51 protein-coding genes (1 of these 51 running past the window's edge) are annotated in these 57,671 nt (G+C 39.3%); 33 read left to right on the top strand and 18 right to left on the bottom strand.

Translation table 11 applies throughout. The features are described from left to right. Positions 1-975 carry the 5' portion of an OmpP1/FadL family transporter gene (locus DRF67_RS19890; RefSeq protein WP_115930048.1) on the bottom strand. Its footprint begins 261 nt before the window's first position, so 975 of the gene's 1,236 nt are visible here — the first part of the coding sequence; the start codon lies at positions 973-975; its stop codon lies beyond the left edge, outside the window. 459 nt (positions 976-1,434) lie between these two features. On the opposite strand from DRF67_RS19890, the gene DRF67_RS19885 reads away from it, so the two are divergent. The 6 genes from DRF67_RS19885 to DRF67_RS19860 all read left to right on the top strand — a co-directional run bounded on the left by DRF67_RS19885 (position 1,435) and on the right by DRF67_RS19860 (position 9,656). Further along, positions 1,435-2,802 (top strand): PSP1 domain-containing protein, encoded by a 1,368-nt coding sequence (locus DRF67_RS19885; RefSeq protein ID WP_115930047.1) that lies wholly within the window; start codon positions 1,435-1,437, stop codon positions 2,800-2,802. Continuing rightward, positions 2,795-3,259, top strand: coding sequence for a gliding motility lipoprotein GldH (locus DRF67_RS19880; RefSeq protein WP_115930046.1), 465 nt, complete (start codon positions 2,795-2,797; stop codon positions 3,257-3,259). Before DRF67_RS19885 ends, DRF67_RS19880 begins: the two co-directional genes overlap by 8 nt. 6 nt (positions 3,260-3,265) lie before the next feature. Further along, a complete protein-coding gene (locus DRF67_RS19875) occupies positions 3,266-5,644 on the top strand; it encodes a transglycosylase domain-containing protein (RefSeq protein WP_115930045.1) in 2,379 nt (792 codons plus the stop codon). Between the two features lie 75 nt (positions 5,645-5,719). Beyond that, positions 5,720-7,261: a protein adenylyltransferase SelO gene (locus tag DRF67_RS19870; RefSeq protein WP_115930044.1), complete on the top strand. Its 1,542-nt coding sequence runs from the start codon at positions 5,720-5,722 to the stop codon at positions 7,259-7,261. A gap of 84 nt (positions 7,262-7,345) precedes the next feature. Then, the gene (locus DRF67_RS19865) at positions 7,346-8,305 is read left to right on the top strand and encodes a T9SS-dependent choice-of-anchor J family protein (protein WP_115930043.1); all 960 of its coding nucleotides are present in this window, start codon (positions 7,346-7,348) and stop codon (positions 8,303-8,305) included. Positions 8,306-8,378: 73 nt separating this feature from the next. Beyond that, entirely contained in the window at positions 8,379-9,656 is a 1,278-nt protein-coding gene (locus tag DRF67_RS19860; RefSeq protein WP_228435865.1) for a DUF6080 domain-containing protein, read from the top strand. A 45-nt stretch (positions 9,657-9,701) separates the two neighbouring features. Here DRF67_RS19860 and DRF67_RS19855 read toward each other — a convergent pair whose 3' ends face one another. Then, a complete protein-coding gene (locus tag DRF67_RS19855) occupies positions 9,702-10,259 on the bottom strand; it encodes an SPOR domain-containing protein (RefSeq protein WP_115930042.1) in 558 nt (185 codons plus the stop codon). Positions 10,260-10,440: 181 nt separating this feature from the next. Between DRF67_RS19855 and DRF67_RS19850 the strand changes: the two genes are divergently transcribed. The 12 genes from DRF67_RS19850 (at position 10,441) to ypfJ (ending at position 25,913) form a co-directional block, all read left to right on the top strand. Beyond that, positions 10,441-11,796, top strand: a complete 1,356-nt coding sequence (locus tag DRF67_RS19850; protein WP_115930041.1) for a c-type cytochrome — start codon at positions 10,441-10,443, stop codon at positions 11,794-11,796. 23 nt (positions 11,797-11,819) lie between these two features. Beyond that, positions 11,820-14,885, top strand: coding sequence for a TAT-variant-translocated molybdopterin oxidoreductase (locus DRF67_RS19845; RefSeq protein ID WP_115930040.1), 3,066 nt, complete (start codon positions 11,820-11,822; stop codon positions 14,883-14,885). A gap of 25 nt (positions 14,886-14,910) precedes the next feature. Continuing rightward, entirely contained in the window at positions 14,911-16,308 is a 1,398-nt protein-coding gene (gene nrfD / locus DRF67_RS19840; protein WP_115930039.1) for an NrfD/PsrC family molybdoenzyme membrane anchor subunit, read from the top strand. Further along, positions 16,295-16,816, top strand: a complete 522-nt coding sequence (locus tag DRF67_RS19835; protein WP_115930038.1) for a DUF3341 domain-containing protein — start codon at positions 16,295-16,297, stop codon at positions 16,814-16,816. The genes nrfD and DRF67_RS19835 overlap by 14 nt, the downstream gene beginning before the upstream one ends. After that, positions 16,809-17,507 carry a c-type cytochrome gene (locus DRF67_RS19830; protein WP_115930037.1) on the top strand — a complete coding sequence of 233 codons (699 nt, stop codon included), beginning with the start codon at positions 16,809-16,811 and terminating at the stop codon, positions 17,505-17,507. Before DRF67_RS19835 ends, DRF67_RS19830 begins: the two co-directional genes overlap by 8 nt. Positions 17,508-17,515: 8 nt before the next feature. After that, complete coding sequence (locus DRF67_RS19825; protein WP_115930036.1) at positions 17,516-18,847, top strand: quinol:cytochrome C oxidoreductase; 1,332 nt, start codon at positions 17,516-17,518, stop codon at positions 18,845-18,847. 418 nt (positions 18,848-19,265) lie between these two features. After that, positions 19,266-20,468 (top strand): RodZ family helix-turn-helix domain-containing protein, encoded by a 1,203-nt coding sequence (locus tag DRF67_RS19815; RefSeq protein WP_115930034.1) that lies wholly within the window; start codon positions 19,266-19,268, stop codon positions 20,466-20,468. Further along, a complete protein-coding gene (locus DRF67_RS19810) occupies positions 20,469-21,005 on the top strand; it encodes an adenine phosphoribosyltransferase (protein ID WP_115930033.1) in 537 nt (178 codons plus the stop codon). Between the two features lie 190 nt (positions 21,006-21,195). Next, positions 21,196-21,903: a YfgM family protein gene (locus DRF67_RS19805; protein WP_115930032.1), complete on the top strand. Its 708-nt coding sequence runs from the start codon at positions 21,196-21,198 to the stop codon at positions 21,901-21,903. 3 nt (positions 21,904-21,906) lie between these two features. Continuing rightward, the gene (gene ribH / locus DRF67_RS19800) at positions 21,907-22,425 is read left to right on the top strand and encodes a 6,7-dimethyl-8-ribityllumazine synthase (protein WP_034734563.1); all 519 of its coding nucleotides are present in this window, start codon (positions 21,907-21,909) and stop codon (positions 22,423-22,425) included. A gap of 255 nt (positions 22,426-22,680) precedes the next feature. Continuing rightward, positions 22,681-24,759: an LTA synthase family protein gene (locus DRF67_RS19795; protein ID WP_115930031.1), complete on the top strand. Its 2,079-nt coding sequence runs from the start codon at positions 22,681-22,683 to the stop codon at positions 24,757-24,759. A gap of 290 nt (positions 24,760-25,049) precedes the next feature. After that, positions 25,050-25,913, top strand: coding sequence for a KPN_02809 family neutral zinc metallopeptidase (gene ypfJ / locus DRF67_RS19790; RefSeq protein ID WP_115930030.1), 864 nt, complete (start codon positions 25,050-25,052; stop codon positions 25,911-25,913). A gap of 118 nt (positions 25,914-26,031) precedes the next feature. On the opposite strand, the gene DRF67_RS19785 is transcribed toward ypfJ, so the two are convergent. After that, on the bottom strand, positions 26,032-26,883 hold the full coding sequence (locus tag DRF67_RS19785; protein ID WP_115930029.1) for a GLPGLI family protein: 852 nt from the start codon (positions 26,881-26,883) through the stop codon (positions 26,032-26,034). 146 nt (positions 26,884-27,029) lie between these two features. Between DRF67_RS19785 and DRF67_RS19780 the strand changes: the two genes are divergently transcribed. From DRF67_RS19780 to sufD, 5 genes are all read left to right on the top strand, one after another. Next, a complete protein-coding gene (locus tag DRF67_RS19780; protein WP_047098035.1) occupies positions 27,030-27,359 on the top strand; it encodes a HesB/IscA family protein in 330 nt (109 codons plus the stop codon). 81 nt (positions 27,360-27,440) lie between these two features. Next, positions 27,441-28,889 carry a Fe-S cluster assembly protein SufB gene (gene sufB, locus DRF67_RS19775; protein WP_115930028.1) on the top strand — a complete coding sequence of 483 codons (1,449 nt, stop codon included), beginning with the start codon at positions 27,441-27,443 and terminating at the stop codon, positions 28,887-28,889. Between the two features lie 5 nt (positions 28,890-28,894). Then, positions 28,895-29,401: a GNAT family N-acetyltransferase gene (locus DRF67_RS19770; RefSeq protein WP_115930027.1), complete on the top strand. Its 507-nt coding sequence runs from the start codon at positions 28,895-28,897 to the stop codon at positions 29,399-29,401. 18 nt (positions 29,402-29,419) lie between these two features. Then, the gene (gene sufC, locus DRF67_RS19765) at positions 29,420-30,163 is read left to right on the top strand and encodes a Fe-S cluster assembly ATPase SufC (protein ID WP_115930026.1); all 744 of its coding nucleotides are present in this window, start codon (positions 29,420-29,422) and stop codon (positions 30,161-30,163) included. 161 nt (positions 30,164-30,324) lie between these two features. Then, positions 30,325-31,632, top strand: coding sequence for a Fe-S cluster assembly protein SufD (gene sufD, locus DRF67_RS19760; RefSeq protein WP_115930055.1), 1,308 nt, complete (start codon positions 30,325-30,327; stop codon positions 31,630-31,632). 72 nt (positions 31,633-31,704) lie between these two features. Here the strand turns inward: sufD and DRF67_RS19755 are convergent, their stop codons facing one another. Continuing rightward, positions 31,705-32,628: a DUF3078 domain-containing protein gene (locus tag DRF67_RS19755; protein WP_115930025.1), complete on the bottom strand. Its 924-nt coding sequence runs from the start codon at positions 32,626-32,628 to the stop codon at positions 31,705-31,707. Between the two features lie 356 nt (positions 32,629-32,984). Next, a complete protein-coding gene (locus DRF67_RS19750) occupies positions 32,985-33,911 on the bottom strand; it encodes a DUF3078 domain-containing protein (protein ID WP_115930024.1) in 927 nt (308 codons plus the stop codon). A gap of 247 nt (positions 33,912-34,158) precedes the next feature. Here DRF67_RS19750 and DRF67_RS19745 point away from each other — a divergent pair, with 247 nt between their 5' ends. From DRF67_RS19745 to DRF67_RS19730, 4 genes are all read left to right on the top strand, one after another. After that, entirely contained in the window at positions 34,159-34,926 is a 768-nt protein-coding gene (locus DRF67_RS19745; protein ID WP_115930023.1) for a rhomboid family intramembrane serine protease, read from the top strand. A gap of 33 nt (positions 34,927-34,959) precedes the next feature. After that, entirely contained in the window at positions 34,960-36,069 is a 1,110-nt protein-coding gene (gene dprA / locus DRF67_RS19740; protein WP_115930022.1) for a DNA-processing protein DprA, read from the top strand. 190 nt (positions 36,070-36,259) lie between these two features. Continuing rightward, on the top strand, positions 36,260-37,618 hold the full coding sequence (gdhA, locus tag DRF67_RS19735) for an NADP-specific glutamate dehydrogenase (protein ID WP_115930021.1): 1,359 nt from the start codon (positions 36,260-36,262) through the stop codon (positions 37,616-37,618). Positions 37,619-37,749: 131 nt separating this feature from the next. Then, on the top strand, positions 37,750-38,118 hold the full coding sequence (locus DRF67_RS19730; RefSeq protein WP_115930020.1) for an iron chaperone: 369 nt from the start codon (positions 37,750-37,752) through the stop codon (positions 38,116-38,118). Positions 38,119-38,166: 48 nt separating this feature from the next. Here DRF67_RS19730 and DRF67_RS19725 read toward each other — a convergent pair whose 3' ends face one another. From DRF67_RS19725 to DRF67_RS19715, 3 genes are all read right to left on the bottom strand, one after another. Then, positions 38,167-38,481 (bottom strand): hypothetical protein, encoded by a 315-nt coding sequence (locus tag DRF67_RS19725; RefSeq protein WP_115930019.1) that lies wholly within the window; start codon positions 38,479-38,481, stop codon positions 38,167-38,169. A gap of 189 nt (positions 38,482-38,670) precedes the next feature. Then, entirely contained in the window at positions 38,671-39,159 is a 489-nt protein-coding gene (locus tag DRF67_RS19720) for a YkgJ family cysteine cluster protein (RefSeq protein WP_115930018.1), read from the bottom strand. A 14-nt stretch (positions 39,160-39,173) separates the two neighbouring features. Then, on the bottom strand, positions 39,174-40,127 hold the full coding sequence (locus DRF67_RS19715) for an ion channel (RefSeq protein WP_115930017.1): 954 nt from the start codon (positions 40,125-40,127) through the stop codon (positions 39,174-39,176). 160 nt (positions 40,128-40,287) lie between these two features. On the opposite strand from DRF67_RS19715, the gene DRF67_RS19710 reads away from it, so the two are divergent. After that, positions 40,288-40,668: a group III truncated hemoglobin gene (locus DRF67_RS19710; RefSeq protein ID WP_115930016.1), complete on the top strand. Its 381-nt coding sequence runs from the start codon at positions 40,288-40,290 to the stop codon at positions 40,666-40,668. A 58-nt stretch (positions 40,669-40,726) separates the two neighbouring features. Here the strand turns inward: DRF67_RS19710 and DRF67_RS19705 are convergent, their stop codons facing one another. The 9 genes from DRF67_RS19705 to hflX form a co-directional block, all read right to left on the bottom strand. After that, on the bottom strand, positions 40,727-41,797 hold the full coding sequence (locus DRF67_RS19705; protein WP_115930015.1) for a calcium:proton antiporter: 1,071 nt from the start codon (positions 41,795-41,797) through the stop codon (positions 40,727-40,729). A gap of 66 nt (positions 41,798-41,863) precedes the next feature. Beyond that, positions 41,864-42,202, bottom strand: coding sequence for a DUF6122 family protein (locus DRF67_RS19700; protein ID WP_115930014.1), 339 nt, complete (start codon positions 42,200-42,202; stop codon positions 41,864-41,866). Positions 42,203-42,232: 30 nt separating this feature from the next. Next, positions 42,233-43,465 (bottom strand): hypothetical protein, encoded by a 1,233-nt coding sequence (locus DRF67_RS19695; RefSeq protein WP_115930013.1) that lies wholly within the window; start codon positions 43,463-43,465, stop codon positions 42,233-42,235. After that, a complete protein-coding gene (locus DRF67_RS19690) occupies positions 43,466-45,487 on the bottom strand; it encodes a hypothetical protein (RefSeq protein WP_115930012.1) in 2,022 nt (673 codons plus the stop codon). It abuts the gene before it with no gap. A gap of 7 nt (positions 45,488-45,494) precedes the next feature. Continuing rightward, the gene (locus tag DRF67_RS19685) at positions 45,495-46,163 is read right to left on the bottom strand and encodes a hypothetical protein (protein WP_115930011.1); all 669 of its coding nucleotides are present in this window, start codon (positions 46,161-46,163) and stop codon (positions 45,495-45,497) included. A gap of 133 nt (positions 46,164-46,296) precedes the next feature. Further along, complete coding sequence (locus DRF67_RS19680; protein ID WP_115930010.1) at positions 46,297-47,016, bottom strand: DNA alkylation repair protein; 720 nt, start codon at positions 47,014-47,016, stop codon at positions 46,297-46,299. Between the two features lie 47 nt (positions 47,017-47,063). Then, positions 47,064-48,344, bottom strand: a complete 1,281-nt coding sequence (locus DRF67_RS19675; RefSeq protein ID WP_115930009.1) for a cation:proton antiporter — start codon at positions 48,342-48,344, stop codon at positions 47,064-47,066. A gap of 14 nt (positions 48,345-48,358) precedes the next feature. Then, positions 48,359-48,994, bottom strand: a complete 636-nt coding sequence (locus tag DRF67_RS19670; RefSeq protein WP_115930008.1) for a DUF4919 domain-containing protein — start codon at positions 48,992-48,994, stop codon at positions 48,359-48,361. Next, positions 48,994-50,220, bottom strand: a complete 1,227-nt coding sequence (gene hflX / locus DRF67_RS19665; protein ID WP_115930007.1) for a GTPase HflX — start codon at positions 50,218-50,220, stop codon at positions 48,994-48,996. Before hflX ends, DRF67_RS19670 begins: the two co-directional genes overlap by 1 nt. Before the next feature lie 194 nt (positions 50,221-50,414). On the opposite strand from hflX, the gene DRF67_RS19660 reads away from it, so the two are divergent. From DRF67_RS19660 to DRF67_RS19645, 4 genes are all read left to right on the top strand, one after another. Further along, on the top strand, positions 50,415-51,122 hold the full coding sequence (locus DRF67_RS19660; RefSeq protein ID WP_228435864.1) for a LytR/AlgR family response regulator transcription factor: 708 nt from the start codon (positions 50,415-50,417) through the stop codon (positions 51,120-51,122). 160 nt (positions 51,123-51,282) lie between these two features. Further along, on the top strand, positions 51,283-51,759 hold the full coding sequence (locus DRF67_RS19655; RefSeq protein WP_115930006.1) for a T9SS type A sorting domain-containing protein: 477 nt from the start codon (positions 51,283-51,285) through the stop codon (positions 51,757-51,759). A 4-nt stretch (positions 51,760-51,763) separates the two neighbouring features. After that, positions 51,764-54,313 carry a beta strand repeat-containing protein gene (locus DRF67_RS19650; RefSeq protein ID WP_115930005.1) on the top strand — a complete coding sequence of 850 codons (2,550 nt, stop codon included), beginning with the start codon at positions 51,764-51,766 and terminating at the stop codon, positions 54,311-54,313. A gap of 6 nt (positions 54,314-54,319) precedes the next feature. Next, positions 54,320-54,736: a hypothetical protein gene (locus DRF67_RS19645; RefSeq protein ID WP_115930004.1), complete on the top strand. Its 417-nt coding sequence runs from the start codon at positions 54,320-54,322 to the stop codon at positions 54,734-54,736. A 93-nt stretch (positions 54,737-54,829) separates the two neighbouring features. On the opposite strand, the gene DRF67_RS19640 is transcribed toward DRF67_RS19645, so the two are convergent. Beyond that, the gene (locus DRF67_RS19640) at positions 54,830-55,264 is read right to left on the bottom strand and encodes an META domain-containing protein (RefSeq protein ID WP_165851849.1); all 435 of its coding nucleotides are present in this window, start codon (positions 55,262-55,264) and stop codon (positions 54,830-54,832) included. Positions 55,265-55,349: 85 nt separating this feature from the next. Here DRF67_RS19640 and DRF67_RS19635 point away from each other — a divergent pair, with 85 nt between their 5' ends. After that, on the top strand, positions 55,350-57,557 hold the full coding sequence (locus DRF67_RS19635; RefSeq protein ID WP_115930003.1) for a S46 family peptidase: 2,208 nt from the start codon (positions 55,350-55,352) through the stop codon (positions 57,555-57,557). The last annotated feature ends 114 nt before the right edge of the window (positions 57,558-57,671 follow it).

The following is a 57,671-nucleotide window of genomic DNA, read 5'->3' as shown; positions in this document are numbered from 1 at the left end:
ATTGGTAAATGCATACTGAGTACCCAGTCTGAATGTTTTTGAATTCTTGAAATTCTTAGAGTTCACAAGCACTGTAGGATCCGGCTGGTTTCCAATTGGAGCATTATCAAAGTCAAGAGTCAGCCTGCTGTATCTCTCCCATCCATGATAGTTGAAATCTGCAGAAACCTGCCATTTCGGCGTCACTTTATAGGTTAAACCAATTGTATATTCTTCAACCAGCGGAAGTGTTGCTGTAAATCCGTCCTGTCCTGCAGCATTCAGTCTCAACTGTGAATACACAGATTGTGAAGGAAACTTAAACGTAGCGGTTCCGTTTTTAGCTTTCATGTCTACTGGCGAACGGTAAGCGATACTGACATCTAATTTCGGATCAGGTCTGAAATAAAAACCGAATCCATACCCGTGTCCTGTAGCTTTATCATCATTGATATTAACCTGACCGTCGAATTGCGTCACAGCTTTATCCCAGTCTACTTTTCCTCTTGCATAAATATAACTAGCCCCGAATGCCAACCAAGGCGCCAGCTTCACCGACACCATGGGCTGAAAATAGAAACTCTTCAGCTCTAATTTCTGTACCAGTTCTCTACCTTCCCAGTTATCAGGCCATTGAATCGTACTTCCGAAAGGAGTGGTAACGCTAAGACCTATGGATAAGTTTTCTATTGGTTTATAAGCAATTGCAGCATATAGAGGTGTCCCTATAGGGTTATCCGTTTCTGTGCTCTGCAAAGTGTTTAAGTTCTGAAAAGTAACTTTATTACTTGCACCAAATCCTCCTGCCACTACACTCAGTTTGTTAGGAATGAATGACATACCCGCCGGGTTGAAGAATGTCACACTCGCATCCTCGGCATGAGCACTAGTATGCGCCATTGCCAATTGTTTTACCCCTTGCAGGGAAACTCTGAAGCCTCCTGCGTAAGATAGAACGCCCGCCAATAAAGCAGTTGATACTAATATTTTTTTCATAGACTATTATTATATAATCCAAATATAGAATTATTTTGAATACGTCTGTTAATATTTCCCAATATTTTAAACATTATCCCAAAAGAAAGCTATGTTTAAAATAACAATTTATGCAGAAATATTTATAAAATCATTGTTATTAGCCATTTAAGTATGTAAAAAATTAAAAATAATTCATCTGTTTAACTTTAAACAAAAAGATCATTTATTTTAACAAATTGCACAAAGAAAAGTCGTAGACACTAGGGCTCATTAAAACTTAAATGTTGGAAAGTTAAACAAGTCTTAAAAATACAAAGGACAAAAATTAAAATATATAATAACCTGTATCTCACACTACTACCTGTTTTCCTGGTTGAAATACAGAAATGTTTCATCCCTAATTCGGGTTATTTAAGTATTTTAGAATTGCATAAAGATAAAAATACATAAATTTGCAAGATTATAAATAATAGTAATATGAGTTGTGGATGTAAAACATCCGGCGATTCTGCACATTCTTGCGGTCCTAAGAAAACTGCAAATGGCTGTGAAAATGTAAATACCTGCGGGAATAGTTATAAATTAAGTGTATTTGACTGGCTTTCTAACATCAACAATCCGGCACCAAACAGGTGTGATTTTGTTGAAGTTAGATTTAAAAATGACAGAAAATCGTTTTATAAGAATGTAAATAACATTCCTTTACACATAGGTAGTGTAATCACAGTAGAATCAAGTCCGGGACACGATGTAGGGGTAGTAAGCCTTACGGGAGAATTGGTAAAGATTCAGATGAAAAAGAAGAAATTTTCTGAAGAATCTGCCCTTAAAATATACAGACAGGCCAACCAAAAAGATCTTGAGGTATGGCAGGAAGCAAGAAAAAAAGAAGACGGCGTAAAGCTTGAAGCGAGAAAGATCGCTCAAAGATTAGGTCTTGAAATGAAAGTGACCGATGTGGAATATCAGGGTGACTCTTCAAAGATCACATTTTATTATACTGCAGACAATCGTGTAGATTTCAGACAGTTGATTAAAGATTTTGCGGGTGCATTCCGGACTAAAATCGATATGAAACAGATCGGGTTCAGACAGGAAGCTGCAAAAGTTGGAGGTATTGGGTCTTGTGGACGCGAACTTTGCTGTTCTACATGGCTTACGGATTTCAGATCTGTCAACACCAACGTCGCCAGATATCAGCAGCTGAGTATCAACCCTCAAAAACTGGCAGGGCAGTGTGGCAAGCTTAAATGTTGCCTTAATTATGAACTGGACAGTTATCTGGACGCATTAAGCCACTTCCCTTCTTCTTCAACTACTTTAGATACAGAAAAAGGAAGAGCATTCTGCATCAAAATTGATGTTTTCAAAAAGAAAATGTGGTTTGCCTATGTGGATCACTCCATTGCATGGTATGATTTTGATATCGACCTTGTAAAAAAGTTGATTTCAAAGAACAAAAGAGGTGAAAAAATTCTTCCACTGGAAGATTTAAAACAACCGGAACCTTCTCTTCAAACCATTGATCTGATTCAGGAAAACAATGTGGACCGTTTTGAAAAGAAAAACAGAGGAAACCGGAACCGGAACAGTCAGAATTCGAATCAGAACAAACAAAATAACAATCAGGGACAGAAGCGAAACAGACCTGAGAGATCCGAAAGATCAGAAAATCCTAATGCCAATTCTGTAAATCAGCCTAGGCAACAAAAACCACATCCTCAACAAAAAGGGCCTGTGGAAAAAACGGAAGCTGGCGCTAATGCTGAAAAGCAACCACAGAACAATCCGAACAAGAAAAAATTTAAAAAGAAATATCCTCCAAAAAAAGATAAAAATGCGTAAAATTTTAGGATTATTTTCCTTTATCCTTTTCTTTAGCTGTACCTCTTCCTCAGGAGATGACATTATGATGAATTCCGTTGATAACAAATGGAATAAGAAAAGTGAGCAAAAATTTAATCTTGAAATTTCAGATCCGCAAAATCCTAAAAATATTATATTTGTCGTTAGAAATAACAACAATTATCCTTACAGCAATATAAGGTTCATTGTCAATTTCACCAATCTTCAGAACAAGAAAAAGGAAACCGATACGTTGAATTATGTTCTGGCAAAGCCGAACGGAGAATGGCTTGGTACAGGCTTTGGTGACACGAAGGAAACATTGTTTCAGTATAAGCTGAATTACAGGTTTCCGGGGAAGGGAAAATATCTGATCAGCCTTACCCAGGCGATGAGAAATGACAACCTTCCGGGAATTGAAGATATCGGGATAAAAATAGAAACGGCTAAACCGTAACCATAAATGGAAGAAAACAAAAAAAATGCAGGAAATAAGGGGAAAACTTTTCCTCTGCCTCCCAAAAAAAAGAAAGATACCTCCTGGAGAAAATGGGTTTCATTTATTTGGATTGGACTCATTGCTGTCATTCTGGGAATTTCAGGACTTTTCTTTGCGGTTTCTCAAGGGTTCCTTGGGGAAATGCCTGATGTAAAAGAACTTGAAAACCCTGATATCTTTGTTGCTTCGGAGATTATTTCTTCGGATGGAGTTACTTTAGGAAAGTTTGAAAAAGAAAAAACACAGCCTATTGTATACAAAGATCTTCCACCTTATCTTATTTATGCCCTTCAGGCAAAAGAAGATGAGCGTTTTAAGGAACATTCAGGAATAGACCTGTACTCTGTTGCAAGAGCGGTGGCCTATGGTGGTGGCCGTGGTGGTGGTTCTACCATTACGCAGCAGCTGGCAAAGCTCCTTTTCACAGGGCATGCTTCTCAAAATAAATTTGAAAGAGGTTTCCAGAAACTGAAAGAATGGGCAGTGGCTGTGAGCCTTGAAAAAAGATATACCAAAGAGGAGATTATCACTCTATATTTCAATAAGTTTGATTTCCTTTTCAATGCCAATGGAGTTGAAATGGCTTCCAGAGTTTATTTCAACAAAAAAACCTCACAGCTTACTCTTCCGGAAGCTGCAACTTTTGTAGCAATGCTTGAAAATCCACGTAAAAACAACCCTTACCGATACCCTGAAAAGGCAAAGGAAAGAAGAAATGTAGTATTGGATCAGATGCAGAAAACCGGATACATTGACGAGGCAACTTACCAGAAAGCAATCAATACACCAGTAGAAGTAGATTTCCATCCTATTAAAAGTATTACCGACGGATACTCTGCGTATTACAAATTCTACCTGAGAAAAGAGATTGACAAATATCTTGAAACTCATGAAAAAGAAACGGGTAAGAAACTTAACCTTTACAAAGACGGTTTAAAAATATATGTTACACTTGATTCCAAGATGCAGAAATATGCGGAGGAGGCCATCAAGGAACACTTAACTGATCTTCAGAAAAGATTTGATGCAGAACAGAGAGGAAGAAAGAACAGACCTTTCTACTACCTTACAGATAAGCAAATCAACAGTGTAATGCTTCAGGCCATGAAAAGGACCGGAAGGTACAAATTGTTGAAAGCAGACGGTATGCCTGAAGATTCCATTATGATGGAATTTAAAAAGCCGATTAAGACATCAAGATTTACATGGGCCGGAGAAGAGGAAGTGGAGATGTCCCCTTGGGACTCTATCAGATACCACAAGCAAATTGCCCAGGCCGGTCTGATGTCAATGGTTCCCGGAACCGGAGAAATCAAGGCATGGGTAGGAGGTATCGACTGGCAGCACTTCCAGTATGACCACATCAAACAAGGGAAAAGACAGGTAGGATCTACCTTCAAGCCTTTCGTATATGCAACCGCCATTATGAAGCTGGGAATGACCCCTTGTTCAGTTGTTTCCAACGGAACCTACGACCACAAGGGATGGCATGTCCCGGGAAGAGGAGGAATGCTTACTTTAAAGGATGGTCTTGCACACTCTCAAAACCCGATTGCAGCACGTCTTATCGAAATGACCGGTGTAGATGCCGTTATTCAGACTGCAAGAGATCTGGGGGTAACAGAAGATATTCCTAGAAACAATACCATAGCCTTAGGTTCGTCTGATATTACCATTTATGAAATGTTAGGAGCCTACAGTACCTTTGCCAACTACGGAAACTATAACAAACCGGAAATGATCTGGAGAATTGAAGATGCCAACGGAAGGGTTATCAAAGAGGTCAATGTAGAACCTAAAGAAGTCATGAATCCTCTGTATGCGTACACGATGATTGAACTGATGAAAGGGGTAGCACAATATGGTACAGCTTCCGGAGAGCTTGGAAGGAGAGGGATCTCCAAAGGTGTGGAAATTGCAGCTAAAACCGGTACTACACAGAACAACTCCGATGGATGGTTTATGGGAATCACTCCAAAACTGGCAACAGGAGCCTGGGTTGGATGGGAAGACAGAGCCACCCACTTCTTTGGAACAGGAGAAGGACAGGGAGCGAGAATGGCATTACCAATATGGGCTATTTTCATGAAAAAAGTGTGGGCAGACAAGACCTTAGGAGTTACTCCTGATGATAAGTTTAGCAAACCTTCAGACTGGAAGGACGGCTGTTCAAACCTTAAAGGTTTAAGCGGTGGCTATGGAGATGACGGAAGTCTTCAGACTATTGATGAAATCAAGAATCCAAGACCCGTAGATCCAACTCCGAAAAAACCTACAGAAAAGAAAGAGGAAAATATTAATGAAAACCTCCATTCCAATGATGAGGTAGATTTCAATAAATAAATTCTCTTAAAGTAATATATAAGACCTTTCAATAATTTGGAAGGTCTTTTCTTTAATAATGTATACCTTTGACAGATGAATACGGAACGCATCAGACAGCCTTTTATAGAGAAATTTCCAGGAGACCTCTCCAACAACCCTATGCAGAGAAATACTCCGGGAGTTTTATTTGCCACAATTAAGCCGGCAGGTTTTGATCAGCCTGAACTGATTGCTTTTAATGAGAAGCTTTCAGAGGAAATAGGTTTGGGCAGATACGAGGATAAGGATCTGGGCTTCCTGGTGGGAAATAATCTTCCTGACAATGTTCAAACCTATGCCACTGCTTATGCGGGGCATCAGTTTGGGAACTGGGCAGGACAGCTTGGAGACGGAAGGGCTATTCTAGCGGGAGAAATCATTAACGAGGTAGGCAAAAAGACTGAAATCCAATGGAAAGGAGCTGGTGCAACCCCATATTCCAGGCATGCTGACGGAAGAGCTGTACTAAGATCTTCTGTCCGCGAATACCTGATGAGTGAGGCCATGTACCATTTGGGTGTACCTACAACCAGAGCGCTAAGCCTGGCATTTACCGGAGAAGAGGTTATTCGTGATATCATGTATAACGGAAACCCACAGCTTGAAAAAGGAGCGGTGGTCATCAGAACAGCGGAAAGCTTTCTTCGCTTCGGACACTTTGAGCTGATGTCAGCGCAAAAAGAATACAAAACCCTCCAGCAACTCACAGATGTAGCCATTGAAAATTATTTTCCTGAGATCACTTCGTCAGGCAGCCAGAGATACAGGGATTTTTTTGAAAACGTCTGCATGCGCACCGCAAACCTGATGACCGAATGGTTCAGGGTAGGGTTTGTACACGGAGTTATGAATACAGATAATATGTCTGTTTTGGGATTGACTATTGACTATGGACCCTATTCCATGATGGATGAGTATGATCTGAACTTTACCCCTAATACAACTGATCTTCCCGGAAGACGATATGCCTTTGGAAAACAGGGACAGATCTCCCAATGGAATCTGTGGCAGCTTGCCAATGCCCTCTACCCTCTCATCAAAGATGAAAAATTCCTGGAAGACACTTTAAACCATTATGGCACCTATTTCTGGGAAGCTCACGATCAAATGCTTTGCAACAAGTTTGGATTGGACAAACTCCTGAAGGAGGATGAATCATTTTTTACCGGTTGGCAGGGTCTGATGCAGGAACTTCAACTTGATTATACCTTATTTTTCAACCGATTGGAAAACCTTGCACCTGAGATGGATCTTAAAGAACACTTTAAAGACGTTTCTTATTCTGTTTTAGATGAGGAAAAAACGGAAAAACTGCAGCACTTTGTGACCACCTATCAGGCACGTCTAAGTTTGAATACTATATCAAGGGAAGAATCATTAGACCTTATGAGAAAGACCAACCCTAAATTTATCCTGAGAAACTATTTGTTATATCAATGTATTGAGGAGATTGGTAATGGTAATAAAGAAATGCTGGAAAAACTAAATAGCGCTCTTCAAAATCCATATGAGGAACTGTATCCCGAGTTTTCAGTCAAAAGACCTTCGGACTATGACAACACTACGGGTTGTTCTACACTTTCATGTAGTTCTTAGTGAAAACACTAACAATCAGTACTTTTCATTACATTTTTATCAATATATTAAAAGTTTTCACTATTTTTAGAGAAATCTTTTAATATGAAAAAAATTATACTTTCTTTAAGTTTGCTTTGGGGAGCCACTGCGCATTCCCAAACTGTATTGCTCGATGAGGGCTTTGAATCGTACCCGAATTTTGCCATTTCAGGTTTGGGAAACTGGCTGACACTTGATTTAGACGGGGCAGGAACTTTCCATGGCGGCGGCCCTGTTGTAGGAGGAGTAACAGATCCTTCATGGACCCCCAACTGGCCAAACGCTTCTTCAGCCAAGGCCTTTCAGATTTTCAATCTTACAGCAAGCAACGCTACCAACAACTTGACTGTGACTCCTGGTGTAGATGAAGAAATAAGAGACTTCACCGCTCACGGTGGACAAAAGTTTGCCGGCGCATGGGCTGCATCTGCCCAATTGGGAACAATTGCCAACAATGACTGGCTGATTTCCCCGGCAGTAGCATTAAGCCCAAATACCAGTACGCTAACATTTTGGGTAAAAGCACTGTCTCCAGATTATGATGAAAACTATCGTATCGGAGTCTACGTAGGAAACGGAACTCCAACTTCTGGTGCCAACTTCACCATTATATCAGGAACAACACCGCTCACAGCGACTTATCCGGCATGGCAGCAGGTCACTTATAATCTGGACGCTTATGCGGGGCAATCCATCAGAATAGGATTCCATTACATGTCTGAAAACAAATATCTGTTCATGCTGGATGATGTGAAAATTACAACTACAGGGAATCTTGCGACGCATGAAACAGTAAAAGCAAACGCAAACACTTCCGTTTATCCCAATCCGACAAAAGGAGAAATCAATATAAAAACGGACAAAAAAATAAAAACAGCCACGCTTTCCGATATATCAGGTAAAGTTGTGACAAAAACAGGATCTGATAGAACAGACATTTCCTCACTTCAAAAAGGAACCTACATCATGCAGATCGAGTTCACTGACGGAACCACCACAACGGAAAAGATAATCAAACACTAATCCTGTTGACACAAACTTTTTTAAACCACCAATTTTGGTGGTTTTTATTTTATTTTTGCAAAAAATATGACACGTGTCTCTTATCAAAAATAAATTCATCCATTTTTTTAAACTGGTTTTTCCTTCCACTTTCACAGAGCTGGCCGTTTTTCTTTTTTTTATTACCTGCTATGGAGTTCTTGGATCGTATATCGCAGTCCATTACAGGATCATCTTTGACAGCAGGATTCCCTGGGACGCCTATTTCAGTTTTGACAACAAATCGATCCTGATGACCGGCGGAAGCTTTGAAAGGCACCCTTTATCATATTATTTTTTTAACTGGATCAGAGAGTTTGCATTGTTTATTTCAGGAGGAAAAACAGATGCCACCTTCCGACTTACCCTGGCCTGGCTCAGCAATATTGTCATTAGCCTGAATATGATCCAGGTTTTCAAATATCTCAAAAACATCATCAGGCTTCCGCTCTACTATTGTCTTTTTATTCTCCTGTTCTTCGGAATGTTCTCTACCAATATCATTCTTTCTTTCACTCCCGAGAATTTCACCTATACCCTATTTTTATTGACCCTGTACAATTATTATTCGGCAGTGAAGCTCAGAAAAGAAACCAAAATCCCTGCCCTTGCACTTTCTTTAGCAGGAATCACCATCGGCGGTCTCACCATCACCAATTTTGTAAAGGTTTTCATTCCTGTTCTTTTCGAAAAGAACCTTTTCAAAAACTGGCGAAATCTCGGAAATGCAGCTTTAAGAGTTTTGATCGCAACAGTATGCTACGTTTTGTTGTACCTGAACAGAATAGACTTCAAGTATGAGGCTGTTTTTTCCAAAACAAACCAACAATATGAAAAATTCTCCAACGTAGAATCTATGCCGACCTGGGATATGATCCTTTCATTTTTTTTCGGTGGTAATATTTTGTTTCCGGGTTTTATCATTTCAGATAAGCACAACATGAAAGGTTTTAATTTTAAAGGCCTGTATATGGAGCTGTATACCTCTCCGTTATCGTATATTTTTGTCTGCCTGATGATGGCTTTGATGATTTGGAGTTATTGTAAAAACTTCAAAAATAAATGGGTTCAGGTCATTACGCTTTCATTCCTGTTTGATATTGTTATTCACTGTGTTATGAGGTTCGGGCTTCATACATCCTATATCTATGGCGGCCATTTTGTTTTTGTCTATCCCCTTCTTACGGGATGGCTTTTTTACGCCTACCGATCATCACCTAAAACACTCTATGTACTGACGTTAACATTCAGCGTTCTTCTGATGTATCTGACCGCAAACAATGTCTTTCGAATGTCAGAATTCTTTGACTTCCTGAACAGCTATTATCAATAAAAAAGCCAGGAAATTCCCGGCTTTTGATCGTATGGTAAATCCTTTCTACTTGGCTTCTGAACAGAAAATTCTATATTGTACAGCCATTGCAGATTTAAAATATTCTCTTATTCTTGAAAGGTCACTGGCAGCACTTTGCTTAGTGAAATAACTTCCTGCAAGAATCTTATAATTCGGTCTCAGGGAAGCGTCAGTTTCCACTTTCAAATTCGGAAATCTTTTTCTGAAATAGGATTTCACTTCATTGGCTTCTTCATTACTTTTTACCGTAGTAATTTGAATTTTATATCCCAAAATTCTTGGGTTCTTTCTACAGATTTCTGCATTGGTAAGCTCTCTGTTGGGCACATAAATCTTGCCCGGTTTCGGAATCGTCCCAGTAGAAATTCCACTATCACCAGTGCTGTAATCTTTTGAAGAATTATTGACAGCAACTCTCGAACATTTGTCCTCTACTCCTGACAAAGCAGCATTGATTTTTGAATCCATAGTTATTATAAGCTCCGTTCCTGAAAGCGTATCTTTTTTAACAACCTGCTGTGCTTCAATATTATAAAAACCAAATAATGATAATATCGAAAATATTTTGATCAAATTTCTCATTTAAACTTGTTTCCGCAAATTTATACAAATTAAAAAACTATACCAAACCAGTTATTTAGAATCAATACAAATTAACCTTAAATGACATTTTCCCCTTTTTATATGCCGTTAAATTAGTGTTAAAAATATTATTTTTGCGGAATTGATATGTTCAATATTTTACTAACATAAGATAATTTAAATGATTAGTTGGAGAAAGCATTATAAAAAAACGTTGATTGCAATAGGTTTATTGTTATCAACCAGTGCTTCATTTTACGGGCAAGACGGCGATCCTAAAAACGGAGAGAAACTTTTCAAAGCGAATTGTAGTGCATGTCACGCGCTGGACAAACAGGTTATCGGACCACCATTAAAAGGGGTCGTAGAACGTGTAAAGACAGAAGGTGGTGTAGACAGAGATTGGCTTCATAAGTGGATCAAGGACAACAAAGCTCTAAGGGCTTCTGGGGATAAATACGCCAATGAGATTTTTGAGAAATACAATAAGACTGAAATGTTACAGTTTCCTAATCTTACAGAGAAGGACATAGATGACATTTTAGCTTTCACTACTAATCCTCCGGCTCCAGAACCGGAAAAAACTGCAGAAACAACTCCTGCTGAAGGAACTGCAAATGCTCCGGCAGACAAAACAACAACAAACATTGTCATCATTTCACTTTTAGCGATTGCTGGTTTATTGGTTTGGATTCTTGTTAAGCTAAGACAATTAGTGACACTTGGACAATCTGAAGACCTTGCAGGGCTTAACGCGACAAGAGTCCGTTCTTTCAGTGAAATCTATCAGAAATACCACTACATAGGAAAAGGATTGCTGGGAATTCTAGCTATTTTAGCAGCTTATGGAGTGTGGAACTGGATCATGTGGATCGGGGTTTACAAAGGCTATAAGCCAGAGCAGCCTATCTACTTCTCTCACAAAATTCACGCAGGAGAGCAAAAAATTGACTGTCAGCTATGTCACTCAAGTGCTAAATACGGGAAAGTATCTGAAATCCCTTCGATGAATGTTTGTATGAACTGTCACAGAACGATTTCCGAATACAACGGTAAATACCTTGAACCAGGAAAAGATAAAGCATTCTACGACGGAGAAATCCAGAAGATCTATGCTGCCACAGGTTGGGATGCTGATAAACAACAGTATACAGGAAAGACACAGCCAGTTGAATGGACAAGAATCCACAACATGCCAGACTTTGTATACTTCAACCACTCTCAGCACGTAGTAGCAGGTGAGCAAGCAATCATCAATTCTTTCAACAAAAAGAATCCTAACAACAAAATTGACGTTGTATGTAAGGCTTGTCACGGAAAAATTGATACCATGAATGTTGTTCAGATGGCTAACGACTTTACGATGGGATGGTGTATCGAATGTCACAGAACTACTGAAGTTGATATGAACAACGGTTATAATAAAGAGTACTTCAAGAATCTACATGACAAGTTGAAAAAACAATATCCTCAGGATGGAGGTAAGATCACTGTAGATGCGATTGGAGGTCTTGAGTGTGGTAAATGTCATTATTAATAACTAAAAAATTAGAAGTATAAATGGCTTCAAACAAAATACAATTCAGAAGTATTCATGAACTTAAAGATCCAGCTTTGAATAATAAGCTGGCTCAGAAAGAGTTTCAGGAAGAAATTCCGGTAGAAGATTTCCTTGGAGATGCTGAACAGAACGGATCTAGTACTTCAAGAAGAGATTTCTTAAAATTATTAGGTTTCTCAACTGCAGCAGTAACATTAGCTGCTTGTGAGGCTCCGGTAATCAAAACAATCCCTTATGTGGTAAAGCCGCATGATATTATTCCAGGGGTTCCAAATTATTACGCTTCAACATATTTTGACGGTTTCGATTTCGCCAGTGTTTTAGTAAAGACCCGTGAAGGAAGACCGATTAAAATTGATCCCAACCCGGTTGCAGGTGATTTAGGTAAAACCAATGCAAGAGCTCAGGCAAGTGTACTTTCTCTTTATGATAATGATAAAGTAAAGCAGCCTAAACTGGACGGGAAAGACGAAACTTTCGATAAAGTAGACAGTTTTGTGATCAAGGGTCTTGAAGAAGCGAAAGCGTCAGGTAAAAAGATTGTGCTTTTGTCACACTCTTTTGCTTCACCTACTTTCAAAAAGCTATTTGCAGAATTCAAAGCAAAATATCCTACAGCAGAGCTGGTAACCTATGATGCTTTCCCTTACGCTGCGGCATTAGATGCAGCTCAGGAAGTATTCGGACAGAGAGCATTGCCTGTTTATGATCTTAAAGGGTCTGAATTGGTAGTTTCTTTCCAGGCTGACTTCTTAGGAGATTATAACGCTTCAAGCTTAGAGACTTCTTATGCAGCAGCAAGAAAGCCAGGTCCAAACATGTTAAGACACATCCAGGTGGAGTCTAACATGTCATTGACCGGAGCTAACTCTGACTCAAGATACAGATTAAAGCCAAGTGCTGTAAACAAAACGTTAGTGGAAGTTTACAATGCAATCGTTGGTGGTGGTACTTCTGATAAGACTGCTGCTGAAATTGCGAACGAACTGAAAGCAAAAGGCAGCAAGGCTGTTGTATTAGCTGATGGTTCTAAAGGAGCGCAGGTTTTAGCACACTTAATCAACCAAAAATTAGGTTCAGTAGCTTTCACTGGTAAGGCGAACTTCCTTAAAGAATTTGATAAAGCAAGATTCCAGGAATTCTTAGGATGGGTAAATGCAGGTGAGGTTGGCGTATTGATCGCAAACAATGTAGACCCGATTTATTCTTACTATAAAGGCGAAGATTTCAAAAAATCTTTATCTAAAGTTCCTTATGTAGTGGCTGTTGCTGATAAGAAAAATGAAATGTACAAAGCAGCGAAGGCTGTAATTCCGGTTGCCAACTGGTTAGAGTCTTGGGGAGATATCGAACCACAGACAGGAGTATATTCATTGATGCAGCCTACCATCCAGAAAATCTACAAATCAAGACAGATTGAAGAATCTCTATTGGTTTGGAAGAATGGTAAAAATAATGCCGCTAACAATTACTACGATTATTTGAAAGCAAACTCAGCTTCTCTTTTAGGTGGTACTTCTTTTAACAAGGCATTATACAACGGTATCAATTCTTCTTCCAATGCTACAACATTGTCATATGCTGGCGGAAACGCTGCACAGGCACTTGCTGAACTAGGAAACTTTAAAGCTTCTGAATTGGAATTGGTATTATACACTAAGACGTCTATGGGAGACGGAACTCAGGCAAACAACCCTTGGTTGCAGGAATTACCGGATCCATTGACAAGAATGTCTTGGGATAACTACTTAACAATTTCTCCTAAAGATGCAGAGAAATTTGCGATTGATAACGACCTGAATGCGAGAATGCAGCTGGACGGTTCTATCGTAAATCTTACTGTAAACGGAGTAACAATAAAAGATGTTCCTGTATTTATTCAACCGGGTCAGGCAGAAGGATCTGTAGGTCTTGCGCTTGGTTATGGTAAGAAAAACTCAGGAGCGACTGCAGATACAGGAGTAAATGCTTACCCTCTGTTCGATGGTTCTAACTTAACTGTTTCAGGTGTTAAAATCGAGAAAACAGGAGAAGATCACGAATTTGCAGGTATCCAGCTTCAAAATACATTGATGGGTCGTTATGAAATCGCTAAAGAAGTTCCTTTAGCTGAGTTCATCAATGTACCTTTCGATGATGAGCACAAAGGATGGAACAAACCTTTGGAATACCACACGATCAGTGGAGCTCTTCCAGCAAGAAAAATTGACCTTTGGGACGCTTTTGATGATACAGACGGGCCTCACTTCAACTTATCTATCGACTTGAACTCTTGTACAGGTTGTGGAGCATGTGTAATTGCTTGTCAGGCAGAAAACAACGTTCCTGTAGTAGGTAAAGAAGAGGTAAGAATGTCTAGAGATATGTACTGGTTAAGAATTGACCGTTACTACTCTTCAAGACAAAAGGTAGAAGTATACGAAGGATTGAAAGAAGGAATGGCTGTACCTGAATTGTATGGTACTGCGTTTGGTGACGGAGGTGCATTGAACCACCCTGCAGACAATCCGGATGTAATCTTCCAGCCTGTAATGTGTCAGCACTGTAACCACGCTCCTTGTGAAACGGTATGTCCGGTAGCGGCTACTTCACACGGTAAGCAAGGTCAAAACCATATGGCTTACAACAGATGTATCGGTACAAGATATTGTGCAAACAACTGTCCGTACAAAGTAAGACGTTTCAACTGGTTTACGTATAACCTAAACGACAAGTTCGATTTCAACATGAACAACGATTTAGGAAGAATGGTACTTAACCCGGATGTAGTTGTAAGAACTAGAGGGGTAATGGAGAAATGTTCAATGTGTATCCAGGAGACTCAGGCTACTATTTTAGCCGCGAAGAGAGACAACAGAAAAGTAACAGATGCTGAGTTTAAAAACTCTTGTGCTTGTGCTGCTGCTTGTTCTACCGGAGCCATGACGTTCGGAGACATGAATGACAAAGAATCTGAAGTGAGAGACTTGTACTCCAGCAACAGAAGATATTATTTACTAGAGGAGATCGGAACAAAACCAAATGTGTTCTATCACACGAAAGTAAGAAACAGAGTAGAAAAATAAAGTTTAAATAATAAATAGGTAAAAAATGTCAGGACATTACGAAGCTCCGATAAGGGAACCTCTGATTATTGGTCACAAAACTTATCACGATATCACAGAAGATATTGCACGACCTATCGAAGAAAGAGCAGGTAAATTATGGTGGATCTCATTATATGCTGCCTTAGTTCTATTCATCTATGGATTCGGCTGTATCGCTTATACTATCGGAACAGGTATTGGAGCATGGGGGCTTAACAGAACTATTAACTGGGGTTGGGATATTACCAACTTCGTATGGTGGGTAGGTATCGGTCACGCCGGAACCCTAATCTCAGCAGTATTATTATTATTTAGACAGAGATGGAGAATGTCTGTAAACAGATCTGCAGAGGCGATGACGATCTTTGCGGTTGTACAGGCAGCAATCTTCCCTGTAATTCACATGGGTAGAGTTTGGGTAGGATACTGGGTATTCCCTTTACCAAACCAATTCGGTTCTCTTTGGGGGAACTTCAACTCTCCTCTACTTTGGGACGTATTTGCGATCTCTACGTATTTCTCAGTATCAACTGTATTCTGGTTCATGGGACTAATCCCTGACTTTGCAATGATCAGAGATAGAGCAAAAACTCCTTGGACTAAGAAAATTTATACTTTCCTTGCATTCGGTTGGGGTGGTAAAGCAAAACACTGGCAAAGATTCGAAGAACTTTCTTTGGTTCTTGCAGGTTTAGCTACTCCACTTGTATTCTCGGTACACACAACCGTATCTTTTGACTTCGCAACTTCAGTAATTAAAGGATGGCACTCTACGATCTATCCTCCTTACTTCGTAGCGGGAGCAATCTTCTCAGGATTTGCAATGGTACAAACCCTATTGTTAATTGCCAGAAAAGTTTGTCATCTGGAAGAGTATATTACCATGTATCATATCGAGATTATGAATATCGTAATCATCTTAACAGGTGGTATGGTAACTGTAGCTTATGCTACTGAATATTTTATCGGATGGTACTCAGGATCGAGATTTGAAGACTTTACATATCTTTCTCCAGGTGCTGCTGTTGGACCTTACTGGTGGGCTTTCTGGTCATTGATCATCTGTAACCTTGTTATTCCTGCTTCTTTCTGGTTCAAGAGATTGAGAACAAATATTATCTGGACGTTCATCGTTGCTTTGATTATCAACATCGGTATGTGGTTCGAGCGTTTTGATATTATCGTGATCAACCTTTCCAGAGACTATTTACCAGGATCATGGACAATGTTTAAGCCAACGATCATTGATGTGGGTGTATACTTAGGAACTATCGGATTCTTCTCTGTATTATTCTTATTATATGCAAGAACATTCCCTGTAATTGCACAGGCTGAATTAAAATCGATTTTGAAAATCTCAGGTGAAACTTATAAAGCAAAAGAAGGAGATGAGCACCACTAAAATTGTATACGGACTTTATGCTGATGACGACGATTTAATGAACGGCGTTAAAGCATTCAACGATAAAGGAATCAAAATAAACGAAGTCTATACTCCGTTTCCGGTTCACGGACTAGATAAAGCTTTAGGATTAAAGAAAACAAGAATTTCTGATGCTGCTTTTCTATATGCCCTTTATGGTGTTACTATCGGTGCTACTGTTACCTGGTATGTAATGAACCATGACTGGCCTCAGAATATCGGTGGTAAACCAGCTTTTGACTGGGGACACAACATGCCGGCATTCGTAGTTCCAATGTTCGAATTAATGGTATTCTGTGCTGCTCACATGATGTCTTTAACGTTCCTTGTTAGAAACAAAATGTACCCGGGAGCACCGGCTCAGAACCCGGATCCGAGAACTACTGATGATAAATTCTTAATGGAATTTGTAACTGAAGATGTAGAATCTGTAAAGCAGTTACTTATTGAAACTGGAGTTGAAGAAATAACTGTTAAAGATGCTTAAAATGAAAAAGAATGTATTAAAAATTACAGCAGTTTTAGGTTTAACAACAGTTTTACTTAACTCTTGCGGACCAAAAGAAAATACACCACTGGTTTATTTCCCGGACATGTATTTTCCTGTAGCTTACGATCCATTGATGAAAGCTCAGGATGCCTATTCAGATCATGAAAATGAAATTCCTGCTTTCGTTAAAAATAATGGAGCAACAGGTCTTTCTCCGGTAGAAGGGTCAGTTCCTCAGAACAAAGACGGAGTTTTCGAAGAAAGCTTGTTACCAAAGAATATGGATGAGTATAATGCAGGATATGATGCTTCAAAAAAAATTACTGCCTCGCCTTTAAATCCAGCCAATGCTGCTAAGGATATTGAAAGAGGAAAGTTCTTATTTGAGCGTACTTGTTCTGCTTGTCATGGTGTAGGTGGAGATGGACAGGGACCAATCGTACAAAGTGGAGCCTACTCTGGAGTTCCAAACTATGCAGATAGAGAAGTAACAGTAGGATCTGTTCATTATGTATTAACTAACGGTAGAAATGCCATGGGGTCTTATGCAGGACAATTGAACGCAGGAGACAGATGGAGAGTAGCAATGTATGTGATGAGTGCTTTCAAAAAAGGAGCAGCAGCACCGGCAGCAGCTACAGCGGCGGCACCAGCAACACCTGAAACGACTACCGAAACTAAAAAATAAGAAAAGAAATGTATAGTTTTTCACCAAAATTAAAATCAACTTCTATAATACTTCTTGTTGTAGGTTTAGTTCTGTTTGGTATTGGTTTCTTTATGAACAAAGGAATTTCTACTGAGAAAATAGAACAAATGATGGAGGCTGTTCATGCTTCTGGTCACGACGCTCCTACACACTCTAGTGAAATGGTTGGACCTCAGGATCACGCTGCTCACCTTGAGCACGCAACGATGCAGGTACACAACCAGCCGTTGGCATCGCTGCACTTTGTAGCTGTCTTTTTCTTTGGAGTAAGTTGTGCTGTACTGTTCTTCTACTGTATTCAGCACGCTGCACACGCAGGATGGCCAATTATCATTACAAGAGTAATGGAAGCTATTGCTTCTTATATCCCTTATGGTGGTGCAATCTTGATTATCATGATGATCTTGAATATCACTCACAATGGTCATTTGTTCCACTGGATGGACCCTGAACTGACGAATCCGGATTCTCCGCATTTTGATGTGATTCTATTCGAGAAGAAAAAATTCTTAAATATTCCTTTCTATGCCGTAAGAACTTTGATCTATGTGATCGGTGCTTCTTTCTTTGCATGGAAATTAAAAGCTCAATCTAAAAAAGTAGATGATACAAAATCTAAAGTAGAGTATCAAATGCTTTACAGATGGGCAGTAGGATATATCGCATTCTTCGGATTTGCTTCTGCTGCTTGGGCTTGGGACTGGTTGATGTCTATTGACCCTCACTGGTATTCTACAATGTATATCTGGTATTCAATGGTTAGCTGCCTTTCAAGTGGTATCGCTGTCATTATTCTATTAAGTGTTTATCTTAAGAAAAATGGTTTCCTACCACAGTTCAATGACAATCACTTACACGATTTAGGAGTATTCCTTTTCGCTACAAGTATGCTTTGGACCTATACATGGTTCGCTCAGTTCATGCTTTACTGGTATGCAAACGTTCCGGAAGAGGTAAATTATTTCTTCGGAAGATTCCAACATTATGGTACGACATTCTTACCAATGCTAATCATCAACTTCTTATTACCTTTATTGGTATTAGTAAGCAGCAGCATTAAGAGAAACTATAAAGTAGTGACTGTAATGGCAGTAGTTGTTATCTTGGGACACATCCTGGATTACTTCAACATGGTAATGCCTGGTACGGTAGGACCATACTGGAAAACTCCTGAAGTATTCTTATTGATCCTTGGAGCAATCTTATTTGTAGCTGGATTATTTATGTTTACTGTACTTTCGGCTTTATCAAAACTGAAGTTGATTCCTACAGGAAACCCATTCTTACATGAATCTGAAATTTATGAGTATCCTTTCTAGGACACTTGTAATTACATAAAATGATAAAAGACTGGTCGCTCTGCGATCAGTCTTTTTTTATGCTGAACTACCATATCCTTCTTTAGGAATACATAATATTATATTCGAAAAAATCAAAAAAGTTAAAGTTCTTTTCAGGTTCAATGAAATACACTTCAGTATGCTGAAACCTAATCGGATTATTTTTCATATTTTTTTTTATCCTGAAGGCAACATCAGCAATGAAAATGATATGGAAAAAGTAAAATTCCGTACTAATCTGGGGACGATACCCTACCCAACTGGCAGGAGCCATCCTTCCAAATAGGCAAACCAACTTCAGCAACTTTTTCAGGGATGATGGCCAAGAAAAACAAAACAAAAAATAAAATCCGCTATTAATAAAGGTTTTATTAAATTTGCAACAAACCAAATAAAAATGAAAAAGTTTTCTTTTCTACTTGTTTTCAGTCTCTTGCTTTTTACAGCATGCAAGAAAGACCATGTAGATGCTACGAATACTAAAACGCTGCAGTCAAGTATCAATGATATGACCTCCAGCCTTCCAACCATTAAGCAAATAAAGTTTAATGAAGCACTGTATATCCTTAAAACATTTGGTGTAGAAGCTGACGGTGACATTAATGAGCTGAAAGCCCTTGGAAAACTGATCAACGGAAAAAAAGTTCCGGAAATCATGACCCTGGCTGACGAAGTAGCACAGAAAAACGGTATAGAATGGGCCAGTACAGCCCCACCATCATTAGGAGAAATGAATATCTTCGGCGATGATAAAGCTAAAGAAAGTGATCCTAACGATGTAAAAGCAGGCTCACTAACCCTCGTGACCAGACCTACTGGTGATGACGGAAGCGGAGCACCCACAGCCATCCAGATTGTACCAAGACTTGTAGATGCAGCCGGAAACCCGGTTTCGTTCACAGGAGCTGGTCTGGAGACAACTCTTGAAGTTTACAGTAATGGTGTAAGACTATCCACAGCTAAAAACTTAATGCAGGATAATAACTTTAAAGGATTTAATTTAAAATTTTCGTCCATTCCTGCTTCAAAAGTCGTGGATAATAAAATTGATATCACCGTTTCAGTAAAAACAACAGCCAAAACATTCAAAATGTCTAAAATCGGACTTGATGTGAACGCTGCGGCTCTGAAGGTTCCTGCAGTTCCTAAAACAGATACAGCTGCCGTACCACAACAGCCAAGTGCGGTTATAGATCCGAACAACCCAACAGCAACGCCTGTACCTGGTACGGATCCGGGAACAGTTACACCGGCTACTCCGGCAGCACCAAAGCAACCTACAGCTGATCCTAAAAATACAGTAAGCAAATTTTTGAACAGTGTAAGCTCTCAAAATTTAAAAGCAGCTTATGATACCTCCAACAATCCAAGCTGGGGGAGCTATGAATCTTTCTCAAATCCTATATCAGGTTTTGGATCGGTGAAAAATGTAAGTGTAAAAAATATTACCACAAGTGCTGCTAATGCAAATGGTGCCAGTGTAAACGCTACGTATGATGTGACCGATAAAAACGGTAAGACCACGTCATTAAAAGTAACTTTCGGACTTAAAAATGTAAACGGAGACTGGAAAATTTCCAGCTATAAAATAAATCCATAAATGGCTTCATCAGAACTGATCAAAAAATTAAACGAAACAATTGAAAATGTCCCGGACTTTCCGATCCCCGGAATACAGTTTAAGGATATTTCCCCGATATTTCTAAACCCGAAGCTCTACGAAGATGTTATTGCAGAACTTGCTGCCTTCAGCAAAGGAAAAATAGATGCGGTATGCGGGATAGAAAGCCGCGGATATTTGTTCGGAATTGCGATCGCGGTAGCGCTGGAAGTTCCATTCATCCTAATCAGAAAACAGGGAAAACTTCCACCACCGGTTATTTCTGAAAAATACGACCTTGAATATGGAAGTGCAGAAATAGAAACCCGTGAGGGACAGATCAAAAAAGGACAGAGAATTCTAATCCATGATGATCTTCTGGCGACCGGAGGAACTACAGAAGCAGCGGCCAAGCTGATAGAAAAGCAGGGAGCTACCGTTTCCCAATTCAGCTTTCTGATCGGTCTGAAAGATCTTAAAGGAGAGGAGAAGCTGAAAAGATTCGGCGCAGAGGTCTATCACATTCTGGAATATTAACCCTATCAATAAACAGGCTTCGGCTCTGCTTACCATGGCCGTCATCACATGAAAGGGTCATAATGAGCGGAGCTGAAGCTTTTTTACGATCAGAAAATGCAGATTAATAACATTTACATAATAATACTGACAAAGTATTTTGTAAATCTCTCAGAAACAATTAAATTTGCATTTCAATTTTTAAAAACTTATGGCAAAATTGGGAAAGAGTGCTCAGAAAGAGCAAGAAGGCAAAGAAACAGTTGAGTTCTTTAAAGACCTTGACAGAGAGGCTTTAAACACTGAGAGATTTCTTGAAAAATATTCAAAACCTTTAGGAATTGTATTCGGGGTTTTAGTTTTGGGAGTTTTAGGATTTTTCGCTTACAAGCAGTTTGTAGTAGCTCCTAAAAATGCCGAAGCAGTAAAAAGTTTCCTTTCTGCTCAGAAAAACCTTACGGAAGGTAAAGATAAAGAGGCTTTAGGTGGGAAATCTGCAGCAAATCCAGGTTTTGTAGGAACATACAACGAGTATTCTTCTACAAAAATCGGTAAGCTTTCTTCTTATAATGCCGGTTTATTGAAATTCAAAGAAGGAAAATTCCAGGAAGCTTATGATCTTCTAGATCAATTCTCTTCTGACAATAAAACGCTGATGGCTATGAAATATGGTGCTATGGCTGATGCGAAGTCAGGACTCAACAAAAATGACGAGGCTTTAGCTTTATTAGATAAAGCAGCAACAGCTTCTGATGACCCTTACACCACATACTTTTTCACAAGAAAAGCAGGTATCGTAGCATTAGGCTTAAAGAAAAATGCAGATGCTAAAAAATACTTCTCTGCAATTGACGAGAAATATCAGGACTACGACAACGGAATGTCTGATTCTTATATTGAAATGACTAAATATTACTAAAAAATGGCAACAGTTAATCTTTCCGATTACAAGCCACTTCATATAACCAATGCCGAAGATTTTTCTATCGGCATTGTTTTTTCTGAGTGGAATGATTTTGTAACATACAATCTTCGTGATGCAGCTTTGGAAATCCTTGAGAAAGAAGGAGTAAAGCCTGAAAATATTAAACTTTTTCCTGTTCCGGGAGCTTTTGAGCTGAACTATGCCAGTATGCAGCTTTGTAAAGAACGAAAATATGATGCAGTAATATCTATCGGATGCGTCATCCGTGGAGAGACTCCTCATTTTGATTATGTATGTTCAGCTGTCGCGCAAGGAATCAAAGACTGCAATATCATGACAGACACTCCTACTATTTTCTGTGTACTGACAGATGATACCAAAGAGCAATCTATCGCCAGAAGCGGTGGTGATCTTGGTAATAAGGGAGTGGAGGCCGCCGTTACCGCTTTAAGGATGATTGATTTCAAAAAGAAGCTGTCCGATAAAAAGGGAAATATCGGCTTTGGCCACTCTTAGTGTCTTACATGACATGACCAGCATACAGAGACTTTCCGTTGGAGAAAGTCTCTTTTTTTATGCTCATTAGTCATCTTTCGTGCTTTATCATAAGAAGCATTATAGCCCTGTACAATCTATCACTTCATTCCAAAAAGCTTTATTTTAGCTTAAAAAATCCTTAAAATCTACTCAATATTTTATTATGTTTTGACTTTTTCTGCCAAAAGTTGCCTACAAAAACTATCTTTGTGAAATTCATATTGATAGTCATTTATGTTTTTAAAGAAAATTAAACCCTTCCTCTATTTAGGAATCTTCTATCTTATTGTTTCTCTGATAATAAGGACCGTATTCTTTTTTCATCCCATTACAACAGCCACGTTTGGACTTTTCGAAGTCATTAAGGTACTGTTCATAGGACTTGTCAATGATATTTTTGTTTTCATCCTCGCCAGTTCTATTCTTGCGCTTTACTTTTTATTTCTCTGCAATTCAAAATATAAAAAACCTTACGGCTATATTATTTTCGGGGCATTAGTACTGCTCTTTCTATATATCTGGCTTATTCCGAATAATATATTCAAGCAGTACGGAGGTTCTGTCACAGAAATCGCGCTCTCCTTTGTAGGAATAAAAACGTTCCTGTTCGGACTGATGCTTTTTCTTCCAACGCAAAGAACCAGAATACGAAATGGCCTGTATTTTTTCACCCTGTTCTTGTACGTGCTTCTGATCATCTTCAACGGAGTAAGTGAGTATTTCTTTTACAATGAGTTTGGGGTCCGTTATAACTTTATCGCAGTAGATTACCTGATCTATACCAACGAGGTAATTGGAAATATTATGGAAAGCTACCCGGTAGTTCCTCTATTCTCTGCTATAATGATTGTTACGCTTACCATTACCTGGTTTATCTATAAAAAAACAAAAGACCAATTACTGGAGTTGCCCAATTTTAAACAGAAAATGGTTCTTCTGGGAACGTTCATGGTTCTGTGTGCACTCAGCCTGCTGGCTATCCCTTCACTGATGCAGATCAAATCAGATAATGTATTTGCAGATGAAATTGAAGCCAACGGGATTCCAAAATTTTACTGGGCCTTTACCCATAATGAACTGGATTACTTCCAGTTTTATTCACAGCTCAATCAGCAACAGGCAGAGAAAAACTTCCTGAGCCAGTATCCGGAGCCTGCCCTGTCCAGAAATGTCCTGGCAGCACAGCCTGAAGAAAAGAAAAATGTAGTCCTTATCTCCATAGAAAGCCTTTCGGCCGACTTTATGGAACAGTATGGGAATACTCAAAAAATAACTCCGTTTCTGGATAGTCTTGCACAGAAATCTCTGATGTTTACCAATCTGTATGCTACAGGTAACAGGACGGTACGCGGGCTGGAGGCTTTAACCCTTTGTATTCCTCCTACAGCCGGAGAAAGTATTATCAAGAGAAACGACAATAAAAATAAGTTTACCACAGGAAATGTATTCAAATCCAAAGGTTACGATGTCAAATTTTTATATGGCGGATACAGCTACTTCGACAATATGCAGGATTTCTTTGGTGGAAACGGCTATGATATCGTCGACAGAAACAACTTTAAACCAGAAGAAATAACCTTTGCCAATGTTTGGGGAGTTTCAGATGAAGATATGGCCAGAAAAGCCATTCAGGTTATGAACGCTGAAGCAAAATCAGGAAAGCCTTTCTTTAACCACTGGATGACTGTTTCCAATCACAGACCCTTTACCTATCCGGATGGAAGAATCGATATTCCGGGAACAGCTAAATCCCGTGAAGGCGGCGTAAAGTACACCGATTATTCCTTACAACTGTTTTTTGAAATGGCTAAAAAGCAGGAGTGGTATAAAAATACGGTATTCGTCATCATTGCAGACCATTGTGCATCAAGTGCAGGAAAGACTGAACTTCCAATGGATAAATACAGAATCCCTGCTATGATCTTCTCAGAAGGATTTATTCAGCCTCAGAAATTTGATGCGCTGATGTCTCAGATCGATGTGATGCCTACCCTTTTCGGACTTTTAAACTTTAGTTACCAGTCTAAATTTTTAGGTCAGGACGTTTTCAAAAAAGAATTCCAGCCGAAGGCCTACATTGCGACCTATCAGGATCTGGGATTTGTAAAGGACGGACGCCTTACCATCATTTCCCCTGTGAAAAAGGTAAAGCAGTATTCTTTAGAATTGGAAAAAAGTGAGCTGGCTCCGGAGTTTAAACTTTACTATAACGAAAAGCTTTTGAAAAATAAAGATCAGAAACTCGTAGATGAGGCCATTTCAGCCTATCAGTCAACGTCTTATTGGCTGAAGACCAATCAACTTAACCGATAATCTGGATGCTTCACAGCACAACATATTCATTTTTAAATAAGAGGATTCCTTACATCCTCTTATTTTGTTTTTCAGCAGTAACCACACAAAAGCTCACGATCGCCAATAATGCTGCAACACTTACATTTAGAGCAGGACAAAACCAAACGTCGATCAATGGCCACAACAAAGACTATTACAAAGAAGTTTAAGGGAAAAGTTCGGCAATCAATAAATTAAGAGGTCGACAATAACTTAATAAATTATTGTAAGCATTAATTTTATAAATTTACGACACAAAAGATATTGTTATGAAATGGACAGACGACAGAGGCGGAAACGTTGATGACCGCCGTGGTTCCGGAGGTGGCGGAGGCGGTATGATCGTAGGCGGCGGACTCGGAACTTTAATTATTGCTGCAATTGTTTTCTTTTTGGGAGGCGATCCTTCGGGCATATTGAATTCCGGAAGTGTACAGCAATCCGGCAATACAGGCCAGAGAAGGGAGCTAACAGCCGAAGAGAAACAAATAGGACAAATGGTCGATATGATGGCCAAATGGAACATCCTGACCTGGGATCAGATTTTTAAAGAAAACGGCATGGCTTATCAGGCTCCTGAGGTTGTCCTTTTTGAAAATACCACAAATTCTGCCTGTGGAACGGCACAAGCTGCTATGGGGCCTTTCTATTGCCCTGCAGATCAAAAAGTGTATATGGACATGAGCTTCTTCGGAGATCTTCAGCAAAGATTTGGAGCAAAAGTTACAGAATTTACCGTAGCTTATGTCCTTGCCCATGAGGTAGGGCACCACGTACAAACCCTGCTGGGAACTACACAGAAAGTAGATGCCTTGAGAAGAAGCGGAAGATATTCGGAAGCTGACATGAACAGGGTGTCGGTCGCTACAGAGCTTCAGGCTGATTTTTACGCCGGGGTCTGGGCTAAAAAAAATGACGACTCCAGAAAGATTCTTGAACCCGGAGACATTCAGTCTGCCATAGATGCTGCTCAGGCTGTGGGAGATGACAATATCCAGAAAAGATCACAGGGATACGTCAATCAGGAAAGTTTTACCCATGGAACTTCAGCCCAGCGTAAAGAATGGTTTATGAAAGGCTACAATACCGGAGACATCAGGCAAGGTGATACTTTTAACCAGCTTTTGAAATAATCTCTTCTATTAAAGCATTTAATAAAAAACCTAACAGGTTATGAAAACCTATTAGGCTTGGATAGCTAATTTCATATAAAATTATACAATGCGGCCCCGTTTGAGGCCGCATTTTTATTTATTGCAATTCGATAGGATTAGAATTTTTCCTGGTCTCCTCTTTTGTTCTTTCTTCCATTCTCTTTCTCATTTCGGCAGGGTTTTGATTTCCACCTTTACCAGATCCTCTTGCACTTACCCGCATGGGAGCCGTTATTCCGGAACCGCCACCTTGATTCATAAATGACATCGGATCTGTTTTGAATTTCTGTTGCTGTTTAACAAAATCTGTTCTTTTGACTTTCAGTGTATTTCCAAACCGGTTCAAAGCCGGAAACTCAGCAATCTTATAATTCTTCATCAGATCAAAAGAATAATCACTTTTATCATCTTCCACTTTTACAATCAGTCCCGGAAGTCCACCAAACTTGTAAGGTCCATCCTGATAAGGCAGATCTGTAGTAAACCATGCCGTCCATTTTCTTCCACCAAAATCCGTTTCTGCCTTCTGAACCTTATACTCTCCAATTTTTGTTGTTTCTGAAGAAATTTTCCAGGTCAGAGGTCTGTCTTCTTCGTACGAATACTGATCACGACCTATTCTGTCTTTAAAATAAGTTTTCTGGCTGATTTTATCTTTCTCTACCGAGTAGCTGATATTGGTTTTCAGGTTTTCCATCTGGTCCCTGTTCATACTGCCTCTTCCGCCACCGCCCTGAAAAGCTTTCTGCATAATGGAATCCCTTTTGATCCTGTTTTCGGAGTAGAAAAAAGATTTTTCTGCAGAAATGTCCAAATAGGCATTTTCAGTTTTTATTTCTGTTTTATTTTCTGCATCCGGCTTCATTGTTACCTGGTACACAAACCTGTTGGTTTGCGCCGAAAAGTGCTGTACGAACAGCGCCAGAGCAATAATACCTAATCTTTTCATTTTCGAATCTATTTATGTTTTGGATTTCAAAAGATTACCAAGGTTAAAGCTATCAATAATAAAAATCGATAAAATAAAAATGCTGATTTTTATATCCTGATTTTTGTTCGTATTTTTGCATCATTAAATCATTCTAAATAAATACAATGATAAAAGTATCAGACTATGCAAAGGAAAAAGCCATTCAGTTAATGACTGAAGATGGTTTTAACCCTGCTGAAGATTATATAAGAGTGGGGGTAAAAAGCGGCGGATGCTCTGGTTTAGAGTATGTTTTAAAGTTTGACAACCAAAAAACAGACACAGATCAGATTTTTGAGGATAATGACATTAAAATTATTATTGATAAAAAATCCATCCTTTATTTAGCAGGAACAACTCTTGAGTATTCAGGAGGCTTGAACGGAAAAGGGTTTGTTTTTAACAACCCGAATGCATCCAGAACATGTGGATGCGGGGAATCATTTAGTCTTTAGAGAAAAGACATAAGATACTAGGTATCAGCTCTCAGATACAAGTCTGAGCTGAATCTAAAATCTGAAATCTAAAAAATAATAATGAGTAAATATACTGAAGACGATTTAAGGGTCGATCTAGAAAATAAAAAATATGAATTCGGTTGGGAAACGAAGATTGATTATGAAGACTTTCCAATTGGATTAAATGAGGATATCGTCCGCGCAATCTCTGCTAAAAAAGAAGAGCCTGAATGGATGACTGAATGGCGTCTGGAGTCTTTCAAAATCTGGCAAAAAATGGTGGAACCTACCTGGGCGAACATCAAATATGAAAAGCCCGATTTTCAGGCTATCCGCTATTATGCTGCTCCAAAAGCAAAACCAGAACTGGAAAGCCTTGATCAGGTAGATCCCGAATTATTGAAGACTTTTGAAAAGCTAGGGATTAATATCGAGGAGCAAAAGAGACTCTCAGGAGTTGCTGTAGATATCGTTATAGACTCAGTTTCTGTGAAAACTACTTTCCAGGATACACTGGCAGAAAAAGGAATTATTTTCTGTTCTATTTCTGAAGCGATCAAAAACCACCCAGAGTTGGTAAGAAAACATCTGGGAAAAGTAGTTCCGCGAGGTGATAATTTCTATGCAGCGTTGAATTCCGCGGTATTTTCGGACGGAAGTTTCTGCTATATTCCTAAAGGCGTAAGATGCCCGATGGAGCTATCAACCTATTTCCGTATCAACCAGGCAGGTACAGGGCAATTCGAGAGAACGCTTGTAATTGCAGACGAAGGAAGCTATGTTTCTTACCTTGAAGGATGTACAGCGCCTTCCAGAGATGAAAACCAACTTCACGCCGCAGTCGTTGAACTTATAGCTTTAGATAATGCTGAAATTAAATATTCAACCGTTCAGAACTGGTATCCGGGTAATGAAGAAGGAAAAGGTGGGGTATTTAACTTTGTAACGAAAAGAGGACTTTGCGAAAGAAATGCAAAGATCTCCTGGACGCAGGTGGAAACCGGATCAGCAGTAACATGGAAATATCCGTCTTGCATCCTTAAAGGGGACAATGCCATCGGAGAGTTCTACTCTATTGCCGTAACCAACAATCACCAATATGCAGATACCGGTACTAAAATGATTCACATTGGGAAAAATACCAAATCAACGATCATTTCAAAAGGTATTTCTGCAGGGAAATCTCAAAATTCATACAGAGGACTGGTAAAAGTGATGCCGTCTGCCAAAGGGGCAAGAAACTTTTCCCAGTGTGACTCATTACTGATGGGTAACGAATGTGGAGCCCACACCTTCCCATACATTGAGATTAAAGATTCTTCGGCTCAGCTGGAGCACGAAGCGACCACCTCAAAGATTGGTGAAGATCAGATCTTCTATTGTAACCAGAGAGGAATTGACACAGAAAGAGCCATCGCTCTGATCGTAAACGGTTTCAGTAAGGAAGTTTTAAATAAGCTTCCAATGGAGTTTGCTATTGAAGCTCAGAAACTTTTGGAAATCTCATTAGAAGGTTCGGTAGGATAAAAAAGATGATCGCTACAGAAAGATTAATTTTGAGAAAACCTACTGAAGAAGACTTTGAAAGGTTCTTTGAAATTAATCATGATCCTCAAACCAACATTCATAATCCAGGCGGACCCATGAGTTTTGAAAAAGCAGAAGGCACATTTGCCAGAATGCTTGATCATTGGGAAGCGCATAATTTTGGAAGCTGGGTAATTGTTGAAAAGGATAGTCCGGAGAATACCATCGGTTTTGGAGGACTTAGCTATAAACTCTACGGAGAAGAAGAAAAATTGAATTTAGGGTATCGTTTTGCTTCCGAGGCATGGGGGAAGGGATACGCCACAGAATTCACAAAGAAAACTATAGAGATTGGGTTTAATGAAGGCAATAGAGAAGATATATTCGCCATTGTCCGTCCCAGCAATATAGCTTCTGTTAAAGTTTTGGAAAAGGCAGGTATGATACCAATCGGGACGCTTGATGATGTCCCTGGTCAACCTGAAAGTTTAGTATATAGAATTCAAAAATAATTTGTTTAAGCAAATAAAATGTTAGAAATTAAAAACCTTCACGCCAAAATTGAAGATGGCGCAGAAATATTAAAAGGGATTAATCTTGAAATAAAGCCGGGCGAAGTTCATGCGATCATGGGGCCGAACGGAGCCGGAAAATCTACTCTTTCCTCTGTAATTGCAGGAAAAGAGGATTATGAAGTGACTGATGGAAACATCCTTTTCCAGGGAGAAGACATCATTGAAGATGCTCCGGAAGAAAGAGCTCATAAAGGGATTTTCCTTTCTTTCCAGTATCCGGTCGAAATTCCGGGAGTTTCAGTAACCAACTTTATCAAAGCTGCTTTAAACGAAACAAGAAAAGCAAACGGATTGGAAGAAATGCCGGCCAAAGAAATGCTTGCTTTAATCCGCGAAAAATCTGAAAAGCTGGGAATCAAAAAAGACTTCCTTTCAAGATCACTGAACGAGGGATTCTCAGGAGGTGAAAAGAAAAGAAACGAAATATTCCAGATGATGATGCTTAATCCTAAACTTGCGATTCTTGATGAAACGGATTCAGGATTAGATATCGATGCTTTAAGAATTGTAGCAGACGGTGTAAACCAATTTAAAAATGAAGGAAATGCAGTTCTTCTGATTACTCACTATCAGAGATTGCTTAACTATATTCAACCTGACTTTGTTCACGTTCTGGCCAATGGAAAAATCATCAAAACAGGTGATAAGTCTTTAGCCCTGGAACTTGAAGAAAAAGGATACGATTGGCTTCTTAACTAAGAACGGAATCGATTGTTTCAGAGATTTTCGCTGGCATCTGAATAAAGAACAGTATAATGAAGAATCTCTAATATTTAAAATTGGATTCCCTTTTTCTTGGAATAACAATATTTTAGTTCAAATAAAAAGAAAAAATGGTGCAAACCACAGATATACCAGTAATGGCATTAAAAGAACAAATTATAGAGAACCATAACGAATTTTTGGAGAGTCTTCGTCACAGATTTCTGGATGATGATCGAAAAGCAGCGCTTCAGAAGTTTGAAAACATTGGTTTTCCTACAAAAAAAGACGAAGAGTACAAGTATACCAATCTGAAGGAGATCACGGAAAAAGACTACAACTTCTTTCCGAAAGAGCATCATAATATCACCAAAGAACAGTTTGACCAACTGCACTTAGGAGAAGAGAATTTTGACTGGATCGTTTTCGTAAACGGTAAACTTCATAAAGAACTTTCAAAAGTTTCTATTGAAAATGTAGAGTTCCTTTCATTTAATTATGCATTGAATGATGAGAAACATAAAGAAGTTTTTGAAAAGTATTTCAATACCATTGCTTCCAAAGACTTAGCTTTTACCAATCTTAACCTTGCGTACTGCAAATATGGATTCTTTCTGAAAGTTCCTAAAAATGTGGTCATTGAAAAGCCAATTCACGTATTCTACATTTCTCAGAATCAGGAAGAAAACACATTCTATAATACAAGAAATCTATTAATCGTAGAAGAAGGAGCAAAAGTAGAGGTCATCGAAAGTCACCATAATTTTGACAGCACCTATGTACTGACGAACTCGGTGACAGAGATCTTCACCTACCCGAATGCAAAAGCAGACTGGCATAAGCTTCAGAACGACAACAATACGTCTTACCTTGTTGATCACACCTTTGCAAAACAGGAGAAAGACAGCTTAACGACTGTCAACACCTTCTCCTTTGGGGGTAAACTGATAAGAAACAACCTGGATTTCATTCAGAACGGATCGAATATCAATTCGTTCATGAACGGAATTACGATTATTGGAAAAGATCAGTTGGTAGACCACCATACGGCAGTTCATCACAATTTCCCGAACTGTGAAAGTTACCAGAATTACAAAGGAATCTTTGATGGTAATGCTCACGGCGTTTTCAACGGAAAGGTATTTGTAGATAAAATCGCTCAGAAAACCAATGCTTACCAGCAAAACAATAATGTATTGCTAAGCGAAGGTGCAAGCATCGATACAAAGCCACAGCTGGAAATCTTTGCAGATGATGTAAAGTGTTCACACGGATGTACTGTAGGTCAGCTTAATGAGGATGCCCTGTTCTACCTTAGAGCAAGGGGAATTTCTAAAAAAGAAGCCCAGGCATTGCTTCTATATGCTTTTGCTAACGATGCCATGCAGAATATTGACATTGAGCCCCTGAAAGAAAAAATTTCAAAGCTTTTGGCAGAAAAATTAGAAGTTGATATAGATTTTTAAGACTTATATATTTGATAAATAAAAAAGCACTTCCGTTTGTGAAGTGCTTTTTTATTATATAGTAAGTATGGATTATTTCTTTAACCAGCTTTGATTATCTTTATTTTCAGAACGTTTTTTACCATTGTCTATATTATAGGCTAAACCTACTCCTAATGTCTGTTTCAACTGTGTTTTTCTGATCTGGTTGTGATCATACAACAAATCAAGAGTCACATTGGTAGAAATATACTTATTGATCTTCATATTCAGTATCCCGCTATATCCCAGCACCAGTCTATCAGGATGATCAAGATAATTTGAGAATACAGAAGCAGTGTTCAGAAGACTGATATTGTCCATAATCTTCAGTTTATACATTGCCGTTCCCAGGAAACCGAACTGGAAGAGAGAAGAATCGCCATCATTTTTCAACCCGTAAGTACCGGCTTTCTGAAGTTCTTTATCCAATACGAAGGTCCATCTTGCATTGGCCGGACGCAATGTCACCGTAAAATCGTCATTGGGACGGTACGTAACCCCTGCCCCAAGGTTCAGATATCCCGGTGCGAAGAAATTGGAAATCTTTTTAGCATCAGGATTATTGCCATCCTCATATCCCGGTGCAAACTGGGTTTGCAAGCCTGCTCCTGCTGAGATATACCAGTTTTTGGCAAATTCTCTACCGTAGTTCGTAGAAAGGTTGATAACATCCTGGGTTTTTCGTACTCCTGTTCCCTGAGTATTGTTTTGTCCGTATCCTAAAATGATAATGTTTTCCCAAAGGTTTTTGCCTTTTTCATACGTAAGGTTATAATTAACTCCAGCAAGCCATCCCACGTTGTTGGCTCCTCCCCCTACCCAGTTTGAAAAGGCAGCCTGATTAAGCATTAGTGTGTTTTGTCCCTGGATAGACCAGGCTTTTACAGTATCTGCTGCAGGAGCGTCTGCTTTAGCTTCCTGAGCCATTGCTGCTACTCCAAAAGAAAGGGAAGCAGCCAATAAAAATTTTTTCATAATTAACGATTTGCTGCAAATTTATAAAATAATAATTCACCCTTATATAAAATTCACTTTAAAATGAATTTAACACATTGCAATTATCAAGCTAAACGCCTGATAGAAAGTATTTTAAATCAACAACTCATAACTCTCAAACTTAAAACAGTGCTGAGCTCACAGATAAAAAACCGCAGGAGATTAGAAGCTGGAAGTCACAGGTGATGACTTAAATGTAGTGTTAAAGATTGATACAGTACTAAAGATACTTCGTTTGTTTTCCTACCATGCCAACTTTCCTTTTTCGGTACCCTATCCGATAGAAAAAAAAAGTACCTCATTACTGAAGTACTTTTTCTTTTCATATTTTAAGATTATTTCTTAATCCACCACTGACTGTCCTTACGGTCTGAGCGTTTTACTCCGTTATCAAGCGTATAAGCGAACCCAATTCCGAGTGTTTGCTTCAGCTGGGTCTTCTCGATCTGGTTGTGATCATATAACAGATCCAGCGTTATATTCGAAGATATATATTTGTTAACTTTCAGATTAAGAATAGCCCCATAAGCCAGGACGAGCCTGTCCGGACGGTCAAGATAATTAGAAAAGACAGAAGCCGTGTTGGTCAAATGAATGTCTTCCATTATCTTCAGTTTATAAATGGCTGTTCCCAGGAAACCGAACTGCAAAAGTGAAGTATCTCCATCGTTTTTCAATCCATAACTGCCAGCCATTTGAAGGTCCTTATCCATTACAAAGGTCCATCTGGCGTTGGTAGGACGTAACGTAACGGTTAAATCATCATTAGGTCTGTAGGTAATACCAATACCCACGTTCACATATCCGGGCGCCATAAAATTTGAAATTTTCTTAGCTTTAGGATTATTTCCATCTTCATATCCCGGAGCAAACTGTGACTGAAGGCCGGCTCCTAAAGAAAAATACCAGCTTTTGGAGAACTTCCTTCCATAGTTGGTAGAAAGATTTATCATATCCTGGGTTTTTCTTACCCCCAATCCTTTTGTATCATTCTGTCCATATCCGAGGATAATAATATTCTCCCATAGATCATTATCTTTTTCATAGGTGATATTATAATTGATACCGGCAAGCCATCCTACATTGTTTGCTCCTCCTCCTACCCAGTTTGAAAAGGCAGCCTGATTAATCATTAAAGTGTTTTTTCCCAACACTGACCAGTATTTTACCGTGTCCACCACTGCGGAATCTTTTTTCAATTCTTCTTGTGCACTCGCATAAATCCCCATAAAAATGGAAAGAATCAATAAAAACTTCTTCATTACTATAAATAATTTTCAATGCAAAAATATTAATATAATTTTTTTTAATAGGTACATTTTACATGAAAAGCCGCTGCCTTTTATATTTAATCTACCTAACAGCTAGTAATTCAGTAAAATCAGTGCCAAAAAACATAGATGAAAAATAAAATTGATACCTTTTGTCTTAAAATCAATACAGTAGCGGAATTTCATCGACAAATTTTCCGAAATTTATTATTGGCTTTTGATTTGACGTACAACCTCCATGTTTAAAAATGTAATTTCCAAAAGAGCGATGATATACCCTTTGCTGATGCTTTCTGCAATGTGGTTCGGATATTTTTTACAGATGCAAGGCTTTTTTGGAAGTTGCTTTGGAGCCATTATTCCCCTGTTGCCGGAAGGATTGCTGGGGGTGATCACCTCTCCTCTTCTGCATGGGAATATAGATCATATTATAGGAAATTCTATACCGATGGCCGCTCTGATGTTTTTGCTGTATCAGTTCTATCCTGTAGTGGCCAACAAAGTCTTTGTTACCGGTTGGCTGGCAACAGGCCTTTTGGTTTGGCTGCTTCCTCCTATTGATATTCTCACCGGTGATTATCTGTACACCTGTACAATCGGGGCCAGTGGTGTGGTATATGTTCTTGCCTTTTTCCTTTTCTTCAGCGGTGTATTCAAATGGCATATGAAGCTCCTTACCATTTCAATGCTTGTTGTACTGTACTATGGGAGTTTGGTATGGGGAATGCTGCCGGAAGAGTTGTTTTATACGATGCAGGAACCCAGCAAAATATCATGGCAAGCCCATTTATCAGGCGCTGTGGTAGGAAGTATCCTTGCATTCGCATTTAGACATGTAGGTGAAAAGAAGAAAAAATTCATCTGGGAGTTTCCTAATTATTACAGTGAAAAAGATGATAAACTGTGGCAGGAATATAAAGAAAATCATCCCGAAGACTTTCTGGAACTTCCGTATAAAAAAAGAGATGATATATGGGATCATTTGGATGAATTGAGAAAGAGATAACACTTAATTCACTACATTTGAAAAAAAACACACATGATCTCCGAAGAACATTTTTATGCAATCGCTTTACGCGAATGCAGCCAGATTGGCGACATCTATTTTCATAAACTGGTTACTACCTTTGGGAGTGCCCGTGAGGCATGGGAAAGGGGAAAAAAGGAATATAAAAAGCTGGACGGATTAGGTCTGAAAACGGTGTCTGATATCGGCAACAAAGATCATTTGAAATTCGCCGAAAAGGAGATGGAGTTCTGCGAAAAAAATTCGGTTCAAATCAGGCTTAGACATCTAAGGGAAACTCCCACCATTCTTAATGAATGCCCAGATGCTCCTGCAATTATTTATCAAAAAGGAAATTTTGATGATGCTCTTAAAAAAATAAGCATCGTAGGAACGCGCAATATGACTTCATATGGCCGGCAATTCATTGAAGATTTTTTTGCGGAAACCCAGTTATCACGATACATATCGGTGAGCGGCCTAGCTATTGGAGTTGATAAGGAAGTTCATGAGCAGTCCATTCGTACCCTAAAACCTACACTGGCTGTTCTTGCCCACGGGTTTGAGTTTTTATATCCTGCAAAAAACAGAAAGCTTTCTGAAAAGATTCTTGAGGAAGGCGGTGCACTGCTGACAGAGTTCACTTCGTCCCGAAAACCTGACCGTGAAAATTTCATTCAAAGAAACAGAATTGTGGCTGGAATTTCTCCGTCAACGGTGGTTGTAGAGACCGGTTTTGGGGGCGGATCTATAAGTACGGCATCATTTGCCAATGATTACAACAGGGATGTTTATGCCCTTCCGGGAAAAATCACAGACCCTTACAGCCAGGGATGTAATCAATTGATTTTCCACCATAAAGCGACTGCCATTTCAACGATCAAAGACCTTATATCAAATCTTGGATTTCATACCCCAAGGGAAAAAATTGAAGAGTTGTTTCCGCACAGTGAAAGCACAATACAATTAACTGATAATCAAAACCAAATATACCAATTCATCAGGGCAAATCCGAAGATCAGTTTAGACGATCTGGCGCAGGAAATTTCCCTTTCTTCCCACAAAATCCTGCCGATAATTTTAGAATTGGAACTTTTAGGGAAAGTAAAATCATTTTCCGGGAGGCAATTTATTGCAATTTAAAAATTAATGATTTCTTAATACTGCATTATTTCACACATAACATTTAATTTTTAACAAAATTTAATGACAAATTATTGATTTAATAATATTATCAAACATTATTATTTAATTTTTAACAATGTTAAAATATAGTGTTGTGAATCTTGAAAAAAAAATTAAATTTGTTGACAATAATATTCAACCTTAATATATGGAACAATATAATATTGACCAGAAAATCCAAGAGTTTATTGCAAAAATTGAAGCAAAAAATCCTAACGAACCGGAATTCTTACAGGCTGTAAAAGAAGTTGCCGTAACTGTAATTCCATTCATTGCTACGAAAAAAGAATATACCGGAATGAAGCTGCTTGAAAGAATGGCTGAAGCTGAAAGAATTATTATTTTCAGAGTTCCATGGGTTGATGATAAAGGAGAAATTCAGGTTAACAGAGGTTTCAGAATTCAAATGAACTCTGCAATCGGACCATACAAAGGAGGAATCCGTTTCCATCCTACTGTGAATTTATCCGTTCTTAAATTCCTTGCTTTCGAGCAAGTGTTCAAAAACTCTTTAACGACTCTTCCGATGGGAGGTGGTAAAGGAGGTTCGGATTTCGATCCACAAGGAAAGTCAGACATGGAGGTTATGCGTTTCTGCCAGGCATTCATGACGGAACTATGCAAGCATATCGGTCCTGAAACCGATGTACCTGCAGGAGATATCGGAGTGGGAGCAAGAGAAATCGGATACTTATTCGGACAATACAAGAAAATCAGAAACGAATTTACCGGAGTTCTTACGGGAAAAGGTCTTGCATACGGAGGTTCACTAATCCGTCCTGAAGCTACAGGATATGGAGTCGTGTATTTCGCTGAACAGATGCTTAAAACGATCGGACAGGATTTCAAAGGCAAAACAGTAACGGTATCAGGTTTTGGAAACGTAGCATGGGGAGTGATTAAAAAAGCAACCGAGCTTGGTGCTAAAGTAGTAACCATTTCTGGTCCGGACGGATACATCTACGATAAAGACGGTATTAGTGGAGAAAAAATCGATTATCTTTTAGAATTGAGATCTTCAGGCAACAACAGAGCGGAGGATTATGCTAAAAAATATCCATCTGCTGAATTCCACGCCGGGAAACGTCCTTGGGAAGTGAAATGTGATGTAGCATTCCCTTCTGCAACGCAAAATGAATTGGACCTTGAAGATGCAAGAGTATTGGTTGAAAACGGATGTCTGTGTGTAACTGAGGCAGCCAATATGCCATCTACGCTGGATGCGATCAACTACTTCCTGGATAATAAAGTATTATTCTCTCCTGGTAAAGCTTCCAATGCTGGAGGTGTTGCTACTTCAGGATTAGAAATGACTCAAAACTCTATCCGTCTAAACTGGACTTCTGAAGAGGTAGATGCAAGATTAAAGGAAATCATGATTGGAATCCACAAGGCTTGCAGAGATTACGGAAAAGACGAAGACGGTTATGTAAACTACGTAAAAGGTGCAAATATTGCCGGCTTCGTAAAAGTAGCAGAGGCAATGTTGGCGCAGGGCGTTGTATAACGAAAATAAAACAAGGTTGGGAAAAACTCCCGACCTTTTTTGATATAGCCTGTTCCCGGGATAATGGGAAAAAAGTAAAAAGTGAAAGGAGAAAGCGTTGCTATATGCAGCGCTTTTTTTATTTTTAGAAGATGAAAAACACCTTCAAAAATATTAATGATTATATCCTGTTGTTTCCACCGGAAGTACAGGAAAAACTGAATCAGCTCCGGGAAGCCGTTCATTCACAGATCCCCGACCTTGAAGAGTATATAGGATATCAGATGCCTGCGTTCCGGTATAAAGGAAAACCTTTCATTTATTTTGCAGGTTATAAAAAACATATTGGCTTTTATCCGGGAGACCATGGAATCAAAAACTTTGAGAAAGATTTTACGGAAAAAAAATTGAAGTATTCCAAAGGGGCAGTACAATTCCCTATTCATGAAGAGATTCCTCTTGATTTGGTAAAAAAGATTGTGGCATTCAGAGCTGAAGAAATCACGAAAAAAAAATCCTGAAATACAAGATCCCAGGATTCCGACTAATGTCTACTAAAGTGCTTTCTTTTACTTTTTCTTTTTCTTAGACTTCTTTTCTTCTTTGGTGGCATCTGCCGGTTTTGTAGCTTCCATTGTGGTTCCCGTACTTACTGTAGCATCAGTTGCAGGAGTCGCAGTCGCGGTAGCATCTACTGTTGCAGTACCGCTCGTTTGCTGACTAGTGGAGCTGGTAGTTGTGCTGGGTTGTGTAGCCGGCTGCTGTGTCTGAGCTGGTGTGGTTGTACTTGTGGTATTTTGTGCCGGTTTCTGTGGGTCTGTTTGAGCCGAAACTGTAAGTACACCAGCTAATGTAAACGCTGCGGTTAAAAATAACTTTTTCATAATAACTATTTTAAATGATTGTTTAACATAAACGAAACATCATTTTTAAAATTATGTGTAACCGACTTATTTAACGTACTTTATAATTATTTAAGAGGAATTTATAAAATTATTTTAACCAATTTAGATTGAAGGACGAAGCCTGAGGCTGGAAGTAATTCTTGTCAAGGCTTGAAAACCTGGCAAGGATTATTTCGATATATTCTTCATCATTCTTTCCACAAATTCAAAAGCCGCCGGGCAGATGACTGTATTTTTCACCATCAGATTATTGATCTGGTAGATTTTTTTGCGGTCAGTATGAGGGTATTCGCGGCAGGCTTTAGGGCGCACATCGTAGATCGAACAGGTATTATCGTTATTCAGGAAAAAACAGGGAAGATTCTGCAGTACTTTGTCCTGGTCTTCATCTACCCTTAAAAATTTAGCCTCAAAATCAGCAGATTTCATACGGAGATGTTTAGCAATCCTTTCAATATCTTTTTCTGTATACAAAGGGCCGGTTGTCTTACAGCAATTGGCACACTGCAGGCAGTCGACATCATCAAAGACGTCATCGTGGGTCTCCTGAACGATATAATCAAGGTTTTTGGGCGGTTTCTTTTTCAGTCCGTCCAGAAACTTTTTATGTTCTTTCTGCTTTTGTAAAGCCTGTTTTTTATAAAAATCTAAATTCATTTATTTTATATTTCTCATCTGAGAAGGTCTTCCTTTTGGTACTCATTAATTTTATCCAGGTCCAGAATGGTACTAAGGTTTTCCTTATCCGGATAGTACATCGGAACAAATCGGGCACCATAGACAATTTCGCTGGTGATATACGAGGACCGCTGAACGACTGTATTGGAGAAAACTTCATCAAATGCCCTTACCTGAACAATGAGTTCTATATCTGTACTTTTAAAATCATCTTCCGAAAAACCATAGAACGGCGAATTTTCGTCAATCCTATGTACCACTGTCCAGTTCAGCGCTAATGTATTAATTTTATTCAGCTGAGTTTCCAGCCTGTAAAAATTACTTTTTGGTACTCCATTCTCTATAACTTCAATGGCGGCAGAAACAATAACATCAGCATCCGTAAGCGCATTGTTTTTATAGGGAGCAAGTCTGAACATGAGTGCTGAACCTCCCTGAAAAGGCGCAACGACCGCAATATCAGAAAATCTGAGATATGCCCTTGGCCGGGAAAATCTTCCATAAAAAAGTCCTGTTGCAATGGCAAAGGTAAGCAATCCCAGAAAAGCCTCAAAGGTGGCCACAAGACTGGCCATAAAGCCCACGGGAGCTATTCGCCCATATCCAACGGTTGTAAACGTCTGCGAGCTGAAAAAGAAAACATCTATAAATTCGTTTAATGGGTCACTTTTATCAATTCCTGTAAGATGCTCCACTCCGATCAGATAATAGACCATTGCAAAAACTATATTTATAAGAATATAGGCAATCACCAGATAGGAAATAAAACGAAATGAAGACAGGTTCAGCATGGTATGGTACCAGCTAAGCCTGTTAAAAACATTTACGCCCCGTCGCTGAACATTCGGGAGTCCTCCTTTATTGATAAACCGTCCGGACGCGTTGCTTCCAAAACCACTGTTTTCCGCATTTTTCTGCCGGATTTTATTTCTGAATCCTCCTGCCATTTTGATATCATTAGTTAGCTATTCTGTTCAGTTATAAGGAGTACCTGTTTTACATGATCTCTTTCTTAATATCTGAAGCACAAAGATAAAATATTGTTTTCATGAATTTTATCAATGGAATGTTTTATCATCTCATCTGATTTTGCTGTACATTTGAAAGATGAAAAAGCTTGAATCGAGAGAGGATATAGAATATCTGGTGAACCAATTTTATGCAAAAGTCGTTAAGGATGAAACCATCGGATTCTTTTTTAATGATATTGCTAAAGTAGACTGGGACCAGCACCTGCCGAAAATGTATTCTTTTTGGGAGTCTGTACTTTTTGGCCAGATGACTTATAAGGGAAATCCTATGGGCGTCCATTTTCCGATCAATGAAAAACAGGCTATGGAACAGAAACACTTTGACCGGTGGCTGGAGCTTTGGAGAACAACCATTGAAGAACACTTCGTGGGAGAAAATGCCGATATGGCAATTTATAAATCAGAAAATATTGCCAAGTTAATGGCATTCAAAATGGAGCTCGCCAGAAGACTGTAGCCAATTGAAGCTTGTCTGGCACTTCCGTGCCAGAGTTTCAGTGATCTTTTAAGGTTTTTTATGGAACAATTACGGTAAAAATATACGCTGCCAGGTTGACCAGAAGAACAGTACCATACAATACATTCGTCTTTCCTCTGCTTAATGACAGCATGACGATAAACACTGATAAAGAGAGTAAAATAATATCTTTTTTATCCAATCCCAGAACCAGTGGAATATCATAAGTAATACACACCACAGAGACTGCAGGAATCGTCAAGCCGATACTTGCCAGTGCTGAACCCAACGCAAGATTTAAGCTGGATTGGATTTGATTGGCTCTTGCGGCACGTATCGCTGCAACCCCCTCGGGAAGCAGAACAACAGCAGCAATGATTACTCCCACTAAAGATTTAGGGGCACCTACACTCTGCACCATTCCTTCAATTGTATCCGATAGTCCTTTGGCCATCAAAACAACAATAACCAGGCAAACGACTAAAAAGCCAAAACTGATCAGGGTTTTCGTTAATGTGGGAATATAATGTTCTTCAGGATGTTCATCGGGAACGATAAAATAGCTTCTGTGCCTCACCGTCTGTACCATCAGGAAAACACCGTAAATGACCAGACAGGCAATGGATACAAAAATAAGCTGTGCCTGGTTGTAGAACGGTCCGTTGACGCTCGATGTAAAGTTGGGAAGAACCAGGGTAAGAATAAGAATGGAGACCGTACTCACCAAATAGGTTGTAGCGGAAGTTCTTGCAAAGAACTGTTCATGATATTTAACGCCACCTACCAATATACAGATCCCCAAAATACCATTAAGAATAAGCATAACAGCGGCAAAAACGGTATCTCTGGCCAGCGTGATCGCCTGATCTCCGCCGGCAACCATCAGTGAGATGATTAACGCTACTTCAATAATCGTAATACAAAGGGCAAGGATGATTGTTCCAAAAGGTTCGCCGACTTTATGAGCGACCATTTCTGCATGATGTACTGCCGATAAAACACTCCCAATCAACAAAATGCCCGCAATAATATCATTAACAACACCGGTTCCCATAAGACCGGAAAAATAGTACCCCACCGCCAGGACAGGAAAAATATACGTGTAATGTAAAAATTCTTTAAGTCTCATATCGTGACTACAAAATACAAAAAATCTATACGATTTGAAATATTAAAAGAAAATATTAATAATATTTTAATGACACCAGAAATTAAAGTCCTGAAAATCAGTTAACATATGAAAAAGAAGTCCTACCGCTACAATTCTGATGTTCCCTTTACAAAAGAGCAGCAAAAAATACACCGCAATGGCATAATAAGAGTGAAAAAAATGAAATCCTATGCTGTTTCTTGACGGATCAAATATAGGATTGGCAAATAAATGATCTACATCAACAAGCATTGTTGCCAACATAATCAGATAGGCTTTCTTCCAGTTTTTACGAAAAAAAACCAATGAGATAAAAACGGGAAAAACCAGATGCAAAAAATAATGCGTAAAGGTCTTAAGAAGTGCAATGTCTGAAGGAGCCATCAATAATATACATTTTTATGGTTTCCATGGTTACCATCTTAAAATCAATGGAAGATTTCCCTCTTTTACCTGTATTTTCAACCCATAGTATTCTGCCTGGTTTCTATAAGTTATAAAATCGATGTCCGCAAGCATTTTCTTTTCTGCTTCACTAAGGCTTTTAAAGGATGAAAGGAGCAAAGGGGAATTTTTGATAAAGATATAATTTTCTTTTAACCCGGCCGTAACAGAAACAGGCCTCCCCAGAGATTTTATGATGAGGCCCTGGCTTTTTCTTATGATAGTATTGGGCTGGAAAGGAATTACCGTGAATTCATTCCGGGCATTGATCCATTTCTTAGTCTGGAAATAGTCCCATGTTCTGTCAGGATCTCTGCTTTCAAGATCAAAAATATAGTTGGGCTGAACAATCTTTTGAATGGTCTTTTTTTCGATTTCATTAAAATCGTCATCATAACCATAACTGATGATGGTATCATTTATCTGTTCCAGATCAGCAGTCGCTTTGAAGTAAGTAATCTGTGAGGAATCAATCAGATTTTTACTGAAAAAACGGGATCCTTTTTTTATATTTTCCGCATCCAGTTCCATTTCCAGGAAATGATTTCTCTGTTCCAAACCGGCTGACAATTGAGGCGGAACCTTTTTGAAGGGGCTTTTAATTTCAATTGCGTTATCTTTTAATTCAATTGAAAAGCTCTGGATCTTCTTCCCGGATATGAAAGAGAGGCTACCCACAGTAGCACCCATCAGCTGACTTGCATGTATCATCCGGTTTGAGCCCTGTAGAAGGTGCTGTCTTATGTCTTCAAAAGCAAAGCCGGAAGTTCCAAGAATACAGTATTTACCGTCCAGCACAATAAAAATTTCACCATTCTGAAAACGATTACTGCCTTGATATTCAAATTTATTCTTTTTTAAGAAGGTAATGAACTTTTCACGGTCTTTAAGTTCCAGAACACTATACCATTGAGAGAAATGCGTATCTTTAAGATGAAAAACCTGCAAAAAATCCGGAACTCTGATTCCTGAATCCTTCAGCGAAACAGCATTTTTATTTTTATCACTGCCTGCCGACCACCGCGAAGGATGTGTTGCCAGGCTGAAGATATATTGCCTCGTCAGTTTCTTTATATCAATTACAACAACCGCATCTGCATTTTCAGGAATAAATTTCAAGGTTTTATCTTTATGAAAAAACAGGAAATACACTACTGCGGCCAGTACTATAATCAACGGGACAATTATCTTCCTCTTGCTCATTTACAATATTTGCGGTTTCTTTTCGGCTTCTTTAGTTTTGAAAATCTGATCAAATAAATCAAAGAAGTACATCAGGCTGTTTTCAGAGCCCTCTTTGATTTTATAATCCATTTCGGTCTGGATACTCTCCCCTTTTACTTCCGTTTTATAATACAGTTCGCCCACATTTTTTCTGACGATATCCAATGTCTTTCTTTCTGAAGGACTTTTGAATTCTTTCTCCAGACCCGTTAACAGCTTTTGAAGATCCAGCCTTCCGGATAAAGGATATTTAGCTGAATCTTTTGCCCATTTTCTGGAAACTTCAGATTGGGATCCAGGCAGGATATTGTCTGTAGAACTCATGAGATAAACGATACCGTCTTTCACCGTAAAGTAGATCTCATCCAGGTATCCTTTACTGTTCTCGTCCTTAAACGTATAAAAGCTTCCTTTTTTCGTGAACTTTTTTCCAAGCTTTTTATTGGTCGTCAACAGAGTAAAAATCCGGTTCCAATACCCCTCGTTTTCCGTTGCGAATGCAAAAGTAAAGTTGGGAACAGCAATATCTTTAGTTTTTTTCACTTCTTTTTCATTGTATTCATCATCATATTCATAGTCAGTATACTCTACTTTTTTAGACTTCAGCTCATTTAAAACAAATATTCCGTTTCCAGGTGCAATTCTGGCAATAGCTTCTTCATCCAGAACAATTTTCGTTGTCTCCATAATAAGTTCCATCTCCTTTTTATACTTACTTTCCCCGGAATCCTGAAGAAGGCTGTACAGTACATCAAAACATTTGGCCCCGTTTACATTGAGGGCATAGTATCCAACACTTTTTTCACTGATCAGTTCCAGCAGCTTTTTATTTTTCTTTCCTTTATAAACTGAAGATATATTTCTCTGAATATCAGCATTTTTGTGCTGATAATTATTGATCAGCCGTACTTTGTCTTTATCAAAATAAAGATTATAGGCATAGTTTGAGTTGTACACGTTCTGAAAAACCTGTGCAAAGTCATAACGATTCACCATTTTACCATAAATACCGTCATTCACAATCCTTCCATAATCCATATGAACAAAAACATCAGAACTAGCATCCCGGAAGGCGGTCATCTCTTTGGAAGCTTCAACTTCCAGATTGGAGCTGAAATATTGATCGAACCGATCTTCTACATACTTTTTCACAACTTTAAAATTCTCAATGCGGATAGAGTCCTGTTCTTTCTGATAAGCCTTTTCAGCTTCTTCATTCTCCTTTTCTATCCTAGCGATATTTTCCTCTTCTTCTTGTAAGGATTCAGGACTTTCCTTTACTTTCGGATACTGATGGTGCTTTTCCAGATATTTGATATCTTTCTGTATTTTGACAATCTGCTGATTATTATCTTTAATTTGCTCTCTCAGGTACTTAATATCTTCTCTAAGAATTTTTATTTCTTCTTTATAATCGAATGGTTTTTCAGCTTCGTCGGCATATACCGAATCCACAGATACTGCTTCATTGCTGTCTGCCATTACCGCTGTACTGTCGGTCACCGCTTCTTCAGCCCATACATCTTTATAAGGTTTTGTGTAGCTAACCATACTAAGAAAAGCACGGCTTCCATTCCAGGCCACAAAGATATCGTCATCGATATCAACGTAAGAATAATTGGTTTTCCTGGAAATTTCCAGTCCTTTTTTCTTAACCGAATTGATGAACTCTCTGAATTTTTCCTGATTATCGATTATAAAATGCGTGTTGTATGTTTTAATAGAATCATTAAAGCTGGCATAGTGATACTGCACAGCATCATACTTAATTCCGGTTTTAGAATAATCCGTCCATGACGGTTTCTCCTTACTTTTTTTACTGAGTTCATGCAACAACGGATTAAGTTTATTCCAGTTGATTTTGTTGTTCAGCTGTTTTCCGTTGATTTCCATATAAAATACGGCATCCTGGGGAACCTTCATGCTGTTTTGTGCAAGAACAAGCGTGCAGCCAAAGATCAGGAATATAATTTTTTGTGCTTTTAATATGATTGGTTTCATGGTTGATTTATTGAAAAGTGATCGTGTTTTGTATTTGCTTTTTCTGAAGAATCAGATCTAAAATATCAGCTTCCAGCTTGAGCGCTTTTTTATTAGGGGAAAGAAGATAAGAAGTATTTGTCTGAGATTTTACCGCGTTTTCAAACTGCATGACCGAGGTATATCTGGCTCCATTAAACACCTCTTTGTCAGCCTTGCTCATTTTATCATAATCTGTTTTGAAAGTATTGACTTTATTTCTTGTCAAGGTCTTTTTTTGAAGGTTCTGGCCGTAGATCTCCGTCGGAATCATTTTGCCCAGAATATGCTGAGTCTTCAGTTTCTCCAGTCCGGTATTGATATTCTCAATTCTATTAAAACTACAGCTCAGTTTAATGATATAATTATCAAAATCCATCGCTGTTTTTACGTTGCTGATTCCTGGAGTTCCTTTAAAAATCTTCGCTGCCTCATTAATTTTATTTTCAATTTCTAATTTTTTAGGAACTTTTTTACCATTAATGGTTTCCATTTTAGCGATGGAAGCCAGTCTTGTTTTGCTTTTGCTGGCATTGAGAATCAGCGTATATTCTCCTGTTCCATCAGCTTTTACGTTGACTTTGTCCAGGATATCGAAACAACTGGTAAGAATGGATAAGGGAAGAAACAGAATACAGAGTCGGAGAATTTTTTTCATGCTTGGGTTTAAAACACAAAATTACTTAATTCTGACTTTACATTCTTACAATCTTTGTTTTTTTGAGTATAAATAGCTGTTTTCCGCTACTTTTTCAGGACAGGAAATACGATCCCTTAATTGAATATTTTTTTTAAACTCTTCCTTTGAGGTAATCCTGACGAAGGCTCTCTTCAATCTTTTCAATTGCATATCGAAGGCAGATTCTGGGCATTTCTTTATAATACTGATTGAGATATGCAATCAGTTCGCCTTCATTTTTCCGCCCCATTTCCCTTAGCAGCCAACCATTAGCCTTATGCATCAGATCATGCGGATGTTTCAGATTACGGGTTACCAATTCCTTGGTAAGGGAGAAAGATCCTTTTTTCACATGATGCATGGTTCCGACCACGGCAATTCTCTTATGCCACATCTGTTCAGATTCGGACAGTTCTCTCAGGAGATGATCTTTCTGATTTTCAAAAGCATATCTGCCCAGTATTTTATAGCAGCTGGAATCTACCAGATCCCAATTGTTGACATAAGGAAGGTGATTAAGGTAAAATGCGATGACTTCCTCTTTTTCAGCCGGATCTTTTGTTTTTTCAAATTTTGAAATCAGCATAAAAAGTGCGGTAAGCCTGTGTTCGTGATACTCTGAAGAAAGCAGCACACTAAGGTCGTTCAGCTGTATTTTTGAATAGTATTCTTTCGCCACAGACCTCTGATCAGGAACGGTTACTCCCAGAAACAGATCACCTTCACCGTATTCCCCTTTTCCGGTTTTGAAAAATCTCGGGAAAAATGCTGCTTTTTCCGGAATGGATAAAACAGCCAGCGCTTCCCGTATTTCTTTGATAATACTACTCATATGCTCTGCGGTTCATTACATCTATTTTTTTGCTTGGTCACCTGATATCAGGACTGCTCTTCTGTTGCAACAATTTCCTGCTCTTCTTCAGCAATCTGCTTGGGATTGGCCACTTTAGCAATGGTAAGCCCCTGTACAATAATAGAAAACACTACAACACAGTAAGTAATACTCAAAATAATCTCACTGTATTCACTTTTGGGAACTGACATGGCCAGCGCAATGGAAACTCCACCACGAATTCCTCCCCAAACCAATACTTTAACCGTTTGTGGACTGAAGCTCCTCCTGAGCGAGGTAAACTTGGTAGGTCCCCAAATGGAAATAAACCTTGCGAGTAAAACAACTACGATTGCCAATAGCCCCGGAATCATAAAATGCTTCAGGTCTTTGATCATCAAAAGCTCAAATCCAATGAACAGGAATAATACGGCATTAAGTATTTCATCAATCAGTTCCCAGAATTTAATCAGATAATCCTGAGTAACGGACTTCATTTTGAAGCTTCTGTTAAAGTTCCCCATAAATAATCCAGCCGCCACCATGGTTAGCGGTCCTGAAATATGCATTTGTCTGGCAATAAGGTACCCTCCCATCACGACAGAAAGTGTAACCAATACGGAGATAATATAATCATCTACTTCACGCATCAACCTGGAAGTAACCCAGCCGAGCAATACCCCCAGTAAAATACCACCTCCTGCTTCTTTAAGCAATAGCAGGCCGATACTTTCAACACCAAGATCCACTTCTTTTCCCACCGCCAGCTGAAGAACCACTGTAAAGACCACAACCGCCATACCATCATTAAAAAGGGATTCGCCGGCTACTTTTGTTTCCAGAGACTTGGATACATTGGCCTGTTTCAGAACACTTAATACAGCTACCGGATCGGTTGGCGAAATCAGGGCCCCGAATACAAGGCAGTAGATAAACGGAAGTTTTACCCCTACATAAGGCAATAAGTAAAACATTCCAAATCCTACAACAAAAGTGGAGATCACAACACCCACCGTAGAAAATATCAATACGGGCCTGAATTGCTCTTTAAGATCATTAATGTTAATATGAATTCCCCCCGCAAAGAGTAGAAAATTAAGCATAGCTCCCATCAAAACCTCTGTAAAATCGATGCTGTTCATCAGGTTATGAAGGTGTCCGAAAGTTCTCGGCAAAACCGTTTCTCCGAACAATACCAGGAAAATGGAAACCACAATAGCGATCACCATAATTCCGATGGTGCTTGGAAGCTTTAAGAATCTGTAATTAAGGTAGGCAAATATTGATGCTAGTACGATTAACGCTGAAAATGAATAATATAACTCCACTAAGTATTTTTTAATTAATTGATGAGTTCAAAATAAAGTATTCTGATATAGATTGCATGGCCGTCTTTTTCCCAAATATCAACCATACCGCTTTTGGATGGCCTTGCACTTCTTGTGTAATCCTGTCCGACATTCAGAATATTCAGCAGAATGTATTCATCTCCTACAGAATTGACGACATAAGCTGTTGATTCTGATGTTCCGTTACCGGAACTTTTCATACCCTCAGTAAGAGAACGGAATTGATTCAGGTGGTGCATAAAGTTGGTCCCATCTTTCAGGGAATCATAGGCCCTCAGGAGGATAAGCAGGACGTCCAGATTGGTAGGGTCCTTATCATACAAAGCCTTTCCCTGCTTGATGCAGTCTTCAAAATTATTTTGCTTAAAAGCTTCTGTAAGACCTTTGAAACGCTCATCCGAAATTCTCACTTTATCTTTACTAAAGTTTCTTCCGTAATACAGGTATTGGGCCTCAATGCTGTCCAATGATTTCGGATAGCCTTTGTATTTAAAAATAAGTTTCTCGTAGTTGTACGGAGACTTAGGATTTTTAAGGTCTTTTTCGATCGTTTTTAAATCAATTTTCGATTTCTGGCTGAATCCAAAAACCGAAAATAGGACGAATAAAAGGAAAAAATGATATTTCATTAATTATTGGTTTCTTCTTCTTCGTCATTGTCGAAATATTCGAAAAGGAAATCATTGTATGGGAATCTCGAGATGTGGATCTTCATCACCTCATCATAGATCATTTTTTTCATTTCCGGGAAGTTCTCTTTTGTCAGGGCCGAGATGAAAACGGTAGGATATTTGGATTTTGCCATCCAGGTTTTTCTCCATTCATCCAGGGATACGTTCTTACGCGTTGAAGGGGTAAGATCGTCCTCATCCTTTTTCTCATAGCTGAAATCATCAATCTTATTAAAAACCATAATCATCGGTTTCTGATGAGCATTGATCTCCATCAGGATATTATTAACCGATTCTATATGATCTTCGAAACTTTCGTGAGAAATATCTACGACATGAATCAGAAGATCAGCTTCACGCACCTCATCCAGTGTAGACTTAAATGATTCTACCAACTGAGTAGGCAGCTTCCTGATAAATCCAACGGTATCGGTAAGCAAAAACGGTAAATTACCGATCACTACCTTTCGAACTGTAGTATCCAGGGTTGCAAATAATTTATTCTCTGCAAAAACTTCAGATTTGGAAATGGAATTCATCAGCGTAGACTTTCCCACATTGGTGTACCCCACCAACGCTGCACGAACAACCTTTCCACGGTTGTTACGCTGGGTTGCCATTTGCCTGTCGATGGTCTTCAGTTTGTCTTTCAGTAAGGTAATCCTATCCCGAATGATACGACGGTCAGTCTCAATTTCCGTTTCACCGGGTCCTCTCATCCCGATTCCCCCTTTCTGACGTTCAAGGTGAGTCCACATTCTTGTTAAACGGGGTAAAAGATATTGATATTGCGCCAGCTCCACCTGTGTTCTTGCATAAGAAGTCTGAGCTCTCTGGGCAAAAATATCAAGAATAAGATTCGTTCGGTCCAAAATTTTGACTTCCATTTCTCTTTCCAGGTTCTTAAGCTGGGAAGGAGATAATTCATCATCAAAAATGACGGTTCCTATCTCGTTTTCTTTTACATATTCTTTTATCTCAATCGCTTTTCCGCTTCCGATAAAGGTTTTGGGATCAGGCTGAGTCAGTTTTTGAGTAAAACGTTTTTGTATAGTGGCTCCTGCTGTGAAAGCTAAAAACTCCAGTTCATCCAAATACTCCGTCAGTTTTTCTTCATCCTGATTTTGAGTAATAACTCCCACCAGGACTGCTTTCTCATAGTTATGTTCTTTCTTTTCTAACATTAAGTTCTGTCTATGTTTATGATTTTTACAAGATAATATTTTTCGGAAAAAAAACAAAATCAAATTTTATTAAATAACACTTTTTAATATAAATTAAAGTTTGCTTAGTGAATATTTTATAAAAAATGAATAACTTTATGTAATAATTTTCTGTTTTTTAAATATTAAAGTTAAAAACTAACAACCAGAAGATCATGATTACCCATATTAAATGTATGATTATTGATGATGATGAACTGGACAGGCTGGTTCTTCAACGTTTTATCAAACAGTATGAAAATATAGAAATCGTTGCTTCCTTTGATTCTGCAGAGAAGGCTATTCCTTATCTTGATCTTCCGATTGATCTTCTGATCACAGAAACCAATTTAAAAGGGATGAGCGGGCTGGCATTCCGAAAGCTGGCTCATAAAATTCCCGCCTGTATTTTTGCCAGCGCACGGCCGGAACCTGCTGCAGCCATATTTGAGGTTAATACGCTTGACTTTATTTCGAAACCACTCACCTCTGAGCGATTTCACTATGCCATGCTTAAGCTTTTTGATTTTTTTGACGCAAAAGAAAAATGTGAATGCTACGACGCTCTTTTGGGAGATCATTGTATTAAAATAAAAGAAAGCGGACATATTTCCCAGGTCAAAATAAAAGACATTCTCTATCTTGAAGCCCTGAAAGATTATACCCGGATCATTACCCGTGAAAAGAATCACTGCATCCTGGATTCCCTGGGAAGCCTTCTGCAGAAAACCTTTTTCGATTCGTTTGTAAGGATCCACCGGAGCTATGCGGTTCCCCGGCATCTTATCAGAAGAAAAAACTGTCACGAAATAGAACTTACCCACGAGATCAGGCTTCCCATCGGGAGAACCTATAAGAATAATCTGTCATTTTTTAAGCCTTAGCATCACCGGATTTTGAAAATTATTTTCCCCAAATGCTATTGGTCGATTTTTTCTGCTGTTAGTCTATTTTTCTGTGATCGGATTTCAATAGGTGGTAATTTAGTCTTCCCGATTTTTCCCTTAAAAAAACGGCTTCTAATAATCACAAAAACTGTTATCCATGAAAAGAATATCGATCTATTGTATCAGCATTAGCCTCTTTTCTGTCGTCATTCTGCGTGCACAGTCTGCAGTTTTGGCAACGGGAATTGATGTGGCTGCCGGCAGTGGCTCCATCACTTACAGCATAGGCCAGACGGCTTATCTCTCTAAGGGAGCAGGATCCCAAATTCTCGAGGGCGTTCAACAGCCTTACGAGATTATCACCCTCGCTACTCAGGACATTTTATCTGGTGAGAAGGACATTTTACTATACCCGAATCCTTTCAGGGACTATCTGTACCTGGATTTTACAACCAACGACTATAGGGGTTCCGAATATCAGCTGTTCGATGCTCAGGGCAAGCTGGTGAAGAAAGGGATGGTCTTACAGCCAAAATCTGAACTGAATTTCTCAACGCTGCCTTCTGCAATGTATATCATCAGAATCATTCAGAACGGAGAAAATATCAAAACATTTAAAGTCATTAAAAAATAACGCCATGAAAAAAATATTACTATTGTGCTGGATCCTGCTTGGTTTCTTTATGGGACTTTCGCAGGTACCGGAAAAAATGAGCTACCAGGCCGTCATGAGAAACGGCTCCGGACAGCTTCTGACGAATCAGAGTGTTGCAGTAAAAGTAAGTGTACTGCAGGGATCACCTGCCGGTGCTGCGGTATATGCTGAAAGACTTACCGGAAACACCAACGCGAATGGTCTTATCAGCCTGGAAATCGGAACAGGAACTGTTTTATCAGGGACATTCGCCTCAATCAACTGGCCTTCAGGAAACTATTATTTAAAAACAGAGACCGACCCGGCAGGAGGAACAAACTATACGATTGCCGGAACAAGCCAGCTCTTAAGTGTACCTTACGCCATGTATGCAAAATCTGCCGGCGGCGGTGGGGGAACTTTTACTATTCCTTATTCGTCAACAGTTAATAATGCCGGCACATTGTTTTCTTTAGCTAATGACGGCGACGGTACTTCCCTGGAAGGGAGTAACACCACTACAACATCCAATATTGCAGCAGTGCGGGGACTTGTTACAAGTACCTCTCCCGGCGGTTTTTCCTCAGGAGTACGCGGTATCAATAACGGAACCGGCGGACTTGGTGTAGGAGTCTACGGAAGCCAGAACGGAAGCGGATGGGGCGTATACGGCAGCACCCCTAACGGATTGGGAGTCTATGGAAATTCCTCAGGAAACGGATATGGAGTATACGCGAACAGCAACAGCGGAACAGGACTCAATGCGACCAGCAACACCGGTGTTGCCGCGAATGTTGCTATTTTCAACAATGCCAACAACAACAGTGCCTTTACTGCCTCCACAGTAGGTAACGGTACGGTCGTGAATATCACAACCACCGGAAACGGTGCCGGTTTAAGAAGTTCTACAGGAGGTGGTTTCGGAGTACAGGGAATAACGTCTTCACAGACTTCTGCCGGTATTGTAGGAGATAACAATGGTGCAGGTGAGGCCATTGTAGGAAGAACAACAAGTGACATTGCAGGAGCCGTAGTGGGAAGAAATGATGGCGGCGGATATGGGGTAAGAGGATTTATTGCCACCAATACCAGCGGAACAGGAATAGGTGTTTTGGGACAGGTGGGTTCAAATAACAGTACAGGACGGGCCGGAAGGTTTGAAAACCTGAATCAAACCAATACGACCAATAATACTTTTGAAGTAGAAACCAATGGAAACGGAAACATTCCCGATAATACACAAGGCAACGCAGCTTCTTTCCTCGTAGACAACAGCAATAGCGTGGGAGCCGCGGTAAGAGGGGAAGTAAACACCATATTCGGAAACTTTGGCGCGGCAGGTATTTTTGGTATTTCATCAGGTACCGGAGGGCGGGCAGGATTATTCTATGCTTCCAATCCCGCCGGAAACGGGGCTTCCCTGATTGCCCTTACAGACGGAAACGGAAATGCGATCACAGCCAATGCAGGTAAAGACGGAAACGGGGTAGAAACCAATATAGACGGAGCCGGAAATGCTCTTTACGCCTGGGTACCTACCTTTGCTACCGGACGGGCTGGAAAATTTGATATTTTTAATGAGAACAATACCCGTGATGTGATCACCGTAACCACCGTAGGAAATGGTATTGCAGGAAATTTTAAAGTAGACAAAAATACAGCAACGTCTGCTGCAGTGAAAGGGGAAGTGAATTCCATGTTTGCGAATTTCGGAACGGCGGGTATCTATGGTCTGTCGTCGGGAACCGGTGGATATGGTGGCTTATTCTACGCATCCAATCCTGCAGGAAACGGCCCTGCTATACTTGCCTTAACAGAAGGAGGCGGAAACGGGATTACGGCAAATGCCGGCGGAACAGGTGATGGGATTGAAGCATCCTGTGATGGCAGCGGTAATGCAGTGTCGGGATTCATTCCTAATTTCGGGACTGGTAAAGCAGGAAGATTTGCCAATTTCAATGCCAGCAATGGCCAGCCCGTAGTACATGTAACCACTAACGGTACCGGAAATACCCTTCTTGTGAACCATCAGGGACCTTCTGGTAATATTGCGGTCTACCAAAGTGCCTCAGTGAATACAGCGCGGATCAATAAGGCTGGAAGAGGCTTTTTCAACGGGGGTACACAAAATAGTGGTGCCGACGTTGCCGAAGCATTTGATGTAAAAGGAGCAATTTCCGGATATGAACCGGGAGATGTACTTGTCATCTCTACCAGTACTGACAGAACAGTTGAGAAATCTTCCACTCCATACTCCAGCCTTGTTGCAGGCGTATATGCTACCAAACCGGGAGTACTTCTTACCGAAGAGCACATTGACACTGATATTTCTGATAAAGCGCCGATGGGAGTCATTGGCGTGATTCCAACGAAAGTATGTCTTGAGAACGGCAGCATCAAAAGAGGTGATCTTCTGGTGACCTCTTCTAAAGCAGGGGTTGCCATGAAAGCCAATATCAAAAAGGTAAAAATCGGGCAGGTCATCGGAAAAGCGCTTCAGGATTACAACCAAAAAGAAGTAGGAAAAATTCAGGTCCTAGTTAACATCAAATAATCTTATATGAAAACAATATATATCATCCCGCTATTTGTGCTGAGCTCCATTATGTACGCTCAGGAAAATAAGCAGACTCCGCCAATGGAAGATCAGGCAGCGGTATTGAAACAGGCAAAAGAACAGGAAGCAAAACAGATGCAGGAAGCCCGGGAAGCAGCAGAAAAGAAAACCCCACAGACAGGGTTGGTCTCTGATTATGGGCTTGAAGTAAAGAAACAGGAACAAAAGCCTAAAGGATCAGATGACAATAGCGGAAAGCTTATTCCCGGCACCGCAAGCCTTGAAGAGATTAAAAAAACAATTCCCAACAGACAGGCATACCGAAATCCATCAAATTCTAGGAACACAAATACGACAGTTACCGGGCTGCGCAATACCGCAACCCTGGAGGAAATAAAAAAAACAATTCCTAAAAACTAATAATCCCTCAAAAACTAATAACCAAAACAGATTTTTTTCAACACAAAGAAAGTCCGCCAAAAAGCGGACTTTTTATATTGTAAACCTGATGGATCAATCCCAGTCTGCTGCAACAAACTTCATTGAATTCCCCTTATCATCAGACAGGGTTAGAAAATGTCCTTCCACGGAATAGTTGGTCATCGTCCCGATTATTTTGCCAAAAGCAGATTCCAGCTTCATGTCCTGGCAGGCTTTCATCGTACTGATTCCCTGTGAAATTTTCACCTTTCCTTTATTCCTGAATTCAACAGGGATAGACATTTGGTTGCATCCCATATAAGCACTTGCCTGAATTTTATTATTTTCCATTTTGCCCGTCAGATTGAATTCTGCCTTATTAGCGATCAGCTGATCTTTTGAAAAACCATCCAGGGAAACCAGCATCCACTGTCTCTGGAGGTACGGATTTTTCGTGGGTACTGATGAACAATTCAAAACAATACCTAAGGATAAAACAGCCAAAAGTGACCACAGTATTTTTTTCATGTCAGCTATCCTTCCATTTTCATACCATTCCAAGACAGAATCTCGTAAAAATTAGTAAATTAGCAACACAAAATTATTTTATAAAATGAAAAGACTATTTCTACTATTCACTTTCTTATTGGGCTTTGCCCAAATGAGGGCGGATGAGGGGATGTGGCTGCTAATGCTCATCAAAAGACTTAACGGTGTTGATATGCAAAAAGAGGGTCTGCATCTGACGCCTGAAGAAATTTATTCTGTAAACAATTCAAGCTTAAAAGACGCTATCGTAAGTTTCGGTGGCTTCTGTACGGGTGAAATTGTTTCTGATAAAGGACTTATATTCACCAACCACCACTGTGGTTACGGAGCGGTAGCTGCTGCTTCTACACCTGAAAAAGATTATTTGAAAAACGGCTTCTGGGCAATGAAACAGAAAGACGAGTTCAATGCAAAGGATCTTTATGTAAGATTTTTAGTAAGAATGGATGATGCTACGCAGAGAATCAATTCTAAACTGAACAACAGCATGACAGCCGCGGAGAGAAAAGCGGTGATTGATGCTGAGACAAAAGCCATCGAGACAGAAAACTCTGAAAACGGTAAATATACTGTTGTTGTGAGAGATTTCTTCAACGGAAACGAGTTTTACTACTTCGTATATCAGGATTATAAAGATATCAGATTGGTAGGAGCTCCGCCATCTTCACTGGGAAAATTCGGAGGAGATACGGATAACTGGGAGTGGCCAAGACATACAGCAGACTTCACAGTTTTCAGAGTGTATGCTGATGCTGCAGGAAACCCTGCAGAGTATTCTCCAGCCAATACCCCACTGAAGCCTAAGCACTTCCTTCCGGTTTCTCTTAAAGGAATCAAGCCTGGAGATTTCTCCATGATCCTGGGATACCCTGGAAGAACAAACCGTTATCTGACTTCTTACGGAATTCAGCAGATGGTTAATAAAGATTACCCGGCCTGGGTAGAAGCTTCTAAAGTAGCCATGGATGTTATGAAGAAGTATATGAATAAAGATAAAGCGACTCAGCTTAACTATGCTTCTCAATATGCTTCTGTAGCCAACTATTGGAAAAACAGACAGGGAACCATTGATGCCGTAGACAAAAACGGAACGATCTCTGACAAGCAAAAAATCGAAGAAACATTCAAAAAATGGGCTGCAATGCCTGGAAATGAGTCTTACGATGGTGTTCTTGAAGATATCGGGGCTTATTACACGCAGGTTTCCGACAGAAATGTTGAAAGAAACTACGCAGCACAGTTTTCAAGAAATGCAAAATATATCATGCTTGCTTTGAAGGTTGGATCTGCTCTTAAAGCTTATTCTGCACAAGATATGCAGGGAAGACTTGCCATGAAAGCAAAAACTGAAAAGGCAATTAAAGAAGCGTACGAAAACTTTAACCCTTCATTGGAAGGAGAAATGCTTGCTGCCATGACAAGCCTTTACCAAACGAAAGTTAAGAATAAGGATATTGCTTCCGCTACTATTTTAGGATTGGATGCTAAGAATATCTCCAACATGGCTTATTCTTCAATTTTTGCTAACAAAACATCTGCAACCAACTTCTTATTGAACCCTGATGCTTTAAAACTTGATGCTGATCCACTTTGGAAAACAGCAAACGGAATTGTAGCTGACCAGAAAATGAGTGTTGAAAGATATGTGAAAGTAGATGACAATTTTGCTAAAAACAACCGTCTTTTCTTAGCAGGTCTGATGAAAGCAATGCCAGAGAAAAAGTTCTATCCGGATGCTAACTCTACGATGAGATTAACGTATGGTACCGTTGATAAACTTCCGATCAGAAATGACAGAAACTACTTCGGTGTTACTGATAACTATTATACAGACATGACCGGTCTTGTAGGTAAATACAAGAAAGGTGATGAAGAATTTGATCTTCCTCAAAGAGTAATTGACCTTTACAACCTTAAGGATTTCGGTCAGTATGCTGACGCTGCAGGATATATGCCTGTTAACTTCCTTTCTAACAATGATATTACTGGAGGTAACTCCGGTTCTCCGGTAATTGACGGTGACGGAAACCTTATCGGTATCGCATTTGACGGAAACAGCGAAGCATTAAGCGGTGATATTGTATTTGAGACAGAATGGCAAAAAACAATCAACGTAGATGTTCGTTTTGTACTTTGGACGATTGACAAATATGCCGGTGCAAGAAGATTAATCGACGAGTTGAAGCTGGTAAGAGGTGAAAACACACCTGCTGATACAAAATCTAAAAACTCAGGTACTACAACAACACCTAAGAAAACAAAGAAAAAATAATCTCATTTGATATATTTTGACACTATCCCGTAAAGTGTGTAAGTTAAAAAGTTAGGGCTTAGATTTTATAATCTGAGCCTTTTTTCAAAAATAAGCATAAATTGGTTGAGTACA

It is taken from the genome of Chryseobacterium pennipullorum (assembly GCF_003384725.1).
Classification (GTDB): Bacteria; Bacteroidota; Bacteroidia; order Flavobacteriales; family Weeksellaceae; genus Chryseobacterium; species Chryseobacterium pennipullorum.
Note: the sequence above shows the minus strand (reverse complement) of the source record. Positions and strands in the feature narration are given on the sequence as shown.

What these genes read in the sequence shown, in the direction of transcription:
- DRF67_RS19885 (WP_115930047.1), top strand. Translation starts at nt 1,435, where the DNA reads ATGAGTTGTGGATGTAAAACATCCGGCGATTCTGCACATTCTTGCGGT.
- DRF67_RS19880 (WP_115930046.1), top strand. Translation starts at nt 2,795, where the DNA reads ATGCGTAAAATTTTAGGATTATTTTCCTTTATCCTTTTCTTTAGCTGT.
- DRF67_RS19875 (WP_115930045.1), top strand. Translation starts at nt 3,266, where the DNA reads ATGGAAGAAAACAAAAAAAATGCAGGAAATAAGGGGAAAACTTTTCCT.
- DRF67_RS19870 (WP_115930044.1), top strand. Translation starts at nt 5,720, where the DNA reads ATGAATACGGAACGCATCAGACAGCCTTTTATAGAGAAATTTCCAGGA.
- DRF67_RS19865 (WP_115930043.1), top strand. Translation starts at nt 7,346, where the DNA reads ATGAAAAAAATTATACTTTCTTTAAGTTTGCTTTGGGGAGCCACTGCG.
- DRF67_RS19855 (WP_115930042.1), bottom strand. Translation starts at nt 10,259, where the DNA reads ATGAGAAATTTGATCAAAATATTTTCGATATTATCATTATTTGGTTTT.
- DRF67_RS19850 (WP_115930041.1), top strand. Translation starts at nt 10,441, where the DNA reads ATGATTAGTTGGAGAAAGCATTATAAAAAAACGTTGATTGCAATAGGT.
- DRF67_RS19845 (WP_115930040.1), top strand. Translation starts at nt 11,820, where the DNA reads ATGGCTTCAAACAAAATACAATTCAGAAGTATTCATGAACTTAAAGAT.
- nrfD (WP_115930039.1), top strand. Translation starts at nt 14,911, where the DNA reads ATGTCAGGACATTACGAAGCTCCGATAAGGGAACCTCTGATTATTGGT.
- DRF67_RS19835 (WP_115930038.1), top strand. Translation starts at nt 16,295, where the DNA reads ATGAGCACCACTAAAATTGTATACGGACTTTATGCTGATGACGACGAT.
- DRF67_RS19830 (WP_115930037.1), top strand. Translation starts at nt 16,809, where the DNA reads ATGCTTAAAATGAAAAAGAATGTATTAAAAATTACAGCAGTTTTAGGT.
- DRF67_RS19825 (WP_115930036.1), top strand. Translation starts at nt 17,516, where the DNA reads ATGTATAGTTTTTCACCAAAATTAAAATCAACTTCTATAATACTTCTT.
- DRF67_RS19815 (WP_115930034.1), top strand. Translation starts at nt 19,266, where the DNA reads ATGAAAAAGTTTTCTTTTCTACTTGTTTTCAGTCTCTTGCTTTTTACA.
- DRF67_RS19810 (WP_115930033.1), top strand. Translation starts at nt 20,469, where the DNA reads ATGGCTTCATCAGAACTGATCAAAAAATTAAACGAAACAATTGAAAAT.
- DRF67_RS19805 (WP_115930032.1), top strand. Translation starts at nt 21,196, where the DNA reads ATGGCAAAATTGGGAAAGAGTGCTCAGAAAGAGCAAGAAGGCAAAGAA.
- ribH (WP_034734563.1), top strand. Translation starts at nt 21,907, where the DNA reads ATGGCAACAGTTAATCTTTCCGATTACAAGCCACTTCATATAACCAAT.
- DRF67_RS19795 (WP_115930031.1), top strand. Translation starts at nt 22,681, where the DNA reads ATGTTTTTAAAGAAAATTAAACCCTTCCTCTATTTAGGAATCTTCTAT.
- ypfJ (WP_115930030.1), top strand. Translation starts at nt 25,050, where the DNA reads ATGAAATGGACAGACGACAGAGGCGGAAACGTTGATGACCGCCGTGGT.
- DRF67_RS19785 (WP_115930029.1), bottom strand. Translation starts at nt 26,883, where the DNA reads ATGAAAAGATTAGGTATTATTGCTCTGGCGCTGTTCGTACAGCACTTT.
- DRF67_RS19780 (WP_047098035.1), top strand. Translation starts at nt 27,030, where the DNA reads ATGATAAAAGTATCAGACTATGCAAAGGAAAAAGCCATTCAGTTAATG.
- sufB (WP_115930028.1), top strand. Translation starts at nt 27,441, where the DNA reads ATGAGTAAATATACTGAAGACGATTTAAGGGTCGATCTAGAAAATAAA.
- DRF67_RS19770 (WP_115930027.1), top strand. Translation starts at nt 28,895, where the DNA reads ATGATCGCTACAGAAAGATTAATTTTGAGAAAACCTACTGAAGAAGAC.
- sufC (WP_115930026.1), top strand. Translation starts at nt 29,420, where the DNA reads ATGTTAGAAATTAAAAACCTTCACGCCAAAATTGAAGATGGCGCAGAA.
- sufD (WP_115930055.1), top strand. Translation starts at nt 30,325, where the DNA reads ATGGCATTAAAAGAACAAATTATAGAGAACCATAACGAATTTTTGGAG.
- DRF67_RS19755 (WP_115930025.1), bottom strand. Translation starts at nt 32,628, where the DNA reads ATGAAAAAATTTTTATTGGCTGCTTCCCTTTCTTTTGGAGTAGCAGCA.
- DRF67_RS19750 (WP_115930024.1), bottom strand. Translation starts at nt 33,911, where the DNA reads ATGAAGAAGTTTTTATTGATTCTTTCCATTTTTATGGGGATTTATGCG.
- DRF67_RS19745 (WP_115930023.1), top strand. Translation starts at nt 34,159, where the DNA reads ATGTTTAAAAATGTAATTTCCAAAAGAGCGATGATATACCCTTTGCTG.
- dprA (WP_115930022.1), top strand. Translation starts at nt 34,960, where the DNA reads ATGATCTCCGAAGAACATTTTTATGCAATCGCTTTACGCGAATGCAGC.
- gdhA (WP_115930021.1), top strand. Translation starts at nt 36,260, where the DNA reads ATGGAACAATATAATATTGACCAGAAAATCCAAGAGTTTATTGCAAAA.
- DRF67_RS19730 (WP_115930020.1), top strand. Translation starts at nt 37,750, where the DNA reads ATGAAAAACACCTTCAAAAATATTAATGATTATATCCTGTTGTTTCCA.
- DRF67_RS19725 (WP_115930019.1), bottom strand. Translation starts at nt 38,481, where the DNA reads ATGAAAAAGTTATTTTTAACCGCAGCGTTTACATTAGCTGGTGTACTT.
- DRF67_RS19720 (WP_115930018.1), bottom strand. Translation starts at nt 39,159, where the DNA reads ATGAATTTAGATTTTTATAAAAAACAGGCTTTACAAAAGCAGAAAGAA.
- DRF67_RS19715 (WP_115930017.1), bottom strand. Translation starts at nt 40,127, where the DNA reads ATGGCAGGAGGATTCAGAAATAAAATCCGGCAGAAAAATGCGGAAAAC.
- DRF67_RS19710 (WP_115930016.1), top strand. Translation starts at nt 40,288, where the DNA reads ATGAAAAAGCTTGAATCGAGAGAGGATATAGAATATCTGGTGAACCAA.
- DRF67_RS19705 (WP_115930015.1), bottom strand. Translation starts at nt 41,797, where the DNA reads ATGAGACTTAAAGAATTTTTACATTACACGTATATTTTTCCTGTCCTG.
- DRF67_RS19700 (WP_115930014.1), bottom strand. Translation starts at nt 42,202, where the DNA reads ATGGCTCCTTCAGACATTGCACTTCTTAAGACCTTTACGCATTATTTT.
- DRF67_RS19695 (WP_115930013.1), bottom strand. Translation starts at nt 43,465, where the DNA reads ATGAGCAAGAGGAAGATAATTGTCCCGTTGATTATAGTACTGGCCGCA.
- DRF67_RS19690 (WP_115930012.1), bottom strand. Translation starts at nt 45,487, where the DNA reads ATGAAACCAATCATATTAAAAGCACAAAAAATTATATTCCTGATCTTT.
- DRF67_RS19685 (WP_115930011.1), bottom strand. Translation starts at nt 46,163, where the DNA reads ATGAAAAAAATTCTCCGACTCTGTATTCTGTTTCTTCCCTTATCCATT.
- DRF67_RS19680 (WP_115930010.1), bottom strand. Translation starts at nt 47,016, where the DNA reads ATGAGTAGTATTATCAAAGAAATACGGGAAGCGCTGGCTGTTTTATCC.
- DRF67_RS19670 (WP_115930008.1), bottom strand. Translation starts at nt 48,994, where the DNA reads ATGAAATATCATTTTTTCCTTTTATTCGTCCTATTTTCGGTTTTTGGA.
- hflX (WP_115930007.1), bottom strand. Translation starts at nt 50,220, where the DNA reads ATGTTAGAAAAGAAAGAACATAACTATGAGAAAGCAGTCCTGGTGGGA.
- DRF67_RS19660 (WP_228435864.1), top strand. Translation starts at nt 50,415, where the DNA reads ATGATTACCCATATTAAATGTATGATTATTGATGATGATGAACTGGAC.
- DRF67_RS19655 (WP_115930006.1), top strand. Translation starts at nt 51,283, where the DNA reads ATGAAAAGAATATCGATCTATTGTATCAGCATTAGCCTCTTTTCTGTC.
- DRF67_RS19650 (WP_115930005.1), top strand. Translation starts at nt 51,764, where the DNA reads ATGAAAAAAATATTACTATTGTGCTGGATCCTGCTTGGTTTCTTTATG.
- DRF67_RS19645 (WP_115930004.1), top strand. Translation starts at nt 54,320, where the DNA reads ATGAAAACAATATATATCATCCCGCTATTTGTGCTGAGCTCCATTATG.
- DRF67_RS19640 (WP_165851849.1), bottom strand. Translation starts at nt 55,264, where the DNA reads ATGAAAAAAATACTGTGGTCACTTTTGGCTGTTTTATCCTTAGGTATT.
- DRF67_RS19635 (WP_115930003.1), top strand. Translation starts at nt 55,350, where the DNA reads ATGAAAAGACTATTTCTACTATTCACTTTCTTATTGGGCTTTGCCCAA.